The organism is Proteus sp. FME41 (assembly GCF_014897315.1).
Classification (GTDB): domain Bacteria; phylum Pseudomonadota; class Gammaproteobacteria; order Enterobacterales; family Enterobacteriaceae; genus Proteus.
The window spans coordinates 1-57,671 of the sequence record NZ_JABUYL010000011.1 but is presented as its reverse complement, the minus strand read 5'-3'; the positions used below and the strand labels follow the sequence as shown (position 1 = coordinate 57,671).

56 protein-coding genes, 1 tRNA gene and 1 pseudogene (1 of these 58 running past the window's edge) are annotated in these 57,671 nt (G+C 36.2%); 13 read left to right on the top strand and 45 right to left on the bottom strand.

The window, feature by feature from the left end; translation table 11 throughout:
• The 3 genes from INT04_RS11525 to INT04_RS11515 form a co-directional block, all read right to left on the bottom strand.
• A protein-coding gene (locus tag INT04_RS11525) for an outer membrane usher protein (RefSeq protein WP_193016277.1) crosses the window boundary here: on the bottom strand, positions 1-1,509 show its 5' portion. The gene continues 1,107 nt to the left of window position 1, outside the view; the window shows 1,509 of its 2,616 coding nt (coding positions 1-1,509); the start codon lies at positions 1,507-1,509; its stop codon lies beyond the left edge, outside the window.
• A 21-nt stretch (positions 1,510-1,530) separates the two neighbouring features.
• Complete coding sequence (locus tag INT04_RS11520) at positions 1,531-2,079, bottom strand: fimbrial protein (protein WP_193016354.1); 549 nt, start codon at positions 2,077-2,079, stop codon at positions 1,531-1,533.
• Positions 2,080-2,174: 95 nt separating this feature from the next.
• A complete protein-coding gene (locus tag INT04_RS11515; RefSeq protein WP_193016276.1) occupies positions 2,175-2,714 on the bottom strand; it encodes a fimbrial protein in 540 nt (179 codons plus the stop codon).
• A gap of 677 nt (positions 2,715-3,391) precedes the next feature.
• On the opposite strand from INT04_RS11515, the gene mrpI reads away from it, so the two are divergent.
• Entirely contained in the window at positions 3,392-3,952 is a 561-nt protein-coding gene (gene mrpI / locus INT04_RS11510; protein WP_193016275.1) for a phase variation DNA invertase MrpI, read from the top strand.
• A gap of 435 nt (positions 3,953-4,387) precedes the next feature.
• Here mrpI and INT04_RS11505 read toward each other — a convergent pair whose 3' ends face one another.
• Entirely contained in the window at positions 4,388-5,611 is a 1,224-nt protein-coding gene (locus INT04_RS11505; RefSeq protein ID WP_193016274.1) for an RtcB family protein, read from the bottom strand.
• Entirely contained in the window at positions 5,608-6,747 is a 1,140-nt protein-coding gene (locus INT04_RS11500) for a slipin family protein (RefSeq protein ID WP_193016353.1), read from the bottom strand. The genes INT04_RS11505 and INT04_RS11500 overlap by 4 nt, the downstream gene beginning before the upstream one ends.
• Before the next feature lie 550 nt (positions 6,748-7,297).
• Between INT04_RS11500 and rtcR the strand changes: the two genes are divergently transcribed.
• Together rtcR and rnz are read left to right on the top strand one after the other, a co-directional pair.
• Positions 7,298-8,890 carry an RNA repair transcriptional activator RtcR gene (gene rtcR / locus INT04_RS11495; RefSeq protein WP_193016273.1) on the top strand — a complete coding sequence of 531 codons (1,593 nt, stop codon included), beginning with the start codon at positions 7,298-7,300 and terminating at the stop codon, positions 8,888-8,890.
• Between the two features lie 9 nt (positions 8,891-8,899).
• Positions 8,900-9,817 carry a ribonuclease Z gene (gene rnz / locus INT04_RS11490; protein WP_193016272.1) on the top strand — a complete coding sequence of 306 codons (918 nt, stop codon included), beginning with the start codon at positions 8,900-8,902 and terminating at the stop codon, positions 9,815-9,817.
• 105 nt (positions 9,818-9,922) lie between these two features.
• Here the strand turns inward: rnz and INT04_RS11485 are convergent, their stop codons facing one another.
• A complete protein-coding gene (locus tag INT04_RS11485) occupies positions 9,923-10,597 on the bottom strand; it encodes a DUF421 domain-containing protein (RefSeq protein ID WP_193016271.1) in 675 nt (224 codons plus the stop codon).
• A gap of 267 nt (positions 10,598-10,864) precedes the next feature.
• On the opposite strand from INT04_RS11485, the gene INT04_RS11480 reads away from it, so the two are divergent.
• Positions 10,865-11,500, top strand: coding sequence for a hypothetical protein (locus tag INT04_RS11480; RefSeq protein WP_193016270.1), 636 nt, complete (start codon positions 10,865-10,867; stop codon positions 11,498-11,500).
• A gap of 366 nt (positions 11,501-11,866) precedes the next feature.
• Positions 11,867-13,870 carry a choline BCCT transporter BetT gene (gene betT, locus INT04_RS11475; RefSeq protein WP_193016269.1) on the top strand — a complete coding sequence of 668 codons (2,004 nt, stop codon included), beginning with the start codon at positions 11,867-11,869 and terminating at the stop codon, positions 13,868-13,870.
• A gap of 69 nt (positions 13,871-13,939) precedes the next feature.
• Here betT and hpaR read toward each other — a convergent pair whose 3' ends face one another.
• Positions 13,940-14,377 (bottom strand): homoprotocatechuate degradation operon regulator HpaR, encoded by a 438-nt coding sequence (hpaR, locus tag INT04_RS11470; protein ID WP_193016268.1) that lies wholly within the window; start codon positions 14,375-14,377, stop codon positions 13,940-13,942.
• A gap of 594 nt (positions 14,378-14,971) precedes the next feature.
• On the opposite strand from hpaR, the gene hpaC reads away from it, so the two are divergent.
• Both hpaC and dtpB read left to right on the top strand, forming a co-directional pair.
• Positions 14,972-15,490, top strand: a complete 519-nt coding sequence (gene hpaC / locus INT04_RS11465; protein ID WP_193016267.1) for a 4-hydroxyphenylacetate 3-monooxygenase, reductase component — start codon at positions 14,972-14,974, stop codon at positions 15,488-15,490.
• A 597-nt stretch (positions 15,491-16,087) separates the two neighbouring features.
• On the top strand, positions 16,088-17,575 hold the full coding sequence (gene dtpB, locus INT04_RS11460) for a dipeptide/tripeptide permease DtpB (RefSeq protein ID WP_193016266.1): 1,488 nt from the start codon (positions 16,088-16,090) through the stop codon (positions 17,573-17,575).
• A gap of 156 nt (positions 17,576-17,731) precedes the next feature.
• Here dtpB and fbaA read toward each other — a convergent pair whose 3' ends face one another.
• The 12 genes from fbaA to dnaQ all read right to left on the bottom strand — a co-directional run bounded on the left by fbaA (position 17,732) and on the right by dnaQ (position 27,826).
• A complete protein-coding gene (gene fbaA / locus INT04_RS11455) occupies positions 17,732-18,811 on the bottom strand; it encodes a class II fructose-bisphosphate aldolase (RefSeq protein ID WP_193016265.1) in 1,080 nt (359 codons plus the stop codon).
• Between the two features lie 63 nt (positions 18,812-18,874).
• Complete coding sequence (pgk, locus tag INT04_RS11450) at positions 18,875-20,038, bottom strand: phosphoglycerate kinase (protein WP_193016264.1); 1,164 nt, start codon at positions 20,036-20,038, stop codon at positions 18,875-18,877.
• 87 nt (positions 20,039-20,125) lie between these two features.
• On the bottom strand, positions 20,126-21,145 hold the full coding sequence (gene epd, locus INT04_RS11445; RefSeq protein WP_193016263.1) for an erythrose-4-phosphate dehydrogenase: 1,020 nt from the start codon (positions 21,143-21,145) through the stop codon (positions 20,126-20,128).
• A gap of 257 nt (positions 21,146-21,402) precedes the next feature.
• Positions 21,403-23,397 (bottom strand): transketolase, encoded by a 1,995-nt coding sequence (gene tkt / locus INT04_RS11440; RefSeq protein WP_193016262.1) that lies wholly within the window; start codon positions 23,395-23,397, stop codon positions 21,403-21,405.
• A 468-nt stretch (positions 23,398-23,865) separates the two neighbouring features.
• Positions 23,866-24,324, bottom strand: a complete 459-nt coding sequence (locus INT04_RS11435) for a hypothetical protein (RefSeq protein ID WP_193016261.1) — start codon at positions 24,322-24,324, stop codon at positions 23,866-23,868.
• A 298-nt stretch (positions 24,325-24,622) separates the two neighbouring features.
• Positions 24,623-25,027 carry a hypothetical protein gene (locus INT04_RS11430; RefSeq protein ID WP_193016260.1) on the bottom strand — a complete coding sequence of 135 codons (405 nt, stop codon included), beginning with the start codon at positions 25,025-25,027 and terminating at the stop codon, positions 24,623-24,625.
• Between the two features lie 15 nt (positions 25,028-25,042).
• The gene (locus tag INT04_RS11425) at positions 25,043-25,372 is read right to left on the bottom strand and encodes a hypothetical protein (RefSeq protein ID WP_193016259.1); all 330 of its coding nucleotides are present in this window, start codon (positions 25,370-25,372) and stop codon (positions 25,043-25,045) included.
• Positions 25,369-25,743, bottom strand: a complete 375-nt coding sequence (locus tag INT04_RS11420; protein ID WP_193016258.1) for a hypothetical protein — start codon at positions 25,741-25,743, stop codon at positions 25,369-25,371. The genes INT04_RS11425 and INT04_RS11420 overlap by 4 nt, the downstream gene beginning before the upstream one ends.
• Positions 25,727-26,269 carry a nuclease gene (locus INT04_RS11415; protein WP_193016257.1) on the bottom strand — a complete coding sequence of 181 codons (543 nt, stop codon included), beginning with the start codon at positions 26,267-26,269 and terminating at the stop codon, positions 25,727-25,729. Before INT04_RS11415 ends, INT04_RS11420 begins: the two co-directional genes overlap by 17 nt.
• Positions 26,270-26,302: 33 nt before the next feature.
• Complete coding sequence (locus INT04_RS11410) at positions 26,303-26,698, bottom strand: immunity 22 family protein (RefSeq protein WP_193016256.1); 396 nt, start codon at positions 26,696-26,698, stop codon at positions 26,303-26,305.
• A gap of 175 nt (positions 26,699-26,873) precedes the next feature.
• A tRNA-Asp gene (locus INT04_RS11405) sits at positions 26,874-26,950 on the bottom strand.
• Between the two features lie 123 nt (positions 26,951-27,073).
• Entirely contained in the window at positions 27,074-27,826 is a 753-nt protein-coding gene (gene dnaQ / locus INT04_RS11400) for a DNA polymerase III subunit epsilon (protein ID WP_193016255.1), read from the bottom strand.
• 65 nt (positions 27,827-27,891) lie between these two features.
• Between dnaQ and rnhA the strand changes: the two genes are divergently transcribed.
• Complete coding sequence (gene rnhA, locus INT04_RS11395) at positions 27,892-28,377, top strand: ribonuclease HI (RefSeq protein ID WP_193016254.1); 486 nt, start codon at positions 27,892-27,894, stop codon at positions 28,375-28,377.
• Positions 28,378-28,398: 21 nt separating this feature from the next.
• On the opposite strand, the gene INT04_RS11390 is transcribed toward rnhA, so the two are convergent.
• Positions 28,399-29,112, bottom strand: a complete 714-nt coding sequence (locus INT04_RS11390) for a class I SAM-dependent methyltransferase (RefSeq protein ID WP_193016253.1) — start codon at positions 29,110-29,112, stop codon at positions 28,399-28,401.
• A gap of 37 nt (positions 29,113-29,149) precedes the next feature.
• Here INT04_RS11390 and gloB point away from each other — a divergent pair, with 37 nt between their 5' ends.
• Both gloB and mltD read left to right on the top strand, forming a co-directional pair.
• Positions 29,150-29,905, top strand: a complete 756-nt coding sequence (gloB, locus tag INT04_RS11385) for a hydroxyacylglutathione hydrolase (protein WP_193016252.1) — start codon at positions 29,150-29,152, stop codon at positions 29,903-29,905.
• A gap of 73 nt (positions 29,906-29,978) precedes the next feature.
• Positions 29,979-31,313 (top strand): murein transglycosylase D, encoded by a 1,335-nt coding sequence (gene mltD, locus INT04_RS11380; protein WP_193016251.1) that lies wholly within the window; start codon positions 29,979-29,981, stop codon positions 31,311-31,313.
• 245 nt (positions 31,314-31,558) lie between these two features.
• Here the strand turns inward: mltD and INT04_RS11375 are convergent, their stop codons facing one another.
• The 4 genes from INT04_RS11375 to mazG form a co-directional block, all read right to left on the bottom strand.
• On the bottom strand, positions 31,559-32,941 hold the full coding sequence (locus tag INT04_RS11375) for an SLC13 family permease (RefSeq protein ID WP_193016250.1): 1,383 nt from the start codon (positions 32,939-32,941) through the stop codon (positions 31,559-31,561).
• A 321-nt stretch (positions 32,942-33,262) separates the two neighbouring features.
• Positions 33,263-34,564, bottom strand: coding sequence for a phosphopyruvate hydratase (gene eno, locus INT04_RS11370; protein WP_193016249.1), 1,302 nt, complete (start codon positions 34,562-34,564; stop codon positions 33,263-33,265).
• A 62-nt stretch (positions 34,565-34,626) separates the two neighbouring features.
• Positions 34,627-36,264 carry a glutamine hydrolyzing CTP synthase gene (gene pyrG, locus INT04_RS11365; protein ID WP_193016248.1) on the bottom strand — a complete coding sequence of 546 codons (1,638 nt, stop codon included), beginning with the start codon at positions 36,262-36,264 and terminating at the stop codon, positions 34,627-34,629.
• A gap of 512 nt (positions 36,265-36,776) precedes the next feature.
• Complete coding sequence (mazG, locus tag INT04_RS11360; RefSeq protein ID WP_193016247.1) at positions 36,777-37,574, bottom strand: nucleoside triphosphate pyrophosphohydrolase; 798 nt, start codon at positions 37,572-37,574, stop codon at positions 36,777-36,779.
• Positions 37,575-37,842: 268 nt separating this feature from the next.
• Between mazG and INT04_RS11355 the strand changes: the two genes are divergently transcribed.
• Complete coding sequence (locus tag INT04_RS11355) at positions 37,843-39,117, top strand: colicin-like pore-forming protein (RefSeq protein ID WP_226894081.1); 1,275 nt, start codon at positions 37,843-37,845, stop codon at positions 39,115-39,117.
• 23 nt (positions 39,118-39,140) lie between these two features.
• Here the strand turns inward: INT04_RS11355 and INT04_RS11350 are convergent, their stop codons facing one another.
• The 4 genes from INT04_RS11350 to dgt all read right to left on the bottom strand — a co-directional run bounded on the left by INT04_RS11350 (position 39,141) and on the right by dgt (position 45,161).
• Positions 39,141-39,479 (bottom strand): colicin E1 family microcin immunity protein, encoded by a 339-nt coding sequence (locus INT04_RS11350; RefSeq protein ID WP_193016246.1) that lies wholly within the window; start codon positions 39,477-39,479, stop codon positions 39,141-39,143.
• A gap of 149 nt (positions 39,480-39,628) precedes the next feature.
• Positions 39,629-41,866: a GTP diphosphokinase gene (gene relA, locus INT04_RS11345; protein ID WP_193016245.1), complete on the bottom strand. Its 2,238-nt coding sequence runs from the start codon at positions 41,864-41,866 to the stop codon at positions 39,629-39,631.
• Between the two features lie 71 nt (positions 41,867-41,937).
• Positions 41,938-43,263, bottom strand: coding sequence for a 23S rRNA (uracil(1939)-C(5))-methyltransferase RlmD (gene rlmD, locus INT04_RS11340; RefSeq protein ID WP_193016244.1), 1,326 nt, complete (start codon positions 43,261-43,263; stop codon positions 41,938-41,940).
• Positions 43,264-43,652: 389 nt separating this feature from the next.
• Positions 43,653-45,161 (bottom strand): dGTPase, encoded by a 1,509-nt coding sequence (gene dgt, locus INT04_RS11335; protein WP_193016243.1) that lies wholly within the window; start codon positions 45,159-45,161, stop codon positions 43,653-43,655.
• 115 nt (positions 45,162-45,276) lie between these two features.
• On the opposite strand from dgt, the gene mtnN reads away from it, so the two are divergent.
• Together mtnN and btuF are read left to right on the top strand one after the other, a co-directional pair.
• Positions 45,277-45,972, top strand: a complete 696-nt coding sequence (gene mtnN / locus INT04_RS11330; RefSeq protein WP_193016242.1) for a 5'-methylthioadenosine/S-adenosylhomocysteine nucleosidase — start codon at positions 45,277-45,279, stop codon at positions 45,970-45,972.
• A gap of 104 nt (positions 45,973-46,076) precedes the next feature.
• Positions 46,077-46,904, top strand: a complete 828-nt coding sequence (gene btuF / locus INT04_RS11325; RefSeq protein WP_193016241.1) for a vitamin B12 ABC transporter substrate-binding protein BtuF — start codon at positions 46,077-46,079, stop codon at positions 46,902-46,904.
• Between the two features lie 61 nt (positions 46,905-46,965).
• Here btuF and INT04_RS11320 read toward each other — a convergent pair whose 3' ends face one another.
• From INT04_RS11320 to INT04_RS11240, 17 genes and pseudogenes are all read right to left on the bottom strand, one after another.
• Positions 46,966-47,235 carry a PAAR domain-containing protein gene (locus INT04_RS11320; protein WP_193016240.1) on the bottom strand — a complete coding sequence of 90 codons (270 nt, stop codon included), beginning with the start codon at positions 47,233-47,235 and terminating at the stop codon, positions 46,966-46,968.
• 423 nt (positions 47,236-47,658) lie between these two features.
• Positions 47,659-47,910, bottom strand: a complete 252-nt coding sequence (locus tag INT04_RS11315) for a hypothetical protein (RefSeq protein ID WP_193016239.1) — start codon at positions 47,908-47,910, stop codon at positions 47,659-47,661.
• Positions 47,911-48,006: 96 nt separating this feature from the next.
• Positions 48,007-48,945 carry a hypothetical protein gene (locus INT04_RS11310; protein WP_193016238.1) on the bottom strand — a complete coding sequence of 313 codons (939 nt, stop codon included), beginning with the start codon at positions 48,943-48,945 and terminating at the stop codon, positions 48,007-48,009.
• Positions 48,942-49,346, bottom strand: a complete 405-nt coding sequence (locus INT04_RS11305) for a hypothetical protein (RefSeq protein WP_193016237.1) — start codon at positions 49,344-49,346, stop codon at positions 48,942-48,944. Before INT04_RS11305 ends, INT04_RS11310 begins: the two co-directional genes overlap by 4 nt.
• A 69-nt stretch (positions 49,347-49,415) precedes the next feature.
• Positions 49,416-49,754, bottom strand: coding sequence for a hypothetical protein (locus INT04_RS11300; protein ID WP_193016236.1), 339 nt, complete (start codon positions 49,752-49,754; stop codon positions 49,416-49,418).
• Between the two features lie 448 nt (positions 49,755-50,202).
• Positions 50,203-50,991: a hypothetical protein gene (locus tag INT04_RS11295; RefSeq protein ID WP_193016235.1), complete on the bottom strand. Its 789-nt coding sequence runs from the start codon at positions 50,989-50,991 to the stop codon at positions 50,203-50,205.
• Positions 50,991-51,260 carry a PAAR domain-containing protein gene (locus INT04_RS11290; RefSeq protein ID WP_193016234.1) on the bottom strand — a complete coding sequence of 90 codons (270 nt, stop codon included), beginning with the start codon at positions 51,258-51,260 and terminating at the stop codon, positions 50,991-50,993. The genes INT04_RS11295 and INT04_RS11290 overlap by 1 nt, the downstream gene beginning before the upstream one ends.
• Positions 51,253-52,179: a hypothetical protein gene (locus INT04_RS11285; RefSeq protein ID WP_193016233.1), complete on the bottom strand. Its 927-nt coding sequence runs from the start codon at positions 52,177-52,179 to the stop codon at positions 51,253-51,255. The genes INT04_RS11290 and INT04_RS11285 overlap by 8 nt, the downstream gene beginning before the upstream one ends.
• 23 nt (positions 52,180-52,202) lie before the next feature.
• Positions 52,203-52,472 carry a PAAR domain-containing protein gene (locus tag INT04_RS11280; protein WP_088493597.1) on the bottom strand — a complete coding sequence of 90 codons (270 nt, stop codon included), beginning with the start codon at positions 52,470-52,472 and terminating at the stop codon, positions 52,203-52,205.
• A gap of 49 nt (positions 52,473-52,521) precedes the next feature.
• Positions 52,522-53,475 carry a hypothetical protein gene (locus tag INT04_RS11275; protein ID WP_193016232.1) on the bottom strand — a complete coding sequence of 318 codons (954 nt, stop codon included), beginning with the start codon at positions 53,473-53,475 and terminating at the stop codon, positions 52,522-52,524.
• A 136-nt stretch (positions 53,476-53,611) separates the two neighbouring features.
• Positions 53,612-54,403, bottom strand: a complete 792-nt coding sequence (locus INT04_RS11270) for a hypothetical protein (protein ID WP_193016231.1) — start codon at positions 54,401-54,403, stop codon at positions 53,612-53,614.
• A complete protein-coding gene (locus INT04_RS11265) occupies positions 54,403-54,672 on the bottom strand; it encodes a PAAR domain-containing protein (protein WP_193016230.1) in 270 nt (89 codons plus the stop codon). The genes INT04_RS11270 and INT04_RS11265 overlap by 1 nt, the downstream gene beginning before the upstream one ends.
• The gene (locus INT04_RS11260) at positions 54,665-55,603 is read right to left on the bottom strand and encodes a hypothetical protein (protein ID WP_193016229.1); all 939 of its coding nucleotides are present in this window, start codon (positions 55,601-55,603) and stop codon (positions 54,665-54,667) included. Before INT04_RS11260 ends, INT04_RS11265 begins: the two co-directional genes overlap by 8 nt.
• 309 nt (positions 55,604-55,912) lie before the next feature.
• Positions 55,913-56,542, bottom strand: a complete 630-nt coding sequence (locus INT04_RS11255) for a hypothetical protein (RefSeq protein WP_193016228.1) — start codon at positions 56,540-56,542, stop codon at positions 55,913-55,915.
• On the bottom strand, positions 56,542-56,706 hold the full coding sequence (locus tag INT04_RS11250; protein WP_319022969.1) for a PAAR domain-containing protein: 165 nt from the start codon (positions 56,704-56,706) through the stop codon (positions 56,542-56,544). Before INT04_RS11250 ends, INT04_RS11255 begins: the two co-directional genes overlap by 1 nt.
• Positions 56,707-56,758: 52 nt before the next feature.
• Positions 56,759-57,211: a hypothetical protein gene (locus INT04_RS11245; RefSeq protein ID WP_193016227.1), complete on the bottom strand. Its 453-nt coding sequence runs from the start codon at positions 57,209-57,211 to the stop codon at positions 56,759-56,761.
• Positions 57,211-57,671, bottom strand: a pseudogene (locus INT04_RS11240) (adhesin); the annotation flags it as partial. The gene INT04_RS11245 and the pseudogene INT04_RS11240, both read right to left, overlap by 1 nt.

Genomic DNA, 57,671 nt, shown 5'->3' with positions numbered 1-57,671 from the left:
ACCGTCACGATAACGACGATCTAAATACTGGTTCATACTCATAAAATCACGTTCAGAGAATCGATAACCAGCGAAGGTCACTTGGCTGTTTATTTCTTCAAAACGTTTTGAGTAACTTAAGCGATAAGAACCACCATCATAGCGTTTGTTGTCACTTGGAATTTTTGCCCAAGAATGCGTGGCATCAAAAGAGATAGCACCAAACATCATCAAGTCACGACCAATACCCGCAGACACTGAGTTATAGTCACCAGAAACTAATGATCCGCCGTAAAGTGACCAACCATTACTGATACCCCACGAGAATTCGCCCATACCAAAAATGGGGCCTTCTGTATTGCGGTTCATATCGGATGGCTTACCCGCAGAGAATTTATATTGCACTCGCCCCGGGCGTGTTAAATAAGGAATGCTGGCGGTATCCATTTGAAATTCTTGTACTGAACCATCTTGCTCTTCAACACGAACATCTAATTTGCCACTGACTGCATCATTAATATCTTGGATACGGAATGGGCCTGGTGCGACTTGCGTTTCGTAGATGACTCGACCTTGTTGGCTAATCGTCACTTTCGCATTGGTTTTCGCAACCCCCGTCACTTCAGGCGCATACCCTCTTAAATTAGGTGGCAACATATTGTCATCCGTTGACAAGTTAATCCCCGTAAAACGGAAATTATCGAAAATATCAGAACGAGAGTAAGTCTCACCCATTACAAGGCGAGCACCCAATTGAGTAACTGCTCTATAAAGATAGAGCTGGCTCCATTTCCAATTATTTTCAGTGCTGTCGGGAAGGCCTGTTGTATGTTGATAGCTTCCTTGCCAATCCGCGCGGAAACGCCAAACACCAAGGTTTGCACCCACAGTTCCTAACCCCGTAACTTGTTGACGTTGTTTTCCTTTAGCGGGATCGGTCACATTAGCGTTGACGTTATAGTCAAAAATAAGCCCAGAGATACCGTGATCCCAGCGCGATGGGGGATCCCAGTTAGGTGCTGAATACTCAAGATAAGCTTGAGGAATTGTCAGTAATAAATTACCGCTCCCTAAACTTGCATTCACCGTCATACCTGGAATTGAGGTCATATCAAGGCAGCTACCGTTGTCTTGATATTGAACTTTTGTCGCCCACTCAGGTTTGAGTCCGAGTTGATGAACCAATTCTGGCGGCAAGCAAGGTTCACTGCCTTTAGGATCATTGGCAGGTACAACATAATTAATGTTATAGATCTCAGGAAGTTCATTATTGTTGATACGAACAACAAACTCATATCGACCGGGCATAATATAACCCGCACGAGAGAAATCAGATAAGTCAATGTTTTGCTTATCTTTCAGATCTAGAATATCAGCATTAAACTCAATATCACTATTCGCTAAAGCTGAATTTGAAATACTAGAAGCGCCAGTAAGAATTAAATAGATCAGTACAGCAACAGGCCGAATAGTATGTTGTTTTGTCTTTTTTTCCGTCCCTAAACAAACGGTTTTGAATGATCTCGCCATAAATTATCCAACCCGATCCATTTAATAGTATTCCAACTTAAATCGCAGCGTTGTACGGTAGTTCCCTGCTTTGGGTATCTCGTTATTTTTAACTATTCGAGCTTGGTAAAGTAATGCCATTGATTTTGAATCAATACCGACAGGAGGTAATGGCTGCCCAGGAATAGCCTGTCTGCCATAACGGTCGGCTATCGCTAATGAAGCACCTTTCGCTTCACCAGAAAGCGTAAAATTACCATTTCCGTTAGTGGGGCCGTCAAACGTTGCAATAAAACGAGGGTTGTCCGCTTCCTGACCTTTTTGTTCAATTAGCGTACATTCCGTTAATCTGATAGAAAAATACTCAATAGGTCCTTGCCCTTCAGCCACAAGCATGGGGATAGAAACAGTCGTCAAAGGAATAACTTGTTCGCCACTTCCCGCTGAAATTGTGCATGACGGTTCTAAAATTGTGCCTTGAAGATTAAGTACCCCAAATCGCTGATGCATATTTTTATCTTGTTTTACATCACTGGCTATTGTCGAGGTTGTCAGTAAGCTGGCAATAAGACATAACCACAGTGGTGTCATCTTGCGATTCATATTTTTCTCCGTAAGAAAAAAATCGTTAAAAATAGACACAGGAAATAAAGCTCTGTACCTCCCTGTACAGAACTTATTTTTTCTTACTGGTAAGTCAGTGCGAAAGTAGCAATTGCAGTAAAGTCACCTGGAACAGCAGCTTCTGCAGAAGAACCTTGTAAATAAGCCGCAAAGTTCAGATCGTTATTACCATCACGCAAGTTTTGAGCAGCACTTGGTGTACCTAATTTAAGTTGTTTGCCACCTGCATCAGTGATGACAACCGCAGCATTTTTAGCAATACCTTCAATACCTAAAGAGCCCGCTAAAATATCAGCAGCTTCTGAACCAGTGAACGTTGTTTGAACTGTTTTGTAAGTTTCAGTTGTGCAATTTTCTAAAGAAATTTTGAAGTCACGAGAATTACTACGACCGCCATCTTTTAATGCAGCAGTAGAAACTTGACCTAATGGAACAGTTTGATTTTCTGTATCAGGTGTAATTGAGCAAGGAGCATCGATAATTGAACCAACAAATTTAACTGTACCATGACCTTGATCTTTTACTGGATCAGCAGCAAATGCAGAACCCGCAGCAACAGATAAACCTAAGCCAAGAACTAACGCTAATTTATTTAATTTCATCTTTTTTGTTTCCTAAAATATAAAGGACGAAGACATTAAAAATAATAAATTCATTAGGAGTAAATTATTCCTAATTGAATGACTCATTATTGAGTTTTTTAATTTTGGTATACTTAAGCTCGTCCTAATCGAAATTAAATATCGTTAGAAACAAAACAAAATACACCAAATTGTTTTGTTAAAAATTTTCATCTCGAAATTAAGCGTATTTAGATAATCGGCCTTTAAATGTCGAAAAAAGAGTTTATAATTCTAAGTGCAAATACTATAATTTGTGAAAAAAGTAAAAAAATTTATTTCTAGATTTTAAACAAAGTAACCAATCGTATTTGTTTTTTAAAATAATGATAAATATCAAAGTGTTAAACAAATGAAAGTGTATGGTTAATATTAAATTTGACTTAAGTGGGAAGCCAGAGAATAATAGTAAACAATTTGGTGTATTCTGTTTATTTCTCTAAATACGACGAGTTTCCTACCTATACTTGCTTTTCACTTTTCCAATCAATGACTTTCATTTTCTAAAAACAGATAAACTTTCAATAAACTTGTTTAAAATTAACAAGTAAAAGTGCAAGCATAAAAAAAACACAACTCTTTATTGATGCATATTACTTGTTATAGTGTTGCATCAATTAGCTTTTGCTCCTTGTTATCTCATTGAAAAGGTTATGAAAATGAAGCAGCGCAAGTTTCTTACTCGTTTTGAGATCAATTCTATTTTGAAACAAACAAAGGAAGGTAGGTACCCAGAAAGAGATTACTGTATGTTTTTAATGTGTTTTTTACATGGTTTTCGTGTCAGTGAGCTCTGTCGATTAACCTTAAGTGATATTGATTTGGAAAGTCGGATACTCTATGTCAGACGCTTAAAGGGGGGATTATCAACAACACAACCTATTATAGAAGAGGAATATGAAGCGTTAGTTAACTGGTTGAAAAAAAAGGAAACGTGGAGAGAATCCGACTCTGAATGGGTCTTTTTATCTCAAAAAACAGGTCCAATTTCTCGCCAACAAGTATATGGTTTACTTCGCCGTTTAGGCAAAGATGCTAATGTATCCATTGCACCTCATCCTCATATGCTACGCCATGCATGTGGCTATGCGCTCGCCGATTTAGGTAGAGATACACGTTTAATTCAAGACTACTTGGGTCATCGTAATATTTCACACACCGTTATCTATACAGCAAGTAATTCAAAACGATTCGTTCACATTTGGGATACGAGAAATTAACAATATGGTATTTAATAAATACATTTCACAAAAATTAATACCAAAATATAATAGGCTGGAATTTTTCAATAAGAATAAAGTTAAATTTAATGTAATTAAGAAATTTAGGAATTGTTTTATATTAAATAAATAATTGGGGTAAAAGATATTAATAAGTTATTAATAATAATTTCCTAATTAAAAGAAGATTTGATATTAACATTCTTTTTATGATTATCTTTATTAGGTGGTGATAAATTTAATATCAACATTTATTTATTAATAATATTAAACATTTATTGTTTATTTTTTAATCTATAAATAAGGGGTTAATTTAAACACAACTTTAATTATTGAACTTATATTCATTTATCTTTCATGCGCACGCTATCATATGTCACTATCCCCTACGTTACCGTTCGGGGATAGTGATGAATTATCTTATGCTAAGTTCAGTTATCCTTTCACACAAACGACCTGTCTTAGGGTATGAACAATTTCAACTAATGATGATTGAGCTTTCATAACGGCATCAATATCTTTATAAGCCATCGGTATTTCATCAATAACATCCTTATCTTTTCGACACTCTACATGAGCTGTTGCACGAATTTGGTCTTCAACACTAAAGGCTTTTTTTGCTGCTGTCCTGCTCATTACGCGTCCTGCACCATGACTACACGAACAGAAACTTTCGGCATTTCCTTTTCCTCTTACAATAAAGCTTTTAGCTCCCATTGAGCCTGGAATGATCCCCATTTCACCTTTTTGAGCTGAAACAGCACCTTTTCGAGTCACCAACACCTCTTCACCAAAGTGCATTTCCTTTTGCACATAGTTATGGTGGCAGTTCACCGCCTGTTGTTGTGTCGTAAAAGGTTTAGTTATTTGTGTCGATAATGCGGCCAACACACGTTCCATCATAATTTCACGATTATGTCTGGCAAAATCCTGTGCCCATTCTACGGCTTCTATATAGTCATCATAAAAAAGTGTCCCTTCTTTTAAGTACGCTAAGTTTTTATCTGGCAAATTAGTGATATGTTCTCTCATATCTTCTTGTGCCATTTGTATAAATAATGTACCTATAGCATTCCCAACACCGCGTGATCCGCTATGCAGCATTACCCAAACGTTATCCGACTCATCAAGACACAACTCAATAAAGTGGTTACCTGTTCCCAACGTACCAAGATGATGATAGTTATTTGTTTTCAATAAACGAGGATACTTATCCGTTAAAACCTTAAAACGCCCTTCAAGTTGTTGCCAATGCTGATCAACAATTTCAGGCGGCTGATACCACGCACCTCGGTCATTACCTGAACGGGTGCTGGTTCTTCCATGAGGCACCGCTTTTTCTATTGCTGCTCTTATGGCAAATAAATTATCAGGCAGATCATTGGCGTGTAATGATGTTTTCACTGCAATCATTCCACAACCGATATCCACACCAACAGCCGCTGGAATAATCGCACCTTTGGTGGGAATAACACTGCCTATCGTTGAACCTTTACCTAAATGGACATCAGGCATGACCGCCATATGTTTAAAAATAAAAGGCATTTTAGCCGTATTGATAAGCTGTTTTAGCGCATCAGGTTCAACAGGCACGCCATTTGTCCACATTTTAATCTCAGCAGTTCCTGCTTCTTTTACTATTTGATGATCCAATATCATGCCTGTGCTCCTTTAATTTGTACTAATCCATTTAATACTTGGTCTAAACCACCATAAACGGAAATTTTATCAATACGCTCAGCAATGCGTTCTACCGTTTCCAACTCTTTTAATCGCAATGCCACAGGGTTGTTTTCCATCACTTTTGCGGTATTTAATAAAGAACGCGTTGCCGATGTCTCTTCTCTTCGACGGATCACGTTGGCTTGTGCTGATTTTTCAGCCTCAACGACTTGCGCTAAAATCGTTTTCATTTCACCGGGTAAAACAATATCTTTTACCCCTAAGGAAGCAACTTCAATACCGTATCCTTGGGTCACTTCACTGATTTTTTCACTGACTAAATTATCTATCAGACTTTTATTTTCTAACAATTCATCAAGCGTTCTTGTTCCTACGGCCTCACGTAAAGCAAATTGTAACTCTTTATATAAGAACTCAAGAGGTGAACTTAACTGTTGATAAGCAGAGAGTACGTCGCTATAACGCCAGTTAGCTGATAAGTTAATACGTAATGTCACTTTGTCTTTTGTTAAAATTTCTTGCCCACTGACATCCAGTGCTTGTAAACGCATATCGACCACTTCAACATCCACTTTGTGCTGATAACGCCAATAGCCTTTTAATCCCGGTGGCAATAAAGATTGAGTTTCACCATTAATTCGAATAATGCCCGCATGCCAAGCGGGAATATCAACATTGAGCACACCATCACTTCCCTTTACGATCTGATTACGCAATTTTGGTTGTTGTAATTTCTTCATTAAGGCCGCGGGGACTTCCAATTCTTCAACTGATAAAATATCTAAAGTACGATCGGCATAACGCCAATATAAACGTCGAGTACCCGGTGCTAGAATCTCTTTTAAAATCCCATTCTCATAGAGAAGGCCAATTTCCTCATCGGATAACACAATATCGAAACCATACTCTGTCACCCATTGAGGATAGTATTGACGTAAAAATTCGGCTTTCTCATTTTCTAATGCACCACCATTTAAAGGGAAGATATCCGCACTAAGCTGATGCCCTAAATCAAAAAACTTATGCTCACCCGCCATTAGCACATCAATGTATTCATCTTTTTTCTTTAAAAGTGCTAACTGCCCCTGTTTTACCACTATTGTTGTTTTTATCATTTTACGTTCCTTCTTCTTTTATTCTTCTTTATATAGTGCAATTTATCGTGGCTTACTTTTCCACGGGCAAGCTTTGCGAAACTAAAAGGAAAACAAGAGAGGAACGATGCATTGTTTGTCTCTTCTTCTGCTTTCAATCCAGCGCAGTTGCTGGTGGATAAGTAAGGTGACGATACTGCTGTCACAACGATTTTTTATATTTAATTTTACATTTGGATTTGTAATGGTTTTGGTGTCAGGAATCGAACCTGAAAATAACCCTCTTCACCTACAGAGTCTTGATGTGGAGGAACACATTTAGATAACACCACAGAGTGTTCTTTATGTGCCTACCAGATTTAAAATCTGCTCAAGACATTAATAATATTGCGAAGATCGTGCCAAGTTTTTTAAATTCGTAAAAAATACGTTTAATTCATTGTTTTTATTTATAAAAATATTTTTCATGTGATTTTTAAATATTTAGCCGTTGAATTAAAAACGATAAAAACCTATCTTTTTATCTATATGGTTATAAATATAAATAAAGATAGGTAGGGATAACTTAATGAAACGTAAAGTGGTAATTGGTGTTTTAGGCACAACATTAGATAAACGAGGTAAAAACCATAAAAGGTGGAACTCATGGCGCCCAACAATTTCCATTTGTCATCAAAAGGATTTTCCTGTTAGCCGATTAGTCATGATCCACCAGCCTAATGACTCAATGTTGGCGTCTAACATTACAGAAGATATTCATACTGTCTCACCAGATACTGAAGTACTACCTTACGAAATTGATATTCATGACCCTTGGGATCTCGAAGAGGTGTACAGCCACTTTCTTGATTTTGCTGTGAATTATCCTTTTGATACCGAAAATGAAGAGTATTATGTGCATATCACGACAGGAACACATATCGCTCAAATTTGTTGGTTTTTACTGACAGAAGCGCATTACTTGCCAGCAAAACTATTACAAACCTCTCCTTCTTCTAAAATAGAAAATGAAGACGGCATCAAAACAGTGCAATCAGCAACGGGCAGTTATGCGGTGATTGACCTTGATTTAAGTCGTTATACCAAATTAACGAGCCGATTTGAGCACTACCATAATGAATCACTTTCTTTCTTAAAATCAGGAATTGCCACACGTAATGAACGCTTTAATACGTTAATCGCTCAAATTGAACGTGTCGCATTACGCTCTTTTGCTCCTATCTTATTAACAGGACCAACAGGAGCCGGTAAATCATTTCTTGCCCAGCGTATTTATGAATTACGGCAATCTCGTCATTTTGTAAAAGGTCGATTTATTGCTGTTAACTGTGCCACTTTACGTGGTGACAATGCGATGTCTACCTTATTTGGGCATGTTAAAGGGGCATTTACAGGCGCATTACAAGCCAGACAAGGTTTACTACGAGAAGCCGATAAAGGAATTTTATTTCTGGATGAAATTGCAGAGTTAGGACTTGATGAACAAGCGATGTTGCTGAAAGCCATAGAAGAAAAATCGTTTTATCCTTATGGTTCAGATACTGAAGTACAAAGCGATTTTCAATTAATTGCAGGTACTCATCGGGATATGGATAAGCAAATTCAAAAAGGGCTTTTTCGTGAAGATCTTTATGCAAGGATCAATATGTGGGCTTTTTCTCTGCCAGGATTAGCGGATCGTAAAGAGGATATTGAGCCTAACATCGATTATGAATTGCATCACTTTGCAACACTTTATCAAAAGGCGATCCGCTTTAATTCAGATGCAAAATCACACTATATTCGGTTTGCAATATCTGAACAGGCATTATGGCGTGGCAATTTCCGTGAACTTAGTGCTAGTATAACGCGAATGGCTACACTTGCCGAAAATGGTCGTATTACCCTTTCTCTTGTTGATGAAGAAATTAACCGTTTAAAACAAAGTTGGGGAATAACCTCCTCTTCTTTATTAAACAGTGCTGATATTGATCTTTTCGATCTTAGCCAACTCAATACAGTTATCAAAACGTGCCAGCAATCATCAACACTCTCAGAAGCCGGTAGAAAACTTTTCGCAGTATCAAGACAAAATAAAAAACAACCCAACGATGCCGATCGCTTACGCAAATACCTTGCGAAATTTGGCTTAAGCTGGGAACAAATTCAACATGGAGAATAATATTTCATTATGGAGCTCACTTTTTTAGGTACTAATGCAGGTGTTCCTTCTAAGGATCGTAACGTCACAAGTATGGTGCTTGATTTACAAAATAAACAAAAAAGCATGTGGATGTTTGATTGTGGTGAAGCCACACAACATCAAATATTACATACTCGAGTGAAATTACCGCGTGTAAATAAAATCTTTATTACTCATTTACACGGTGATCATCTCTTTGGTTTGCCGGGATTACTCTGTAGCCGTTCTATGGGGGGAACTGAAACTCTCTTAACGGTATATGGCCCTACGGGTATCAAAACTTTTATAGAGACTGCACTGACCTTAAGCCAATCTTATTTAACTTACCCGATTAATATCGTGGAAATAGAGGAAACAGGCTTTCTTTTCGAAGAAGAAGGTATGAAAGTCAGTTGTGAAGCACTTTCTCATCCAGTACCTTGTTTGGGTTACCGTTTAGAAGAAGAAAATAGCTTGGGTAAATTAGATGCCGAGAAACTAAAAACGGAAAATATTCCTGCGGGCCCTTGGCTACAAGGCTTAAAACAAGGTAAAACCATTACATTACCCGATGGGCGAAAAATTGATGGCAAAGAATATATTGGCCCTGAAATTGAAGGCCGTTGCATTGCCATTTTTGGTGATACGCAACCGACACCAAATGCATTAAAGCTGGCTGATAACGCAGATGTAATAGTGCATGAAGCAACGTTTAAACATGAAATGGCAGAGCAAGCAAATAGTCGAGGCCATTCAACAACAGTACAAGCGGCACAACTAGCAAAAGATGCTAACGTTAAAAAACTGATTATTACCCATATCAGTAGTCGCTATTTGCCAGAAGATTGTGCTGATTTATTGAATGAATGCCAGCAAGTCTTTAGTCACACTGAAATGGCCACTGATTTTGCAGTATTTAAGTTGTAATAATCGGTACTCTTTCTCGATAACAATGGCGGCATAACGTCGCCATTGAACCTGTAAACAATGCTATCACTATCAACAAATAACCTAACTATCAATTTATACTTTTTAATTGTCTTTTAAGATTGTGGTGCGCTTTATTTTGCCATCCTGCAAAATAAAGTTAACTTTACCATCCCAAAACTCAGCCAAGAAGACATCTTCAGGTTTATCTATATGCTGATTTTCCATTTCTTCTTGTAACCATGCTTCATCTTTTTCTATCTGCACTAATTCTGAAGTACGGATAACGCCCTCTTTCATCACAATTAATGATGGCATTTTAGCACCATCACACACTACGGTGATTTGTCCATCTGGCTCAATTTGTGCGTAATTGACTTCCTGAAACGAATGAATACCTTGTGCATGAAGACGAGAGGTAATATTGAGAATATCTATTTTGTTCTTCTTTTCCATAATATTTTCCATAATAAACTCGCCCTTCTTTATTATAGGGATCGGATTACCAATGGTAACAGCACGGAAAAAATTGAATCGCTTGCTAATATAATTAAGTAAAGAGATAAAACTTACACCAATTAAAAAAACAATAATATATTGATAAAGTGGAATAGCATCGGTATAAATTACCCCACCCATAATGCCACCAAGCACAAAATTACCAATAAAATCAATAGGAGTGAATTGGGAAAGCTGTGTTTTTCCTGATAAATTCATATGAACTAATATGATAGTAAAACCAATAATAAATTTAATAACAACCAGAAAGTAATATTCCATTTGTCTCTCACATTTCCAATAATATCTGCTTTCATTATTATAAAGCAGAAAACCCTACCTTGATAAAAATTCAAATTATTTTTCATGATATTTGACTAAGAAAAAACACTTAATATACTTAGGTTTGTTGATTTTAAGACTCACACTATACTTATTACGATAGTTTGACGGTAATCTCTTACTCTCAACGTAATAGCTTCTCGCCTTTTCTACTTCTTATGCGGGATATCACCGAATTGTTTTTGAACATACATTTTGGAGAAAAAAATGAATAAAAAACTACTTACTTCATTGGTTCTAGCGGGTCTTGTTACCATTACAGCAGGTTGTGATGATTCATCTAAAAAAGTTGATGAAGGACTTGATAAAGCAAAAGAAACCGCGACCCAAGTAACGGAAACCGCGCAAGATAAAGCAACAGAGTTAACTAATCAAGCCAAAGAAAAAGCCGCTGATTTGAAAGAAGACGCTTCTGCCAAAGCCGATGAATTGACACAACAAGCTCAAGAGCTAAAAGATAAAGCTGAGCAAAAAACTGCAGAATTAAAAGCACAAGCAGATGAAAAAACAGATGCCTTGAAAGAAAGCATCTCTCAAAAAACAGATGAATTAAAAGATGCCAGTGCTGCAAAAGCAGAAGAGATTAAGCAAAGTTTAAGTGCAGAAAGTAATAAATTATCTGAAAAAGCCGCAGAGCTAAAACAAGATGCGAGCAAAACTGCAGATAACTTAATGCAAGAAGCCGATAGCAAAGTTGATCAATTAAAAAGTGATGCATCAAAAACAAGCGATGATGTTAAACAGCAAGCTCAAGATACTGAAAATAAAGCGCTTGATAAAGCAGATCAATTAACCGATCAAGCTAAACAAAAAATTGATAATTTAAAAGCTGAAAATAAATAATCTGATTTCAGAATTTTTGATGATACAAAAGCCAGTAAAATTTTACTGGCTTTTTTTGTGCAAAAAAAAGCCTAAGGTTGATCGATTAAGCAAAAAATGTAACCATGTTCTCCTTTTTTCAACAGGAGAAACCTATTGATGGGTGAAGGCACCTACAATAAAACAATAGTAACAAATTGATTTAATGATAATTTTCTTCATCTTGCGGAAAAAATAATTGACTTCCGCTCTTTTATAAAACACCTCACTTATTTGGTGCTTTATTCAAATTTTCTTATGAACTTTTCTTTTCTGGTTATAGATACAATCAGAAAGTTGATAGCGAAAAAGTCTCTTTCTAAGAAAATAACAAAAAATAGGTTAGCTATGAGTCAACAAAACGATATAACGCCTCAAAAAGTTAGGATAAAAATTAATCCTCCCGTTTTTTATACATCAGCACTACTCATTTTATTTATCGTTGGATTTTCTGCACTATTTCCAGAGCTTGCTAATGATAAATTAGGTCGCCTTCAGGAAAACCTCTTCACTAATGCGAGTTGGTTTTACATTCTAGCCGTAGCATTGGTTTTGCTGAGTGTGACTTATTTGGGATTCTCCCGCTTTGGTCAGATCAAGTTAGGCCCCGACCATGCACGCCCTCACTTTAGCTATTTTGCTTGGTTTGCTATGCTTTTTTCAGCAGGTATGGGAATTGGATTAATGTTCTTCGGTGTTGCTGAACCTGTAATGCATTACCTTATGCCCCCAACGGGTGAAGCACAAACGATAGAAGCCGCTAAAGAAGCCATGCGATTAACCTTTTTCCACTGGGGATTACATGCGTGGGCAATTTACGCCATTGTGGCATTAATTTTAGCATTCTTCTCTTATCGTCATGGTTTGCCATTAACACTGCGTTCAGCACTTTACCCTATTATAGGCGATCGCATACATGGCCCAATTGGTCATGCTGTTGATATTTTTGCTGTCGTAGGAACCGTTTTTGGTGTCGCAACCTCACTTGGCTTTGGTGTTTTACAAGTTAACGCCGGTTTAAATCACCTTTTTGATATTCCTATTAATTCAACTATTCAAGTTATCTTGATTGTTGTAATAACAGGACTTGCAACTATTTCTGTTGTTTCAGGACTAGAAAAAGGGATCCGATTCTTATCCGAACTTAATCTAGGATTGGCGGTTGTTCTCCTTTTATTAGTCATTATCCTTGGACCAACTGTATTGATATTGAAGTCATTTGTTGAAAATACAGGGGGTTATCTATCCGAAATTGTCAGTAAAACCTTTAATCTTTATGCTTATGAGCCAAAATCTAGCGATTGGTTAGGGGGATGGACACTGCTTTATTGGGGATGGTGGCTGTCATGGTCTCCCTTTGTAGGAATGTTTATTGCCCGTATTTCGCGCGGTCGTACTATTCGAGAGTTTGTTATCGGCGTACTGTTTGTTCCTGCAGGCTTTACCTTACTTTGGATGACCGTTTTTGGTAACACTGCAATCCATTTAATTAAAGATAAAGGCGCTGAAGCACTGGCCAACGTCGTGCAACAAGATGTTTCTTTAGCTTTATTTGAATTCTTAAATTATTTTCCATTTTCATCTGTTTTATCTTTTTTCGCGATGTTGATGGTGATTGTTTTCTTTGTCACATCTGCAGATTCAGGTGCAATGGTTGTTGATACTTTAGCTTCAGGCGGAGATAGCGAAACCCCGGTGTGGCAACGTATTTTCTGGGCTGCATTAATGGGAATTTCAGCAATCACCTTGTTATTAGCTGGGGGCTTAACCGCACTGCAAACGGTGACAATAGCGAGTGCATTACCTTTCTCAATGGTATTGCTTGCGTCTATTTATGGGCTAATAAAAGCATTACGTGTTGATGTTTATAAACGTGATAGTCAGCAATTAACGACGATCGCTCCCCCTGCTAGCCGTAATCCCATCCCATGGCAACGTCGTTTAAGAAATATTGCCTATTTTCCAAAACGTTCTCATGTAAAACGTTTTATGGATGAGGTTATTCAACCTTCAATGGAACTGGTCTCTACTGAGTTAAGTAAGCAAGCCACTCAATGCTATATCCATCATGAAGAAGATGACCGCATTGGTTTTGAGGTTGATTTAGGAGACGACATGAATTTCTTCTATGAAGTTCGTTTACGTTTTTATACCCAACCCGCTTTTGCTTTGGCAGGGCTTAGTGATGAAGAAAGAGACGAAGAACATAAATATTATCGCGCTGAGATCCACTTAAAAGAAGGTGGACAAGATTACGATGTAATGGGTTGGACGAAAGAGCAAATCATTCACGATATTCTTGATCAGTATGAAAAACACATCCACTTCTTACATGTGCTAGGTAAACAGTAATATTATCTATGTCATAACAGTAAAAGGAGATGCACAAGCATCTCCTTTTTTATTGATGACCAAAGCGACTTATTTTTCTGAAGGTTCTTCATCATCAGGATTTAACGCAATCAGTTCTTTTAATAATCCAGATAGACGTTGTAATTTTTCAGTTGAAAATTTTTGCTCAAGTAATTGGTAGCCTTCTTCAATTTTAGGCTGAATTTTATCGTATAAACTTTGCCCATTGGCAGACAGTGACACAAAAAGCTTACGTTGGTCACTGACGGGTTTTAAGCGACAAATCAGCTCGTCTCTTTCCATTCTAATCAAAATACCTGTTAAACTGGGTCGAAGAATACACGATTTTTGTGCTAATTCATGAAAATCGATAGACCGCTTATCCGCAAGGACTCGAATAATCCGCCACTGCTGTTCTGTCAGATTATGCTCTTTAAGAACAGGTCGAAAAAACCCCATCGCAGATTCCCGAGCTTGCAGTAGCGCGATAGTTAATGATTCATGCATAATCAAAAAGCTCTTTATATGGTGTTATAGGTGAAATGATGAAACATCACTCAATATAGGCAGTGAAAAAGTACCGCTGTTTATGGTTTGTAAAATGACTATATTCTAAGAATAGACTATTTGTTACAATTATTCATATTAACAAATAAATAAAGTTGACTCAATTTCTGCAATTTTATTCTCTTTGTGCAATTTATCACTCTTGCACTTTATTTATGCCAAGCGTAATTTTCACAACCTTTTGACCTATACGCAATTATCGTGAATTGACAAATTGTGTTATCCCCTTTTCAATCGAAAAAAGTCGCTTAATTTGCCTATTACCTTTGCTATAAATTAGGCAATAATGTTCTTTAGCGATAAGGTTGTCTCACGGCTTTTTGAGATAAAGTTAACAAATTGTAACAAAGAAAGATTGCTATCTTTGTTTATGCGCGGTAGCGTTACGGCTTTAAACTCACGCGACAAAGAAACCAGCAAGTTCATAACAACTTTGTTAAGCGAAGTAGTTAAGGAGTATTTGGATTACCTTAACTCATTATTATTTTAAGTGAAGACGCCCACAGACGAGAAGTCTGGCAGTAGGAGTAGAAAATGTCTGAGGAAAAACAGGCTAACCCACTTTTTCGAGATGCAATGGCAAGTTTAGGTGCTGCGGTCAATATCGTCGCCACAAATGGTGATGCAGGATGCTGTGGTTTAACGGCAACAGCGGTATGTTCAGTGACTGATAATCCACCAACAGTAATGGTTTGCATCAATAGTAAAAGTCAAATGAATACCATTTTTCAAGAAAATGGAAAATTAAGTATCAATATCTTAAATCATGAACAAGAAGAAATGGCTTGCCATTTTGCTGGAATGACAGGACTTGCAATGGCAGATCGTTTTACCCAACCAGGGTGGCAAAACGGGCAATTACAACAACCTGTACTAACCAATGCACTCGCTTGCCTAGAAGGCGATATTTATGATGTTCGCCAAGTTGGTACTCATTTTGTTTATATGGCTGAAATTAAAAATATTGCAGTGCGTGAAGATGGGGATGGCTTGATTTATTTCAAACGTCGTTTCCACTCTGTTAAAAATGAATGGCTATCAACCCCCGCTTAAATCTTGATAATATTTAACTCAAAATAAAAACGCACTTTTAATAAGCGCGTTTTTATTGATAATTATCATCTCAAAAAATTAAATAATTATTTATATTAAATGAATAATTATTTTATCAAATGACATTACCGATTCTTTTGGTCTTTATTAAAGATTTATTAACATCTGTTTGTTATAAGAGAACATATTTTAATTATAGCGAAAAATTTCTTTCTAGAATCAATCAGTCACATAATTAAGAATATTTTCTTTTCAATTTTATTCCTCATTTTTATTTAATTTAATCAGATTAAAATATAAGCAAATAATTATCTTATTGATTATTATTTATACCAAAGATCAATTAAATGACTTTATTTGAAAATAAACTAATGAATATTTTTTTCAATCTGGTATTAATCTTCCCTACAGTGTGATCAACCTTTGAGAAGTCATTCCATCAATATATTAGTCTACTCGACTTGCTGATTACCTTCTTAAATTTGCAAACATCACTCTAAATACGGCAGATAATGTTACCACCATGTAACATCTCTCATAAATTTGAGTAAATAACATCGTTGTTGAAAATAAATAATAATTAGGGGCATTACAGATATGGATAAACCCGCTCAAGTCGGTTTATTACAACAGCCTAAACCATTCTTTATGATTTTCTTTGTAGAATTGTGGGAACGTTTTGGTTACTACGGCGTACAGGGTATTCTTGCCGTTTATTTTGTTAGTAAACTCGGATTCTCTCAAGAACAAGCTTTCATTACTTTTGGTGCATTCTCTGCACTGGTTTATGGGCTTATTTCTATTGGTGGTTATGTTGGTGACCACTTATTAGGAACAAAACGAACTATTGTTTTGGGTGCAATAGTCTTGGCTATCGGTTATTTCATGACGGGTATGTCAATTATGTACCCTAATTTAATTTTCTATGCATTAGGGACTATCGCAGTAGGTAACGGTTTATTTAAAGCTAACCCTGCAAGCTTATTAGCAAAATGCTATCCCCCTAAAGATCCCCGTCTTGATGGTGCCTTTACATTATTTTATATGTCGATCAATGTCGGCTCATTAATTTCATTATCTATTGCACCAGTGCTTGCCGATCATTATGGATATGGCCTAACTTATAATATTTGTGGTATTGGTTTAATTATTGCCTTATTAGTGTATTTCTTCTGCCGTAAAATGGTTGCAAATATTGGTTCTGAACCCGACCATTTACCGATAAATTACAACAAATTATTCTTAGTCATTGCGGGCTCTGTCGCAATGGTATTTGCTTGTGCATGGCTACTGCATAATGTGATGATTGCTAATATTGTTTTAGTTAGCTTATCCATCATTGTTGTCTTTATTTATTTTCGTGAAGCCTTTAAGCAAAAAGACAGAGTTGCACGTAATAAAATGTATGTTGCATTTGTTCTGATGTTAGAAGCCGTTATTTTCTACATCCTGTATGCACAAATGCCAACCTCGCTGAACTTCTTTGCTATACATAACGTTCATCATAATTTATTGGGCTTTGATATTCACCCTGTTAGTTTCCAAGCACTAAATCCATTCTGGATTATTGTTGCTAGCCCAATCTTAGCTATCGCATATAGCCGTTTAGGCGCGAAAGGTAAAGACTTCTCAATGCCAGCGAAGTTTACCGCAGGTATGCTTTTGTGCTCATTAGGATTCCTTACAGCGGCCGCATCTGGCATGTGGTTTGCCGATGCTCAAGGATTAACATCACCTTGGTTTATTGTTCTGGTTTATTTATTTCAGAGCTTAGGTGAGTTGATGATCAGTGCGCTAGGCTTAGCAATGGTCGCAGCTTTCGTACCGCAATATATGATGGGCTTTATTCTAGGTATGTGGTTCTTAACTCAGGCAACGGCTTATCTATTGGGAGGCTATGTTGCAACCTTCACTGCGGCGCCTGAAGGTATTACCGATCCACTGCAAACCTTACCTATTTATACAGATGTATTTGGTAAAATTGGGATAGCGACCTTAATTGTGGGGCTGGTTATGTGGGCAACTGTACCGTTACTTAACCGAATGATAAAAGAAGAAAGTCGCGGCGCTAAAGTCGCAGGATAATCTTTCAAGTATTACTTTGTTTAATTTTAAGCGCCTATTCATTTTTTATATAGGCGCTTTTATTATGGGTGTAATAATTCTATTCATTCCCTATTTACCAGACACAAAAAACCCGCCAAATAAGCGGGTTTAATTTCATATCAAAGAAAGAATGAATTACAGAACATCAATTGCATTCAGTTCTTTAAATGCTTGTTCTAAACGAACAACCATTGATGATTGTGAATGACGTAACCAGTTACGTGGATCGTAGTATTTCTTATTAGGTTTATCAGCACCTTCTGGATTACCTAATTGGCCTTGCAAATAACCTTCGTTCTTTTTGTAGAACTGTAAGATACCATCCCAAGTTGCCCACTGAGTATCTGTATCGATATTCATTTTGATAACACCATAACCTACCGCTTCTTTGATTTCTTCAGCAGAAGAACCTGAACCGCCGTGGAAAACGAAATCTAAGCTATTGTGTGGCAGATTGAATTTTTCTGATACATAGTCTTGTGAGTTACGCAGAATTTTTGGCGTTAATTGAACATTACCGGGTTTATAAACACCATGCACGTTACCAAATGATGCTGCGATAGTGAAACGAGGGCTAACAGCATTCAGTTTTTCGTATGCGTATGCAACGTCTTCTGGTTGAGTATAAAGTGCAGAACTGTCCATACCCGTGTTATCAACACCGTCTTCTTCACCACCAGTACAGCCTAGTTCGATTTCTAACGTCATATCGATTTTAGCCATACGTGCTAAATATTTAGCACAGATTTCAATATTTTCTTCTAATGATTCTTCAGATAAGTCAATCATGTGAGAAGAGAACAGTGGTTTACCTGTTTTAGCATAGTGTTTTTCACCCGCATCTAACAGACCATCAATCCATGGTAATAATTTTTTAGCACAATGGTCGGTATGCAAAATAACCGGAACACCATAGTGTTCAGCCATTTGATGCACATGATTAGCACCAGAAATTGCGCCTAAAATAGCAGCCTGCTGTGGTACATCAGATTTAAGACCTTTACCTGCGATAAATGCAGCACCGCCGTTAGAGAACTGTACAATAACAGGAGAACGAACTTTCGCAGCCGCTTCTAGCACAGCATTAATTGAGTCAGTACCTACACAGTTAACCGCAGGCAGAGCAAATTTATTTTCTTTTGCTACTGCAAAGACTTTTTGTACATCATCACCCGTGATGACACCTGGTTTCACGAAATCAAAAACTTTAGACATGTAATAAGATCCTATATTTAGAACAGGTAGAAAATAACTTTCTACCTGTATGAGCTGGCTTAATTACTGTTTAGCGCGTTCTTCTAACATTGCAACAGCAGGAAGTTTTTTGCCTTCAACGAATTCTAAGAAAGCACCACCACCAGTTGAAATGTAAGAGATTTTGTCTGCGATATCAAATAAATCAATAGCTGCCAGCGTATCACCACCACCCGCGATAGAGAATGCATCGCTATCAGCAATTGCTTTAGCAATGATTTCAGTACCTTTACGGAAGTTAGGGAATTCAAACACACCGACTGGACCATTCCACAGGATAGTTTTCGCACTTTTCAAAATTTCAGCTAAGCGTTCAGCCGTTACATCACCGATATCCAACACTTGTTCATCATCTTTGATGTCACTTGCTGATTTCAATACAGCGTCTGCTGTTTCAGAGAATTCGGTCGCAACACGAACATCACTAGGTACTGGAATATCGCATTTTTCCATCAGTTTTTTAGCATCATCAACAAGGTCAGCTTCATATAAAGAGCGCCCTACTGGATGGCCTTCTGCTGCAATAAAGGTATTTGCGATACCACCACCAACGATTAATTGGTCAGCGATTTTTGATAAAGAATCTAATACAGTCAATTTAGTTGAAACTTTAGAACCACCAACAATTGCCACCATTGGACGTGCTGGTTTATCTAATGCTTTACCTAATGCTTCAAGTTCTGCTGATAACAGAGGACCTGCACAAGCAATTTGTGCAAATTTAGCGACACCATGTGTTGATGCTTGCGCACGGTGAGCCGTACCGAATGCATCCATTACAAATACATCACATAATGCAGCGTATTGTTTAGACAACGTTTCGTCGTCTTTCTTTTCGCCTTTGTTAAAACGAACGTTTTCAAGAACAACTAATTCGCCTGCATTAACTTCAACACCATTTAAATAGTCTTTAGCAAGACTTACTGGTGCTGATAATTTTTCTTTCAGATAGTCAACAACTGGTTTTAAAGAGAACTCTTCGTTGTACTCACCTTCAGTCGGACGGCCTAAGTGAGAAGTTACCATCACTTTAGCGCCTTGTTTTAACGCGGCTTCAATTGTAGGTAAAGAAGCACGAATACGCGCATCTGAAGTGACTTTACCCTCTTTAACTGGAACGTTCAGGTCAGCACGGATAAGAACTCGTTTACCCGCTAGGTCTAAATCGGTCATCTTAATTACAGACATGATGAATCCTCTCATTGATTCTCTAAAATTTAGTAATCTTCTGTTCAGTGCCTTGTATTTTTACGCGACACCGTCATTAAAACATGATTATTTAAAACCAGTTGCAGCCATTGCTAACGTAGTATCAAGCATTCTGTTAGCAAAGCCCCATTCATTATCACACCAGACTAAAGTTTTAATCAGGTGTTGCCCACTGACTCTTGTCTGTGTGCCATCAACGATAGCACTATGAGGGTCGTGGTTAAAATCAGTTGAGACTAATGGCAATTCTGTGTAATCCACTATACCACGAAATGCATCAGTTGCTGATTTTTGAATTAACCGATTGACATCTAACACATTTACAGCAGTTTTTACAGTGACACTTAAATCAATTGCCGTCACATTAATTGTAGGAACTCGTACAGAAATTGCCTCAAAATGATCTTTAAATTTCGGAAAAATTCGAGTAATTCCTGCAGCCAACTTAGTATCAACAGGAATGATAGATTGTCCTGCAGCACGAGTACGGCGTAAATCCTTATGATATGCATCAATCACGGGTTGATCGTTCATGGCTGCATGGATTGTTGTTACTGTTCCTGATTCTATATTAAACGCGTCATCCATCATTTTAATGATAGGAATAATACAATTTGTTGTACAAGATGCGTTTGAAACAATTAGGTGCTCTTTTTTAAGTTCGTGTTGATTCACACCAAAAACGACAGTTGCATCTAAATCAGTTGTACCAGGATGAGAAAAGAGTACTTTTTTTGCACCTTGTGCAATATGAGCTTCACCATCGGCACGAGAGCCATAAACACCACTACAATCAAGTACGACATCAATACCAAGTTCACCCCAAGGTAAATCAGTAATATCAGCGTGATGAAATAGACGAATAGTATCATCACCTACTTGCAATAAATCGTTATTAATTCGTACATCCCAAGCAAAACGTCCGTGACTGGAGTCATACTTGAGAAGATGCCCAATACCTTGTGCATCAGCCAATTCGTTTATTGCAACAACTGTTATTTCTGCTCGTTTACCTGATTCATAAAGCGCCCTTAACACATTACGCCCTATACGACCAAAACCGTTAATAGCGACTCTAATTGTCATGTGACTTCCTTGATAACTGGTGATTTGCAACCGCTTAGAATAATAGAGCAAGATACTAATCAACAACGATAAATCAAGTAATTCTAAGAATTGTGCTATCACCGACACTTTAGGTCTAACTGAAACGGTTCAGCTTACTGATAATCAGATTACGAGAAATGAGAGAAGATCGCAATAGTAAACAAAGATGGAAGGATAAAAAAAGAGCACATCTGAGAAATTATTCCCAAAAATGTGCTCTTGTTAACATTTATTGATTATTTAAGTAAAGATTTTGCCTGTGTAACCACATTTTCGACAGTAAAACCAAACTCTGCAAATAATTCATTTGCAGGAGCAGATTCACCGAAACTACGCATACCAACAATCGCACCATCAAGACCAACATATTTAAACCAGTAATCAGCGATACCTGCTTCAATTGCAACACGTGCTTTTACTGATGACGGTAATACGGCTTCACGGTAATCGGCATCTTGTTTATCAAATGCATCTGTTGCTGGCATTGAAACAACACGTACTTTACGGCCTTCAGCAGTCAGTTGATCATAAGCGCTAACCGCTAATTCAACTTCGGATCCTGTGGCGATAAAGATTAACTCTGGTGTGCCCGCACAATCTTTCAGGATGTAGCCACCCTTCTCAACGTTTGCCAGTTGCTCAGGAGTACGTGGTTGTTGTGCAAGATTTTGACGAGAGAAAATCAGTGCTGTTGGGCCATCTTTACGATCAATTGCATATTTCCATGCAATCGCTGACTCAACTTGGTCGCATGGGCGCCATGTGCTCACGTTTGGTGTTACACGCAGGCTTGCCATTTGCTCAACAGGTTGGTGAGTTGGACCATCTTCACCCAGACCGATAGAATCATGAGTATAAACAAAGATACTGCGGATCTTCATCAGTGCTGCCATACGTATGGCATTACGTGCATATTCCATAAACATCAGGAATGTTGCGCCGTAAGGAACAAAACCACCATGTAATGCAATACCGTTCATGATGGCAGACATACCGAATTCACGCACACCATAATGGATGTAGTTACCCGCTTTATCTTCGTTCAGTGCTTTAGAACCAGACCATAGAGTCAGGTTACTTGGTGCTAAGTCAGCAGACCCTCCCATAAATTCAGGTAATACTTTACCGAATGCTTCTAATGCATTTTGAGACGCTTTACGGCTCGCAATACTTGAAGGGTTTTGTTGCAGATTTTCAATAAATGCTTTGGAATCTTTTTCCCAGTTTGCAGGTAATTCACCAGAAACACGGCGTTTAAATTCTGCTGCTAACTCAGGGAACTGTGCTGCATAGGCTGCAAATTTGGCATCCCATGTTGCTTCTTTTGCTTTACCTGCTTCTTTGGCATCCCACTCTTTGTAAATTTCTTGTGGAATTTCAAATGCGCCATATTCCCAGCCTAATGCTTTACGGGTTTCAGCGATTTCTGCATCACCTAATGGTGAACCATGAGAATCAGCTGTACCTGCTTTATGAGGAGAACCGAAACCGATCGTTGTTTTACAAATCAGCAGTGAAGGTTTATCTGTGATTTGTTTAGCGGCTTCAATAGCAGCTTTAATGCTTGCAGCATCGTGACCATCGATACCACTGATGACATGCCAGCCGTAAGCGTCGAAACGTTCTGCTGTATTATCAGTAAACCAACCATGCACTTGACCATCAATAGAAATACCATTGTCATCATAAAATGCAATCAGTTTGCCCAGTTGTAATGTTCCCGCTAAAGAACATACTTCATGAGAGATACCTTCCATCATACAACCATCACCCATAAAGGCGTAGGTGTAGTGGTCAACAATGTCGTGACCAGGACGGTTAAATTGAGCGGCTAATGTACGTTCTGCAATTGCAAAACCCACAGCGTTTGCAATACCTTGACCTAAAGGACCCGTTGTTGTTTCAACACCTGGGGTATAGCCATATTCAGGGTGACCCGGTGTTTTAGAATGTAATTGACGAAAGTTTTTCAGATCATCTAAAGAAACTTGATAACCAGACAAGTGCAGTAAGCTGTAAATCAGCATTGAAGCATGACCATTAGATAAAACGAAACGGTCACGATCAGCCCAGTTAGGATTAGTCGGGTTATGATTTAAAAAATCACGCCATAATACTTCTGCAATATCAGCCATACCCATAGGGGCGCCAGGGTGTCCTGATTTCGCTTTTTGCACAGCATCCATACTTAAAAAACGGATCGCATTAGCAAGGGTTTTACGAGTGGTCATTTTCTACTCCAAGTCGGATAAAAAGCATCTAGATAGCTGATTCTCTCAATGCGGACAAAAAACCGCAATATAAAAAATCCACAAAGGTGGATATCGTAATAAGCTCGAACCAATAATTCTTTGATTTGCACAGCATTTTTTACGTTTAAAGCGGAAAATAACATTACATCACCACATTGTTGCGCAACAAAAAGAAGAAAAGACAATAATTTGCGCAATCGAGAAGCGAGCTATTAAACCTTAGCTTGATATGACTAATCAAGATAAAATTTCATTGCTGAATTATCCATCAAATCAAATAAATACCGTGTCTGTTTTTATTATAGCCTAATAATTAACTGAATTTATTAGTAATAAGCAGAATTATACAAGTATAAAAAAGGAAATAAGAAGATAATTGACTAATTAGATAATAAAAACCTTATTTATATTATATATAGATAAAAGTAAAATTAAGTAGCCTAACGATTAAATCACCACTAATTTCTTTTTATAAAAACCTATCGGAAAATGACCTTGGTAGTAAATCTGAATGATATTTTCCCAGTTGTCACCATAATTGAAATACTTTTCAGTAAGATACTGCCTAAATGCGAAACATATCGCATTTCTTGCTGCAATTTTAAAGTTATGTGCATTGTATTGAAATTGACTATCTGACACCGGAAATTTTTTTAGGCTCTCTATCACCGCTTTACTGACAAGTAATCGCATCTCAACCAAATCTTTGGGGTATTCTTGCTTTATATAGAAAGGGTCATCTTGTGTGGGAGAAGTGGGCAACCATTCGACATTTAAAGACGATTCAAAACAAGCTTGGATACTTTGAAAAGAGATAATTTTCTTATCATCAATGCTCACCTTCCCCATATTAGAAAAGAAAGGTGTAATGCTGATTTTTTGTTGGATTTCGTTAAAAAAGCTCATAGCTAATAGACTCAATTATTTCTACGTTAATTCTGTTTGCTTTCAACAAATTTCATATTCACCAAAAGAGAGTGTAACTTCTTCTTCCACATGAGGATTGAGGGCAACAACTCTAGCAAAATATTTCATTCTTATTCTGGCCCATCCCACTTTAGTTGATCTTTTAAATGCTCGGGTACAATCTCAAATAGGCGCTTAATATTTTCCTTATGTACATTATAATTATCACAAATTCTTTCACTGGCATTATGTGACTGCTCCCAGCCGTAAATGAACAGTCCAACTTTATGGGGTCACTTCAATTGGGCGAGGGTTTACGGCGGATTTTGCTAAATTTTGATTTTTCAATATCGATAAGGTCTAAAAATTTATCAATAAAACACATATAAAAAATGAGTTCTTCTCCTTCACAACTCACAATACACTCATATTCTTTTATTTCATGGATAAATTCTTTTTTTAATATATTAATCATTCTTTTAGAAAAAACAGGAATACTTATATTGAGAGGAAGATAATCTGCTGAACGTAAATGTTCTAATTTAATTTCTTCTTGTGCTTTACCATAATGCTTTGTGTATTGAAGAAATTTATTATCGCCATCGTTGAGTATAAAATATGAAAACAACCGATTTTTCGTGTCTTTTACATCAATGAGTGCACCTTGAGTGTGTGCAATAAAACCAAATTTATATAATGCCATTATTACTCCCAATGGTCAGAACCAACGCCCCATAGGTGAGTTTTCTCTCAGGTTTTTATCAATCAATTCTGACGTAATGATATTTTGTTTAATAACAGGAAGCATGATTTCATCTAGAATTTCGCAATCAATATGACAACCGGTATTATGAAATATAAGGTTTAGAGCCTCATCAACTAATGCGTGTTCACCATGTTCTTTCATTTCAAGGATAAACTGAACAATGGCTTGTTTTATTTCTTTATTTTTACTGTATTCGGCTTGTTCAGTTTCAAATTCTTGATAATAAAAATGGTCGAGCATTTTAGATAGCATACTTAAACGTAAATAAAATTCCGTGTTCATAAATTAATCCTAAATATCCCTAAGACTATGATTTGATACCGTGCTGGTTGCCTTTCACCAATAGCAAATAAACCAAGCAACTGTACCTTCTCTTTTTTTGATTTTTGGATATCATACATTACCGATAATCCATCATAGTTATAGTGCATTCCTAAATTTAAAGTCAGTCCTTTAACCTTATTTATTACCTGCTGTTTTACATCTTCATCTAGGCTGTTTAAGTCTCTTAATTGCGTTACGCTAACTAACATATCTTCATCATAATAAGGGCATTGAATAAGATGATTTAACTGATAAAAATCATCTTCAAAACCATCATAAACTAGCTCTTTTTTCTTTATATTTTTCATCTTATTAATATTTAATTTCATGCCAAAACGAGGTTGTTTGAGAGGAAGTTAGTTTGATAACGCTATCTGACGAAATATCGGTTAAAAACAGAGTAGCAACTGCACTAAAAAAAATAAAAAAATTAGCAGCTATATGTTCAAAACTGTCCATGGTTGACTCACTCGTCATCGCAAAAATTGCGCCTGTCTGTGTGTTTAACAAAATGGTGTAAGGATCTGACAAGGCAATCACAATCAAACTATCAGGTCGTTTATCTCCAATCCACCACTGAGTAAACTCATTCGGGCTATTTAGCATGAAAAGTCTTTCAAGATAATCTTCACCACAGCCAAAACTGAGATTAAATAATGAGAAATTATCTAAATTATAGAGAGAGATAAAAGAGGTAAAATCATCAGGAAAGGAAAGCGTTAACGTTTGTTCTAATAAATCTAAATCAGTAAGTGGTATCGTTCTTTTAGCAAGAATTAAATCATTAAAACCTTCTCCCAAAGGGGAAAATTTATTTTCTAGTTGCCTTTCGATTTCATCAAGCGTTAATAGCATGATTATTTCCATCTAAGTTGATTTTTAAACCGCTTAATCACCATTATATTCGCCAATATAGTGTAAATTATTATAGGTTTGATTACCGCTCTCTTTGATAACAAGTTCAGGATCTTGATACCAAAATATGGCATTGGCATTTTTAATACCTAACGCTTCACACTTGGCCTTAATTGACGATATTTCACTTTCATCAACAGCAGCATCTACCAAAACGTCATCAAGCGTAACATTGTTATCAAAACGAGGAATAACACCAATAAAATCTTCGTCGTACCACACTATGCCCAGATCTTTGCAGAATCCACAGACTCTATAATTAGGAGAGTCAATTCCGTCTTCCTCAGAATAGTCTAACTCAAAATAATGCCTATATTCTTCTTCCGAAGAGAAGTTACTGCCAATCCATAAATGTACTTTATTTTCCATATTGATTACCCTGCAAAATACCGTTGCATATGACATTAATATCATTAATAAATTCTAAGATAGTGATATCAAATATTGAAAGCAAGAAATAATGGCTTAGAAAAATAAGGAGAGAGAAAATGGTTTGAGGCTATAAACGCAAAAACCCCAGCATAAATGCTGGGGTTTGGAATGTTGGCGGAACGGACGGGACTCGAACCCGCGACCCCCTGCGTGACAGGCAGGTATTCTAACCAACTGAACTACCGCTCCGCGTATCCTTTCGGACGAGGTGAATATTACGAATCTCTTGCCTTGCCGTCAACTGTTTTTCTAACAAAAAGATGCATTTGGATAATTTTTAATCTCAAGTTGCCCTTTATGCTTTTTTTATATTCAAACAATCTCATCATTTGATGCGGGGCGCCATAAACAATGCCCACCTTTCTTCTCAACTAAATCTAATCGAGATTCATGTTCAATTAATTCTTCTGCGGTAGCCTTGATGACCTTTAAGCCTGAAACAGGGCGTTCAATACGCTGAATATCATCACCTTCTTGCTCATTGGTTGTTTCGCCTTCCATTGAAAATGCTAATGCCGTTTGTCCCCCAGTCATTGCCAAGTAGACATCAGAAAGTATTTCGGCATCCAATAACGCGCCGTGAAGAGTACGCTTAGAGTTATCTATTAAGTATCTATCACATAAGGCATCGAGATTATTTCGCTTACCTGGGAACAACGCCCTTGCCATTGCAAGGCTATCTGTGATTTGGCAAAAGGTTTCTGTCGGTGGGATATCACGATTAAGTTTTCTAAACTCATAATCCATAAAGCCTATATCAAACGATGCATTATGGATAATCAACTCTGCACCACGAATATACTCTAAAAATTCATCAGCAATATCGGCAAATGAGGGGCAATCTTCTAGAAATTCGTCGCTAATACCATGAACACCAAACGCTTCAGGATCAACTAATCTTTCCGGTTTAACATAAACATGGAAATTTCGCCCTGTTAATCGACGATTGATGACCTCTACGGCACCAATTTCAATAATATTATGGCCTTCATAATGAACGCCCAGCTTGTTCATACCGGTTGTTTCGGTATCAAGTACAATTTGTCGTGTGATTGGAGTGCTCATAATCCGTTTTTATGTCAGACTTAGGGTTAGTTTTTCGTATTAATCAAAAAGGATAAGTCGCCTTTATGCACAAACAGGTAGAAATATTCACCGATGGTTCATGCTTAGGCAACCCGGGTCCAGGAGGTTATGGCGCTATTTTACGCTATCAACAACATGAAAAAACGCTCAGTGAAGGCTTTTTTATGACCACCAATAACCGGATGGAACTTCTTGCCGCTATCGTAGCATTAGAAACGTTAAAATTCCCTTGTAAAATTACACTGACAACCGATAGCCAATATGTCAGACAAGGTATCACACAATGGATCCACAGTTGGAAAAAACGCCAATGGCGTAAAGCAGACAAAAGCCCCGTGCTTAATGTCGATTTGTGGAAACGCCTTGATAATGCCATTACTCACCATGAAATTGAATGGCATTGGGTTAAAGGACATGCGGGTCATGATGAGAATGAACGTTGTGATGAACTCGCCAAAGCAGCGGCGCAGTCACCCACTCAAGAAGATACTGGCTATATTGAAAGTCAGAAAGATAAAGTTACTGACTAGCGAATATAACACTTAACCTGATTATTCTGGGTGGTTACGTGTAACACCTAAAACTCGGCCTTTGACACTCATTCGTGGTAATGCGAATTTCATGGCAGTGGGTGTTAAAGGAAACGTTCTTTTACGTGCAATGATTAAATTTAAACAGCCACCAATATGATAGCGGCTACCATCACGTTTTATTGGTCTGGAAAATGGCATAATATGAAAATTCTGTTGTGTCATCACTTCGTAATTCAGCACACTAAGCCAATCGATTTGGCGTCGAAGTGAAAACATACGACTTGAGTAAGGCTGTTTTTGTCGCAAAATGGGTGTGCATTTTCCAAGGCCCAATAAACTTATTGGGCTGAAGCTTGTTAATATTATCCAGCCATCATCAATTAAAACACGATCGGCCTCTCGTAATAGCCAATGGGGATCTGCACTATAATCAAGCACATGAGCCATAAGGCAAACATCTACTGATTTGTTTTCAAAGGGCAAGTGATCTAAAGATGCAACAACATCCGCATTTATTGCATTAGCGGTCACATTGACTTGATGTGACACGACACTTAATTTGGTATCCAATTCGGCACTGAGTTGACCGAGTTTAAGTAAATGAAAGCCATATATTTTCGGCCACCAATTTTGTAAACGCAGTTCAATTGCCATGCGATAATATTCTCCCCAAGGAATATCTCGCCAAGAATCTGGCATCATCATTGGTTTTACCGAACGCGCTGCTTTCATCGTTTAACCCTTTATATTTATAAGTAAGGTAACTTATATGGAGCTTATCAGAATTCCTGCTTTATCCGATAACTACATTTGGCTGTTGAGTAATGAAAATAGTGAATGTGTGATTGTTGATCCTTCACAAGCAGGGCCTGTTATTGAAATGCTCTCACAACGATCACTCACTCCTATCGCAATTCTATTAACTCACCATCATGACGATCATGTTGGTGGTGTTGCTGAACTTGTCAAAAAATATCCTAACATTGACGTTTTTGGCCCACAAGAAACACAAAATAAAGGGGCTGAAAATATTATTCATAATCAAGAGCGCATCATTATTGGCTCTTTCACTTTTAACGTGATTGGCACACCGGGCCATACATTGGGTCATGTTGCTTATTATTGCGAGCCATATTTATTTTGTGGCGATACACTTTTTTCTGGTGGATGTGGCCGTTTATTTGAAGGTACAGCACAACAGATGTTTAGTTCATTACAAAGATTAAGTGCATTACCCGATAACACCTTAATTTGCTGTGCTCATGAATACACCCTTTCAAATATGGCCTTTGCACATCATATCATGCCAGAAAATGCACTTATTACCGATTATTTAGCCCAAGTTAGTGAAATGCGTAAGAAATTACAACCTACAGTGCCGATAACACTGAAAAACGAAAAGAATATTAATCTTTTTCTAAAATCTGACGATATTGATTTACAAAGGATTTTAGGTATAACCACTAACACTTATGCTCCAATTAAGACATTTACAAAATTAAGAGAATTAAAAGACAACTTTTAATTTCTATTGGTTGTTTTATGTTGGCACACTAAGTATTATTTGGTTCAAAAACACACAGGATGAATTTTCTATTATGAAGACAAAAGCGATTTTGTTCTCCATATTGCTATTGGCGGGTTGCCAGCAATCTGAGAACATCAAACCCAATTTGTCTGCGATAACACCAACGTCAACGAAAGGGACTTCAACTTCTTATCAACCTCAATATGATGTAAAAACCAACTTATGGGGTTATGTAGTAAGTGAATTAAAAATGGATCTCCCTGAGAATGAAAGGATCTCGCAGCAAGAGTTATACTTTTTAAATAATCCAAAACATATACAAAGCGTTGCTTCTCGCGCTGAACCTTATATGTATTCGATTATTGATGAAATTGAAAAACGTGATTTACCGATGGAACTCGCTTTAGTTCCTGTGGTTGAAAGTGCATTTAATCCCCACGTTACCTCTTCTGCAAATGCTGCAGGTTTATGGCAATTTGTGCCAATAACAGGTAATTACTATGGTTTGGCACAAAACCAATGGTATGACGGACGCCGTGATGTGATGGCATCAACCAACGCCGCACTTGATTTACTTGAACGTCTTTATGTAATGTTTGATAGTGATTGGGCACTTGCCCTTGCTGCTTATAACGCGGGCGAAGGCCGTGTTATGCAAGCAATAAAGGCAAATGAAAGTAAAAACCTACCAACAGACTATTGGTCACTCTCTTTACCTAAAGAAACCATGAATTATGTGCCTAAAATTCTAGCATTGAGTAAAGTTATCCGTGAGAATGAAGAAACCATAACGTTTCCTAAAAGTAACTATCGCGATAAAGCGCTAGCTTCAATTGATGTCGGTGAGCAAATCACATTAAACAAAGTTGCCGAATTAAGTCAGCTATCAATTAATACCGTAAAAGATTATAACCCTGGCTATAAACGTGGCATAACCGCACCGAATGGTCCACACGTTATCATGTTGCCTCGTAATAAACTTGATCAATTCCGTAATGCTTTTGAAGATGAAGCGGTGTTAGAAACCATTCGCTTAGCCGTTGCCAAAGCAAATCAATCGATTAAGCAAGAAGGTATCTATAAAGTTCGTTCAGGGGATTCTTTTTATGCTATTGCTCATCGCTATAATATGAGTATAAAAGACTTACAACGTATTAACGGATTGAATGCAAAAAGTACACTGCTAGTTGGGCAGACACTAAAAATTCATAATGCTGGCAGTATCAGTAATAGTACTACTACAAAACCAACAAAACCGTCTCCGAGTTATTATAAAGTTCGGCAGGGTGACTCTTATTACAGCATTGCACGTCGTCATGGTATTAACCTTAAATTATTAATGAGCTGGAACTCAGACATTAAAATGTTAAAACCAGGAACACAACTTACGCTTTACACAAAATAGTTAACCTTGTTTTCTATTTTGATTTAAAAGCCATCAAATGTTATGACATATTTTGTCTTAATATTGATGGCTTTTTACGTTCTATCAAAAATTGTATATTACTTCTCTTACTGTTCTATTCCTTTCTCTTGTTATATCTGTGAGAACGACGCTATTTATTCCAATAATAGGCAATAAAAAAGCGCCTGATATTCACTATCAAGCGCTCTCTATTTATCTCTACACGATAAATTTAGCGTATTAAGTTACAGCCAGAAGAACCACGCAAACAGAGAGATAACTAAGATACAGACGAGGTTAAGTACACCACCCACTCGTACCATTTCTATCTGTTTGATATAACCCGAGCCAAAGACAATCGCATTTGGTGGTGTCGCTACAGGTAACATAAATGCACATGATGCACCGATACCGATAATCATTGTTAATGCCATTACTGGCATACCTAATGCTTGGGCAACCGTTGCAAAGATTGGCACTAATAATGCCGCACTCGCAGTATTACTTGTAAATTCTGTCAGGACGATGATAAAGGTAGTTACCGCAAGGATAATCACAAACCAGTGGCTTTCACCAAAGGTCTCTTTCATCAAATCAGCCATAACCAGACTCGCACCAGAAGTTTGTAAAATTGCGCTGAGTGTTAAACCACCACCAAACAGCATTAATACGCCCCACTCTGTGTTTTCTTGGATTTGGCTCCAACTTGCCACACCAGTTACACCAATAACGATGGCTGCACTCACTGCAATGATGGTATCGAGATCTTTTACACCACCAAAAGCACTGCTGATGAAAGAGCTGAAGATCCAGCAAAATACTGTTGCTAAGAAGATAACCATGGTAATAACACGTTTGTTATTCCACTCTAATACTTCTAATTTCAGGTCAAACTTATGTTTTAAGTTAGGACGTAGCATGAGATACATAACAATAAACATGATAGGTAATAATACCAACATGATTGGAATACCGTATTTCATCCACGTAATAAAATCTAAGTTTAATTGGGCTGCTGCAATCGCATTAGGTGGACTCCCAACTAATGTTCCTAAGCCACCGATACTGGCACTATAAGCAACACCTAATAATACGAAAACAAAAGTGTTACGTTCTGAACGAATATCTAAGTTAGATAAAATACCTAACACTAATGGTAACATCATTGCGGCGGTTGCCGTGTTGCTGATCCACATTGATAATAATGCAGTGACACCAAATAGCAGCAATACTGCAATTGAGAGTTTACCTTTGGCTATCATCAATAAACGATTAGCAATTAAGCGGTCTAGCCCTTGGATATGCAGTGCTGTCGCTAAAGCAAATCCACCAAAGAATAAGAAAATAATGGGATTAGCAAATGATTTTAATGACTCATTTGTATTCATTAGCCCCATGACTACGGCTAATATAGGGATAAATAATGCCGTGATCGTAACGTGAATAGCTTCAGTCAGCCATAGCACCCCCACAAACACCATTAAGGCTAAACCTGCATTGGCTTTAGGATCATAAGGTAAAAACTCTAACAGTAGCAGTAGAACAACCACATCTATTGCTAGAATAATTAACCCTCGTTTATTTATCGGGCTTGATTTTGCCGATGGGGCTAAATTAGACGCGTCCATGATAATACTCCACATTAGCTGATATGAACATTAGGTTCATCAGGCCATAATTGTTAACAAAATAGGCTATATGTGAAATATAAAAACATTTCTGACTATTGAAAATGCGCAAAGCTGATAATTGGGATCTCATCCACGAGAATTAATCGATTTATTAATAAAAGAGCAATAATTGAACACTATTTTCTCTTACTGGTCACACTTTTTTAAAACTATTAAGGCTAAATATTCTGTTTTTCTTATAAAGAAAACTAAAAAAAGAGGAGAACACAAGGTTCTCCTCTTCGGTATTAATAAGATTTTTTAATCAAAAGTACAAGCTTATGCTTGACCTTTAACTTCTTTCAGACCGTTGAAAGGTGCTTTATTACCTAATGCTTCTTCGATACGGATCAGTTGGTTATATTTAGCAACACGGTCAGAACGGCTCATAGAACCTGTTTTGATTTGGCCTGCAGCTGTACCAACGGCTAAGTCAGCGATAGTAGCATCTTCAGTTTCACCAGAACGGTGAGAGATTACAGCTGTATAGCCAGCATCTTTCGCCATTTTGATTGCTGCTAAGGTTTCTGTCAGTGAACCGATTTGGTTGAATTTGATCAGAATTGAGTTAACGATACCTTTATCGATACCTTCTTTCAGGATCTTAGTGTTAGTTACAAACAGGTCGTCACCAACCAGTTGGATTTTGTCACCAAGAACTTTAGTTTGGTATGCGAAACCATCCCAGTCAGATTCGTTTAAACCATCTTCGATAGAAACGATTGGATATTGTTTAGTCAGTTCTTCTAAGTAATGAGTGAACTCTTGTGAAGTGAAGGTTTTGCCTTCGCCTTTCAGTTCGTAGTTACCTGTCTCATTGTTGTAGAACTCAGAAGCTGCACAGTCCATAGCCAGAGTAATGTCTTTACCTAAAACATAACCTGCATTTTCAACAGCTTCTTTGATAACTGCTAATGCAGCAGCATTAGATTCTAAGTTTGGTGCATAACCACCTTCATCACCCACTGCTGTATTCATGCCTTTAGATTTCAGCACTTTCGCTAAGTGATGGAAAACTTCTGAACCCATGCGTACAGCTTCTTTCAGAGAAGGAGCACCAACAGGTTGGATCATGAATTCTTGGATATCAACGTTGTTATCTGCATGCTCACCACCATTGATGATGTTCATCATTGGCAGAGGCATAGAGTATTGACCATGAGTACCATTCAGATCAGAAATGTGCTCGTACAAAGGCATACCTTTTGCAGCCGCAGCTGCTTTTGCGCTTGCTAAAGAAACCGCAAGGATTGCGTTTGCACCAAAGTTTGATTTGTTTTCAGTACCATCTAAATCGATCATGATTTTATCGATGTTAGCTTGGTCTTTTGCATCTTGGCCAAGGATCGCTTTAGCGATTGGACCATTAACAGCAGAAACCGCTTTCAGAACACCTTTACCTAAGAAACGTGATTTATCACCATCACGTAATTCTAAAGCTTCACGAGAACCTGTTGATGCGCCTGATGGAGCCGCCGCCATACCAACAAAACCACCTTCTAAGTGAACTTCTGCTTCAACCGTTGGGTTGCCACGAGAATCAATAATTTCACGACCAAGTACTTTAACGATTTTGGACATTCGGTTTTCCTCTGTACAAGTTAAATTTCCGAGAAGAGATACCCTATCTCTTCTCATATATCCTATTTCAGCAAGCCTTTTTGGTTATCAAAGGCTGCTTTCACAAAGCCAGCAAATAACGGATGGCCGTCACGCGGCGTTGAGGTAAACTCTGGGTGGAATTGACAAGCAACAAACCAAGGATGGTTTGGATTTTCAATAATTTCCACCAGTTTGTTATCTACTGAACGACCTGCGACACGTAAACCCGCGTCTTCGATACGTTTTAATAGTAGATTATTCACTTCATAACGGTGACGATGGCGTTCTGTAATGGTATTTTTGCCATACAACGTACGTACTAAGCTATCACCACTTAAATGGCAAGGCTGAGCACCAAGGCGCATCGTGCCACCTAAATCACTGTCATCTGAGCGTACTTCAATGTTGCCGTCTTCATCGCGCCATTCTGTAATTAATGCGATGACAGGATATTTACAATCTGGTGCAAATTCAGTGGAGTTTGCACCTTCCATACCCGCAACATTACGTGCAAATTCAATCATAGCAACCTGCATACCTAAGCAAATACCTAAGTAAGGGATTTTATTTTCACGTGCATATTGAGCAGACATAATTTTGCCCTCAACACCACGCTCACCAAAACCACCTGGTACTAAGATTGCATCTAACCCTTTAAGTATTTCTACACCACGGGTTTCAACATCTTGTGAGTCAATTAATTTGATATTTACCGCGACACGGCTTTTGAAACCGCCATGTTTTAATGCTTCAATCACTGATTTATAGGCATCGGGTAATTCAACATATTTACCCACCATACCAATGGTCACTTCGCCTTCAGGATTTGCTTCTTCGTAAATAACTTGTTCCCATTCAGCAAGATTTGCAATTGGGCAATCTAAGCTGAATCGTTTACAGATATAATCATCTAATCCCTGAGATTTCAATAGTGCAGGGATTTTATAAATAGAATCGACATCTTTTAGTGAAATAACCGCTTTCTCTGGCACGTTACAGAACAGCGCAATTTTCGCACGTTCATTTGCAGGAATAACGCGGTCTGAACGGCAAATCAACGCATCAGGTTGAATCCCGATTGACAGTAATTCTTTTACAGAATGCTGGGTAGGTTTCGTTTTCACTTCACCAGAAGCCGCTAAATAAGGCACCAAGGTTAAATGCAGATAGAATGTGTGCTCACGGCCCACTTCTGCTGCCATTTGGCGAATTGCTTCTAAGAAAGGTAAAGATTCGATATCACCAACGGTTCCGCCGACTTCAACTAAAACGACATCATGGCCTTCACCGCCACGGATGATGCGTTCTTTGATTTCATTAGTGATATGAGGAATAACTTGAATAGTTGCCCCAAGATAGTCACCACGACGCTCTTTACGTAATACTTCAGAGTACACGCGACCTGCCGTGAAGTTATTACGGCGTGTCATTCTAGTGCGAATAAAGCGCTCATAGTGCCCTAAGTCGAGATCAGTTTCAGCACCATCGTCAGTGACGAAGACTTCCCCGTGCTGAATTGGGCTCATGGTACCTGGATCGACGTTGATATACGGATCCAACTTCATCATGGTGACATTGAGTCCACGGGCTTCGAGTATAGCCGCCAAAGAGGCTGCGGCAATGCCTTTACCCAGAGAGGATACGACCCCGCCGGTCACAAAAATATAATTCGTTTTCATGCTGAACCTGAAAGTTTAGGTGTATTAGGATGATGGATATAACTGGACGGGAACACAGTATACCCGAACCTTATTTTCGCTACAAACATTCTTAGTAGTATAAAGTTCTTTTTCATCACGCCACTTATCCGTTTAAACACGAAAAAACAGTAAAAATTCAATAAACTAAACCCGTGAAAATATTTCTTAAGCATTTTAGCTTAATCCTTTCAGCTAAGATATCACTTTTACCGAAGAGATGCTTTATTTTTTTCACGACATTAAGTGTAGCAGGTTTACAGCAAGATCTTTTGCTTATGATCATGCCTTTAATTTTTTTGATATTAGTCACAATTTTAATGTAATTAAATGCAACCGCAATATTTTGGATTAGCTAAAAACAAAAAAACAAAATTACCTTTTATCATTTTGCCTTTTACCTTTTTTTATAAAAAGAGATAAAAAAACAGTGATGTCTTACCTCATTTTTATCGCATTTAATGCCACTCTCGTGGCGATTCGCGAGTCATAATTCACTCAATCGATTGTACTTTAGCTTTCTGCCAGCCGATCTCCATCTCTTTCAATGAAGCATTTTCTATGCTTATACCTTCTTCTGAGAGTGCTTTTTCAACAAAACGAAAGCGTTGTTCAAATTTACGGCAAGCACGATTTAAGGCTTGTTCTGGTTTTTGTTTTAAATGACGCGATAAATTTACAACTGAAAACAGTAAATCCCCCAGTTCATCTTCAATTCGAGAGGCATCTTGAGGCTCTTTTTTTACTTCAGCCATCACTTCATCAATTTCTTCATAAACTTTACCTAAAACAGGCTCAAGCTCATTCCAATCAAAACCAACAGAAGCACATCGCTTTTGAATTTTTTCAGCTTTCATTAAAGCAGGTAATGCGGTAGGAATATCATCTAATAATGAAAACTGTGCTTTTGCTTCACGCTCTTGTGCTTTGAGTTTTTCCCAACGATGTTTTTCTGTTACTAAATTATTGTCACTTTCAGCAGCAAAAATATGAGGATGACGGCGTTCTAACTTATGACTAATAGCCTCACAAACATCATTAAAATCAAATAATTTTTGCTCTTGTGCTATTCGTGAATAAAAAACGACTTGATAAAGCAAATCGCCTAACTCTTCTTTTAAATCAGCAAAGTCTTTACGCGCAATAGCGTCTAGCACTTCATAGGTTTCTTCTAGTGTATAAGGTGCAATAGTGTCAAAAGTCTGCACTTTATCCCACTCACATCCTGTATTGGGATCACGTAACTGCACCATAATTTCTAATAAACGAAAGATTTCACGATTTTCTGACATCATATTGCCTTTTAAATAAGAGTGAGCTTTATCCTGTTTAACATATTTTTAGATAAAAAATGCCGGAACAGTTGTCTCGGCATCTTATCATTTCAAGCTCAAGATCTTAAAAATAACTTTTTTGAAAGAATAATGACATTTTAAATTGAACTATAAATTTGTTATTTAAAAATATACTCCTTGCTATAAATCCACTTTTCAACTCCATATAAATACGTCATTTTTATCCGTATTTATAAACACTAATTTTTATCAAAGGATTAATAAAATGAGTGAAAATATAATTCAATTTAGTTCATTAACTGTAACGCCACATAGTGCTTATATTCCTGAGTATGCTTTTAATAATAATTTTTCATTTAATCAAGCAACAAATATTATTTGCAATACTTTTATGCAGGATAAAAACCAAGAATGCCCTGTTTGTGGAAGAAAAAATTGCGTACAATTTAAAAATGAATGTAAATCTTACTTAAAACAGAAAACCGAATTAGCATTAAAAAAAGCATTAATAATGCAACCTTATGGCCGCTCTTTAATACATAGATCAAACGAGTTTAATAAAAGCTCTCCATTACTATTATTGAATATGAAAGAAAACAACATTCCATTAAATAATGAAAGCATAAGTCATATATTTGAAGCAGATATTAATCTAAGTAGAATGTTTTATCAAAAAATGAACTATATAAATGGTTTTCTTTTTGATATTCATTTTAGCCCTCATCCAGACCCAATGTTACAAAACATAGGTGAAAAATTTGGGGAGTATTCCCGCTGGTTACCCTCAGTACGATTAGCTTTACATGCTTTATATGCAGATAAAGGCGTAGACAATATAAATAACTTTCCTGAGATGCAAAAATATATTAGAGAACAAGATTTTAAATCCGCATGTCAAGATTTCCATAATAATATGACGTTTACACATCGCAATTTCCAAATTGCCGATATTTTAGCTCAACAAGCAAATAAAAAAGAACAAACAAACGATGATTTTAAGCAATTACATAATTCAATAAAATTTACGGCTGATTTTTATAAAGAAGTCTTTAATGCTTATGGTGATAAAGCAAGGAAATTAGCGGAATCTTTAGCCCAACAAACCAGAGGAAAAACCATCCGTAACGTTGATGATGCATTAAAGGCTTACGAAAAACACAAGACAGATATCAATAAGAAAATTAATGCTAAAGATCGTAAAGCTATTGCGACTGCATTGGAATCGATCAAAATCGATGATATAGCTCAAAAATTAAAAAAATTTAGTAAAGGTATGTTTTTTGTGAGTAAAGCCCTTGACGTCAAAGATTTATGGATAGAGTTAATAAAAGCAACAGAAACAGATAATTGGCGTCCATTTTTTGTTAAAGCAGAGACTATATTTGCGGGAATGGCGGCTATATCTGTAGCAGGATTTACATTTAGTGTGCTTCTAGGTGGTCCCATAGGTATATTAGGATATGGATTGCTCATAGCAAGTATTGGAGCATTGATTGATAACGACTTAATTGAAAAAGCCAATAATTTGATTGGTATGTAATTAATACTTTAAAGGTTGTTTATTTAGAAAAACAACCTTTTAACTAACACAAATAATATAAAAATTATTGTAATTGGTATAGATAATAAAAACACGATGAAACTATATAAAGCCAAACCACCAGCTTTACCAGCTGTATCTGAAAATAGTCCTCGATTCCAAAATTCTCTTGTCGTAAATCCTAGAAAGAAACTCTCAACTGCCCATTTAGATACAGGGAAAAATATAGTTCCATAAATATTAATAATTAAATAAATATTTTTATATCTAAATTCATCATTCCAAGAAAGATATAAAAAACACAAACCAATAAACCATCCCCAACACATATTATTAATATAATATTGTTTAGTTACCTTCATATTTATCTGCTAGATCCCTTTTATTTAAAATAATATTTATTTTAAATAAATCCTAGCAATTTAATCGCTAACTAAATATACAGTTTTTCTGATTTTTAGATAAAAAAATGCCGAGAACAGTTATCTCGGCATCTTATCATTTTAATGTTTTAGTGAGAAAAGCGTTTCGCCTCTATCACATCAGGCAACTGATTAAGTTTTGCTAAAATGCGACCTAATACTTGAAGATTATAAATTTCAATATTCATGTCAATTGTCGCAATTTGCTGCTTCACATCACTACGGCTACTAACGCCTAGCACATTAACTTTCTCATTCGCTAAAATAGTCGTGATATCACGTAGTAATCCACTACGATCATTAGCAACAACACGAACCACTAATGAGTAACCACTAGAATAATTTTCACCCCATACCGCATCAACAATACGCTCTGGAGCATGAGAAAGTAGCTCTGCAAGTTGCTCACAGTCTGCTCGGTGAATCGAAATACCACGACCTTTAGTAATAAAGCCGACAATATTGTCGCCCGGAATAGGCTGGCAACAACGTGCAATATGATGCATTAAGTTACCCACTCCTTCGACAACAATACTGCTGCCTGCCCCCGTTGTCCTTGGTGCTGGTGTTTTACTCTCAAGTGTCCGAAGTGCTTCTTTATCTTCATCTTCCGCAGTGGCTTTATTCAATTTACTTTGAATAAAGTTCACTAATTGGTTAATTCTGATATCACCGACACCAATACCTGCTAATACTTCATCAACACTATGCACGTTATAACGTGCGATCAGCAATTTCTCTGCCTCTTTCATGTTGATATCCATATGCGCCAGTTCATTATCTAAAATCTGACGACCCGCAAGGATATTTTTATCGCGATCTTGCTTACGGAACCAATTATGAATTTTCGCACGACCGCGGCTGGTAGTGACATACCCTAAATTAGGGTTTAACCAATCTCGGCTTGGGTTAGGGTGTTTTTGTGTGATAACTTCAATTTGGTCACCCATTTGTAATTGATAGCTAAATGGCACAATACGCCCACCGATTTTCGCGCCAATGCAGCGGTGGCCCACATCACTGTGAATATGATAAGCAAAATCAAGTGGCGTCGAACCCGCTGGCAAATCAACCACATCACCTTTTGGCGTAAAGACATAAACTCTGTCATCAAAAACTTGGCTACGAACTTCATCCAACATTTCGCCAGAATCAGCCATCTCTTCTTGCCATGCAATTAGTTTACGTAACCACGCAATACGGTTTTCATAGCTGCCTGTACCACCTTTCGGCGCAGCTCCTGTTCCACCTTCTTTGTATTTCCAGTGCGCAGCCACGCCCAATTCTGCATCTTCATGCATTTGACGAGTCCGAATTTGAATTTCAACCGTTTTTCCTTCTGGCCCTAAAACAACGGTATGAATGGACTGATAGCCATTTGGCTTAGGATTTGCCACATAATCATCAAACTCATCAGGTAAATGACGGAAATGAGTATGCACAATCCCCAATGCTGCATAGCAGTCTTGAAGGCGCTCAACAACAATACGCACCGCTCTTACATCAAATAACTCATCAAATGCGAGGTTCTTTTTCTTCATTTTTCGCCAGATACTATAGATATGTTTAGGGCGTCCATAGATATCAACTTCTACATTTTCTTCTTTCATATAACCGCGTACCGTACTGACAAAGTTGTCAATGTACTGTTCACGATCAATACGACGCTCATGTAGCAGGCTGGCGATTTTTTTATATTCGTCAGGATGAAGATAGCGGAAACAAAAGTCTTCTAATTCCCATTTTAATTGACCAATACCCAATCGATTGGCTAATGGTGCATAAATATTAAAACACTCTTTGGCCGCCAGTACGCGCTCATCTTCTGTGGCATCTTTCACTTCACGTAAATGGGCAATACGCTCTGAAAGTTTAATCACCACACAACGGAAATCTTCCACCATGGATAACAACATGCGGCGAACATTATCCACCTGAACTGAGCTTGTTTCATTGGTATGCGTCGCTTTTAGTTGGCGTATGGCGTCCATCTCCATTACACCACGCACTAAGCCCCAAATGGCATCACCAAAGTGTTCAGTAATGATTTCCTGATCAATAAGATTTTCTTCAGCGAGAGGGAAAAGAAGTGCAGCCCTCATGCTGTCTTTATCCATGCTCAGTGTCGAAAGAAGCTCAACCATTTCAACACCACGCCACAGTAGCAGCTCGGCATCTTCACGCCCTTGAACTGTACGATGGCAGTATTCCCAGGTTTGCATGATTTCACTACCCGCATTGGCATGAGTTAAGTTCAAGCTATTGACCCATTTATCAACAGCAAACTCTCCTGCAGGCGTTAAGTGAGCACTTCTTACTGCAACCATATTCTCTCCCTACACGGTATAAATCTTATTTGCGACTTATTTACTGGCTAACTGTTTATTTTCGACTAAATTTATTTTCGACTAAACAGTGCCATTGATTCCAGATGACCCGTTTGTGGAAACATATCCAACATTTTTAAACCGGTTAGCTGATATCCAGAATCTAATAATATCTTACTATCTCTGGCTAACGTGGTCGGATTACAGGAGACATACACGATTTTTTCTGCGGATAACTTCACAATATGTGACATTACCTCTAATGCTCCGGCTCTTGCGGGATCTAACAACACTTTATTAAAGCCCTCTTTTGACCACGACATCGCAGAAAAATCAGCCGATAAATCTGCATGCCAAAAATGCGCATTTCCTAGTTGGTTTTGTTCTGCATTTTTTTTCGCCATCGCAACCAGTGCAGGCACGCCTTCTATGCCCACCACTTCGCTAACTCGTTTTGCAATAGGTAAGGTAAAATTTCCCATACCACAAAACAGATCTAACACTCGATCTTCTGGCGATAAATCAAGCCACTCAATGGCTTGAGTAACCATCTTAGGGTTTATTTCATCATTCACTTGAATAAAATCAGTGGGTGCAAAACGTAGATTAAGACCTTCTATTTGATAGAAGGGTTCCTTCTCAATTGAAGTTAATCGTGCTATCTCGCTATTATCACCTGCAAGATACATCGTAACTTGATAAGTTTGAGAGAAATCACGCAAACTCTGCTTATCACACTCAGGCAATGGTGATAAATGACGTAAAATCACCAATGGCCCATTATCCGCAAGCACCATTTCAACATGCCCTAGATCACGCACTGTTGACAATTGCTTGAGACACAACCAAAGAGGGGCTAATAAATCATTTAGCGGTGGTTTTAATACTGGGCATTTTTTTATCATGACCAAGTCATTAGAGCGCTCTTGACGAAAGCCCATAACCAACCCTTTTTCAGGTTGATAGCGCAATCCCAATCTTGCTCTACGACGATAACCATATTCAGCACCTGCAATCACAGGCTCGGCTGAAACCATCACACCTGTTTCACGCTTAATAAGGTGCGATAACACGCCCGCTTTTGTCGTACGCTGTAACGTAATCGGTATATGTTGTTGCTGACAACCACCACAACGCTCGTAATATTCACAATAAGGCATTATGCGCTGTTCACTGGTTGTTAAACGCTTAATAATTTCACCTTTAGCAAACTGGCGTTTTTCTTCTGTTAAACGAATTCGAGCAGTTTCTTGTGGGAGTAGTCCTTTTACAAAAATTGTTTTGCCCTCAGCATGAGCAATACCTTGACCATTTGCATCCAATGCACTGGCGGTCACTTCCAACGTTGTCGCCTGTTTTTTAACAGAGCGTTTTTTAGGGGAATAAAACTGCACCATAGTATTAAATTAAGTATCAATGACGGATTAACAGTGAAATGACATCGTTTTAGAATACGCTGTATGTTTTTCAGCGTTACATGAATGACTATGCATTTCAGAAGAAAACATAGAGAGAGTATAACATCGAACAAGTTATTTACTTAACTGATATAAGCAATATTTTTGTTAAATTGGGAAAACTTTTAATGATAACAACCTAAGACACTCGTTTTATGGATTTTATATTGTTCTATAACTAACAAATATTATATATAACTTTTATATTGAATACATTTACAATTAATAACATTTATTTTCTGGTAATTTAATAAATCTTTATTATCTCTAAGAAAAGTCTAAAAAATATCATCAATCAATAAGATAGCCATTCTATTTATGCTTACAAATTAATCACAAACCATTAATTTTCTATATTCTTCATAAGCATAATGATCGGTCATTCCGCTGATATAATCTTGAATTAATCTTGTGCGATAATAAAACTCTAAGATTTTACCTTTTTCAGTATTTATATCATTTAGCTTTTCTAACATTTCGTTATAAGCCAGTTTATGTTTAACAGAAAGCTTATGATATAAACGCGTCTCAATAACATATTGGGGATGCTCGTTATATTTATGCAATCTTAAAAAATCTTCAGTTGATAATAAAAGCAAGGGCTTATAGATATCTAATAATCCACTGATCACACGATATCCTTTCATTTCAAGCTCTTCGACTTCAGGATGGCTAAATACCCATTTCTTAGCGACACTTTTTAATGTGGTTAGTAAGCGATGTTCCGCACTGTTTCCCTCAAGTAAGGCACAATTAAAATTCCCGTCATACACTTGGGGCAAATTTTTTATAAAACGATACGCCGTATAAGGCACTAATTTACCTGTAATATAAACACGTAAGTACATAAAGAATTGATCTTGCATACTGCGTTTAGCTTCATTTTGATCAACTTTTTTATAAGCGCGATTCACGGTGATATCGAATAAATCACCTTCTGTCACATTACCATTTTCACGCCATGCATCACGTAATAATTGAACTAGGCGATTGATATCAAAAATCCCCTTTTCCACAGCATCATCTAAATCTGCAATGCAATAAGAGATATCGTCAGCCGCTTCCATAATATAAGTCAGAGGAAAGCGACAAAATTCACCCATATTTAATTTTTCTTGGACTTCTTTTACAAAGGCTAATTCAGACCAGTAATAACCGGGTTTCTTCATTAAATAACTATATTCTTTAGGTATGTCACCTTGCCAATAAGCAGGACGAGTGTATTTCAATACACAGCCAATTTGTGCATAGGTTAAATTTAATTTAAGCAGATGGTGTGCCATTCGAATAGCTTGAGCATTGCCTTCAAATTGACATAAATCTTGGCGCAAGGTTTGCCTTAATTCATTTAATTGCATTTTAGCCGAGTACTGCATGGGGATAAACGGGCAACAATCAAACTCAGTAGTCGCCTCTGGCGATAATACTTTTTGAAACCAATGCTTAATTGCGGCTTCACCAAAATGCCCAAAAGGGGGATTACCTATATCGTGCATTAAACACGCCATCTCAATTAAACTTTCAAGACTATCGATACGATCAATTAAGCCATACGTTTCAAGCTTATTTTGTTTTTTTAATTCACCGATAATTTGCTTAGCGATATAACGGCCAATTTGTTGCACTTCAAGTGAATGGGTAAGACGGCTACGGACTGCGGAGTTTTGCTCTAAGGGAAATACTTGTGTTTTTTGTTGTAAACGACGAATAGCAGCAGAGTTAATAATACGTCCACGATCACTTTCAAATTGACGAGAAACCTGTATTTCATCGTTGATATCGATATCACTGCTGTTATATTTGCGTTGGTAATTTAACTTCAGCTTAAAATCGATCATTTCTGTCCTCTTTCTGGTTTCGATGAAACGAATTCTCTATTTTTTGTGTTATATCGTGTTTTTCCGATAGATGCTAAACTCTATTTATTCTTAACCTACAAGTGAGTATGACACAATGAGAGTTGGCGTAATAGGTGCAATGGAGCAAGAAGTCACACTTCTGCGTGATAAAATTGAAGATTGCCAAATCTTATCTCGTGGTGGCTGTGAAATTTATACAGGCACAATCAACGGTGTTGATGTTGCATTATTAAAATCAGGCATTGGTAAAGTTGCAGCGGCAATTGGTACTACTTTATTACTTGAGCATTTTCGCCCTGATGTGGTAATTAATACGGGCTCTGCAGGTGGATTAGATCCCAGATTAAATGTCGGCGATATCGTTATTTCAACCGAAGTACGCTATCACGATGCAGACGTTACTGCATTTGGTTATGAACCAGGTCAAATGGCACAATGTCCTCCTGCATTTATTGCTGACCTCAAACTTGTTCAAATCGCTGAAGAATGTATTGCATCTCTAAAATTAAATGCCGTTCGTGGCTTAATTTGTAGTGGTGATGCATTTATTAATGGTGCAGAACCTTTAGCGCGTATTCGCCACACTTTCCCAGATGTTGCAGCCGTGGAAATGGAATCTACCGCGATTGGCCATGTTTGCCATCAATTCAACACACCATTTGTTGTGGTTCGTGCTATTTCTGATGTCGCTGATAAAGAATCGCACTTAAGTTTTGATGAGTTTTTATCTGTTGCCGCAGAGCAATCAAGCTTAATGGTGACCGCGATGTTGGATAAATTAAACGGCTAATTAAGTCGAGATAATCCTAATATCGCTTTATCAATATCCCACCTTTATTTTTTGTTTATTCTAAGATAAAAAATAGGTGGGTATTTTTTATTATTGGAAAAGTAATGCGTTTATTTATCAATCTTGGATTATTACTCTGTTCATTATTTTGGCTAAACTTTGCTATTGCTACCACGCCTGCTGATCGTGTGATTACGCTATCACCATCAGCCACTGAAATGGCCTATGCCGCAGGTATGGGGGATAATATTGTCGGAGTTAGTGCTTACTCTGATTATCCAGAGAATGCAAAAAGTATTGAACAAGTCGCCAATTGGCAGGGGATTAATATCGAGCGCATTCTATTATTAAAACCTGATTTAGTGATTGCATGGCGAGGTGGTAATCCACAACGCCCCTTAGATCAGTTAAAAGCTTTAGGTATTTCTATTATTTATTCTGATCCACAAAGTATTGAAGAAATCGCAGACGATCTCGTTACTCTTTCCAATTATAGCCATCATCCTGATATTGCATTAAAAAATGCCCAACAATTGCGTCAACAATATCAAGTGTTACAACAGCAATATGCATCAACTATATCGAATCAACCCAAGAAAAAAGTGTTTATTCAATTTGGGATGCAGCCGTTATTTACTACATCAAACAGTACATTACAAAGCCATATTAGTGAACTTTGTGGCGGTGAAAATATCTTCGCTAATAGCCCTGTAGCATGGCCTCAAGTAAGTCGTGAGCAAGTACTCACAAAGCAACCTGATTTGATTATATTCAGTGGTAAAGCAGATCAAATACCTACAGTACAAGCATTTTGGCAACCTCAACTCACTGTACCCGTTATTGCTATTGATGAAGACAGTTTTAGCCGACCTGCACCGCGCATTATAAATGCAGCACAGCAAGTTTGTGAGGCAATAGCAAAAAGTCACTAACTTCTATCATTGATAGATATAAATGAAAAAAATAACTTACTGAGTTGCTAATTTATATTGATTACTCCACCGCCACTAATACACAACCCTTTAAACAACCGCATTGCACTTTATGTCCTTCTAACGCGACGGGAATATTGCTTATTTTCATCATGGTATCCCCTTCGATTATTTTGCCTTTTTGCTGACAAGCAGGGCAATAGACATCATCGCCTAAACAGGCAATTTCATGTGTTTGCTTTGCTAATAAAGAACCGCTTAATACGGTTCCTTTAGTATTGGTAGTATCATTTTTTAAAATGATTTTTCGTCCTTGAATTGTGCTACGCATGTTTAGATTTCTCTTTATTACAAGTATTAATTAATTTCCTAAGGTTATTCCAAACTGCCAAGGAATAAGTTCTGGAAAATCTAATTTTCCGTACCACTTTGGCCGTAATATATCTTGAAAACAACCTAACTCATCAATATATTGAGCTATTATACAGAGATAAGTAATAGCACTTTTGTTTATAGATAAAGGTTGAATATTTTTAATAGCATTGTTAATAAATAGTTTTTTTTCCTTTTGCGATTCTTTAAATCGACAAAGAGGATCTTTAAAAACAAACTTATCAATCTCTTTCTCTAAAGTTGATTGTCCGGTACTAATATAAAAGTAACTATTTTTAACATCCTCAATAAAATAATCAGTATTTTCATTTAGTATGAAATCTTTTTTCAGGTTGATTTTTTCTTGTAGCCAAGATTGGCTCTATTTATTTTTATGAACAATGACATTATCCATATTTATTTCTAATTCTTTATAAAAAAAAGATTTTTTATAAAATTGACCAAAATAAACCATTAATACAGTTTGAAAAACACATAAGTATTGGCTGGTACGATGTTGTTTATCAAAATAGTGATAATTATTTTTTACAACCTCTAATAATGATTTAGGCTTAATATTATAATAATCCAACACTAATTTATGCTCATCTTCAAGAAATTCTATTGCTTCCATATAAAATTCCTGAAGAATGTTGTCCTTAATTATCTGTTTGCTTTTTGCTGTCAGTATCATTTTATAACCAAAGCCTGAGTTTAATTTTAATCAAAACTAAAATAATGTATGAATGACTTTTAGCTCTGGATTTATTTTAATTAAATCATTCGTAATTTGATGATAAATTTCAGGCATAGTCTCTAACCAACCCACCATATCAGGACGATGATCGATAGCCATCGGTGTTTTTAATAATGGATGATCGATTATGGGGGTACTTAAGCCATGGCGAGCACGAAAATTTTTTACTGCTTGATATTCAAAAGGCCAAGCAATGAGTATTTCCATATCAATTTCATAACTGGTTGCACTTTGTTCATTTTCATTATTTCGAAATAATGCTGACCACTGAATATGTTTATCACATAATTCTATCAGCCATGGAATTAGAATTTCGTCATTTTCACAATAGAGGGCTTCTTGGCAAAAGCGTTGGTAGAAAGGATCAATCGGAATACCCGCACTTTCCCAATCAATGGTTTCTTTTTTTTCACTGGCTAACATTTCAATCGCTAATACGCCTAACTTTTGAGGGCGTGTATACATAGGGAGCGAGTTTGCCATTTTACCTGATTGAATATTTTCTATTATTTTATTGTAACAAAGTTGGCTAGACTTAAAATAATTACAAGCAAAATTCATTAATAAGATTTCACCTTGTTCTGCAAGATCAAAAAAATTCTTATCTCTTTCAAATTGATCAAAATAACCTGATATAAAGCATAAATTTTTATGATACAGAAAACGTTCTAGAGAATAAGAAATCTCATTTTTTCTCCTATAAGTTTGAATTATGTAAATAAGGGCAATACCCGATGAATTAAAGTTAATAGTAGATATATAATCAATATACCTATCCTTATTATTTGAATCTAATTCACTAATAATTTCATAAAAGTCTTCATTAATAAGATTATTAATATCAATAATATCACGAATAGTTCCACTGACTATTTTTTCAACATAATTTATCACTCGGTTTGCACGACTCATTTATTTAACTCCTCAAGTATATAGAAAGAATCATATTTTTCATTACTGGAAACATTAAATTTATTATCTACTCCCACAGTCAATTTGAAACCACTAATACTTCCTTTTTTGACATCATTCTCTATTTTATTCAATAGAATTCTTTTCTTTATGTCTAATTTATATTCATTAATCCCATCAAGTATAGAATCTTGGGATAATTGAATATGCTTTCTTAAATTTCGTATATAATCTTTTTGTAAATCACTGGCTGCTCCTCCTGTGGGTGTTGAATTAGCACCAAATTTATCTTTCATCACTGTTTTTATTTCAAAAGTCACCCAATCCGGCGGAGGGGGAGTTGGCTCTATCTTACAAATCAAATCTATTCCTTGTCCTTTTTTATTTTGTAATGCTATCATTTTTTCAGGATCAAAGCTTTTACCATATAAAGGATGAAATACCTCTTTATTATCCTTTATAAGGATTGGCTATTTATTTATAAGCAGTGCCTTTCCACTTCTTGTTTTTAAAAACAATTTATCAAATAAGGTTCCCTTTTTAATTTCATTAATAACGTGGATTTCACCCACATACCCAACAAAGTGAGCCAACTTTAATGATGCGACACCATCATAAAAAAGATTGGACTGTAGTAGCTTATTAAGATCATGATGTGATTTTAAATTAATCTCTATGTGTCCAGTCACTCGATGCGTACTTCCCTTGGGTTTACCTTGAATACGTAAAATACATGAGCCATCCGCTTTAGGACCAAAACAAGTGACAATTGTATCATCAAAATGCGTTTGAAATGTTTTTCCTACCATTTTAAATTGAGTAATATTAACATCACCTAATTTTTTATTTCATCTTTATTTGTGACACTGACATTAATCGAGTGAGTCTCATCATATTTGATAGGTCTTGGCTTATTCGCCATAAATATAATCCTTTATATTTTTATTTATTAATATCCATAATTTGAGGTTCACCCGTAATTGAATTTACAGAAATCGCAGTCCCTAAACTCGTGCTTACTCCACTTGTTATTACTTGAGTTTTGACTTTTTTACCAAAGCACATAAACATATTCATGGCATGATAGGTTGTGACAAAGCCTTTAGTCTCACCTGTTTTTTAGTCAAGATATTTCATTGAGTTTATGTCGCTAATAAAGAACCGCTTAATACGGTTCCTTTGGTATTGGTGGTATCATTTTTTAAAATGATTTTTCGTCCTTGGATTGAGCTACGCATGTTTCAATTTTTAATTTGATTACTTAATTAATGAAATTAGTTTCTTATAATCTGGCTTTCCATCTCTATTTGATTTTTTTGTGCCATCTGGATAAGAATATATTGTACTTATACCTTCATTTTTACGCTCTGCTGGGTATTCAGAGTAAACGGTTATATCGGTATGAATGATGGGTTTCCAGGTGATTTTCTGAGCATCGCGAGATTTATAATAAAGATAAAGCTCTTCGCCATATAACCATAAGCTAATGTTCTTATCATTTTTAAAAGGTGTATCAATCCAAGGAAAATAATCAGATATAATATCAAAATCACCTTTTTTATTAACAGGTTTCTTTCCTATTCGTTGAGGTTGATTATTATCAAAAATGATAATAACACCACTTTCTACTATCTTGTTAATATCTTTATAAAAATTATCATTATGTTTTAATACCATTCTTAACGTGACATTACTTAATTTCCAATCACACTTTCCGCCTCCTCTATAAGGGATCTCCGCACTATATAATGAACTATTACCTTCTTTTTCTAACAAAACCATTTCACTATTAAAACCAGAAACAGTATATATAGGCACTTCATTATTATTATATGTTTTTCGGCAAAGGTTTGAACGATACATAACCTTCATTGGTGAAAGCTCAGCAACATCGGGTACATCAACTGTGATTTTTACTGTTCTACCATTTTCAGGAGGGGAGAATGTCCTGTCTATTTGGGGCGTTAATATATTACAGCCAGTTAAAAGTAAACCCATCACTGCGATAGATAAAAGAAATAGCTTATCGATAACGTATTTATTCATTATTCTATTGCCACTAATACACAACCCGTTAAGCAACCGCATTGCACTTTATGTCCTTCTAACGCGACGGGAATAGTGTTTATTTTCATCATGGTATCCCCTTCTATTATTTTGCCTTTTTGCTGACAAGCAGGGCAATAGACTTCATCGCCTAAACAGGCAATTTCATGTGTTTGCTTTGCTAATAAAGAACCGCTTAATACGGTTCCTTTAGTATTGGTGGTATCATTTTTTAAAATGATTTTTCGTCCTTGGATTGTGCTACGCATTTTTTACTTTCTTTTTATCGATTTCAGCTAAAATACGACTTACTTGTTGCTCAAAATCAGCAGGGAGTGGGTTTTTATTAAACCAAAATAGCGGTTTTCTTCGACTATAATTAGTCTGGCTAATTGCATCTCGACCATCTTTCATGAACGTATTAATAAAAGTCACAAAATGCTTATTTTCAGCCGTTCTACTCACTAAAAGACCGGTTGAGTATGAAATATTGGGTTTAAAATAGCCTTCTATTAATTGTCCTGTTTTTTTATCAAGACAATAAAGTTTTAAGAACATTAATGTACCTGCATAACCAAATTCAGCATCACAATAACGTGTCACTAATAACTGTCTGGAATTCCAGACATAAAGAATTTGCCGTTTTCTATCTACTTTTAATACCACCCAAGGCATATAAAAAATAATTAGCCCCATTAATATCATTCCAATTAATGGCATAGAAAATAATGCGATATCTTGATAGATGGAATTTTTAGTTCCTTGATAAAAATCACCAGAATAATACGCTTTTAGGTAATCCCAATAAGTAACTTTTTGGTTAAAATATGGCTTGTATGCATCATATATTTCTTTCCAACTATTGCTAACTACAGAATATTCTTTATCATAATCTTTCTCATATATTTTCACACTTTCTTCAAATCTTATTGTTCCATAATAAATTCGTTCACATTTATCATGTAATAAGTAAATAAAACTAAAAAAAAGCACAATAAAAATAGGAATAGCTATATTCTTGATAAGATTTCTATTAGGTGAATCAATTTCACATTTATCTTCAGTCAATTCGTTTAAAAACTCAAAGTCTTTTAACTTAACATTTGAATTATAATTATCATTATCTTCCTTAAAAAGATTCATTTCTATTTTATGAGGATGATTTGTACCACTAAATAAACTTGCCATTATCTTTCCATAAAAATGATTAATTACTCAATAGCCACCAATACACAACCCTTTAAACAGCCGCATTGCACTTTATGCCCTTCTAACGCGACAGGGATATTGTTTATTTTCATCATGGTATCTCCCTCAATTATCTTGCCTTTTTGCTGACAAGCAGGGCAATAAACTTCATCGCCTAAACAGGCAATTTCATGAGTTTGCTTTGCTAGTAAAGAACCGCTTAATACGGTTCCTTTAGTATTGGTGGTATCATTTTTTAAAATGATTTTTCGTCCTTGAATTGTGCTACGCATGTTTATATATCCTTTTATAAATTATTAACAGCAAACTTAGCTAAAAAATCTAAATAGAATGCTTAATTGCTTCCGATAATTTATCTTCTATTTCTTTACAAGGTGGCAGCTCTTTATCAACCAAAACAACTTGTTGTTCTATTTGTTTATCAAGATCTTTGGGAATAGGCGCTTCTCTAAAAATAGAATATTTTTTTCTTGTGTACTTACCTTCAATCAAAGGTGCTAATCCATAAAATAAATATTTGGTGATATATCCTAATCCCCATGCTTTATCATTACTACTTCCACCGCCTAAAAAACTAAACATCGTTAAGTTTGGATAATATTTATGTTCTATCAACTTATTAGTTTCATCAACTCGATATAAAATAAGTGCTAATGTTGGTTTCATATCTGAAAAATTGATTTGAGAATATTTAGCAACATAAACATTCATTTTCATATCCCAAGTATAAAATAATTGTTTTTCTCGGTCACATATTAGATAAGGTCGATTTCTTGCAATAAATCCAAAATAGATCATTGGTAATGAACATAATAGAGGGGCTAAAGATAAGAATAATTCAAGAGCAATACTTTTTTTGTATAGAAAGTCATTGTTATAGTAATTATAATGCCAAAAATCAAAAAAAGAGAGGTGGCCATTTTTTATATAAATATCTTCATAAGACTCTTTTATTTCTCTTTTTTTTGAAATAAAAAACTGCTCGCTTATTAAACTTCTTTTATATTCTAAACTATTTAGAAATCTTTTTTCAGTTTGCTTCCAAGGATCAATATAAATTGTTTTAACGCCATAGCTGAAAGCCCAAAGTAAACCGATAACAAAAGGGATCGCTAACATAGTCCTGCCATTAGAAAAAGCATGGCGTATGACTAATCGTAAATTATCTATTTTTTCCACAAAATCAAGCGCACCAGCTTGATATTGAGTCATTTTTGATGTTTCTGTTTGTAATAGTGATTCACAGTGATCACTGAGTTTGTGTTTTTGTTCCATCGTGGATATCAATCTATATTAATTATCAATAAAGAACCGCTTAATACGGTTCCTTTTGTATTGTTGGTATCATTTTTTAATATAATTTTTCGTCCTTGAATTGTGCTACATATTTTTCTATTTTTAATTTTAAAAATTATTCTTTAATTAAGGAAAGTAATTTTTTATAATCTGGCTTTCCATCTCTATTTGATTTTTTTGTGCCATCTGGATAAGAATATATTGTACTTATGCCTTCAGTTCTACGCTCTGCTGGGTATTCAGAGTAAACGGTTATATCGGTATGAATGATGGGTTTCCAGGTGATTTTCTGAGCATCGCGAGATTTATAATAAAGATAAAGCTCTTCGCCATATAACCATAAGCTAATGTTCTTATCATTTTTAAAAGGTGTATCAATCCAAGGAAAATAATCAGATATAATATCAAAATCACCTTTTTTATTAACAGGTTTCTTTCCTATTCGTTGAGGTTGATTATTATCAAAAATGATAATAACACCACTTCCTACTATCTTGTTAATATCTTTATAAAAATTATCATTATGTTTTAATGCCATTCTTAACGTGACATTACTTAATTGCCAATCACATTTCCCACCTCCTCTATAAGGGATTTCTGCACTATATAATGAGCTATTACCTTCTTTTCCTAACAAAACTATCTCACTATTAAAACCAGAAACAGTATATGTAGGCACTTCATTATTATTATATGTTTTTCGGCAAAGATTTGAACGGTACATAACCTTCATCGGTGAAAGCTCAGCGACATCGGGTACGTCGACGATAATTTTTACTGTTCTACCATTTTCAGGAGGGGAGAATGTCCTGTCTATTTGGGGCGTTAATATATTGCATCCAGTTAAAAGTAAACCCATCACCGCGATAGATAAAAGAAATAGCTTATCGATAACGTATTTATTCATTATTCTATTGCCACTAATACACAGCCATTTAAACAACCGCATTGCACTTTATGCCCCTCTAACGCGACGGGAGTATTGTTTATTTTCATCATAGTATCCCCCTCGATTATTTTGCCTTTTTGCTGACAAGCAGGGCAATAGACTTCATCACCTAAACAGGCAATTTCATGTGTTTGCTTTGCTAATAAAGAACCGCTTAATACGGTTCCTTTAGTATTGGTGGTATCATTTTTTAAAATGATTTTTCGTCCTTGGATTGTGCTACGCATTTTTTACTTTCTTTTTATCGATTTCAGCTAAAATACGACTTACTTGTTGCTCAAAATCAGCAGGGAGTGGGTTTTTACCAAAATAAAGTTTGGGTTTCTTACGATAATAATTAGTTGAAATGAGTGCATCACGACCTTCACGCATATAAGTATTTATAAAATTCATAAAACGTAAATCGTGATATTCCGTACTCGTGCCATAAACGGACAATACATAAACATTCGGGAAAAAAAGTTCTGTAATCAGTTGTTGTTTTTTATCATCAAAACCAAATAATTGAAGCGCAAGAGACTGCCGAATTTTTCCCACGCCGATTTCAGGGTATCGAGCCACATAAACTTTATTATGATGCCATGTATAGACAAGATTTAACTCACGATTAAAAACTAAAGAACGTGGTTTTAAAAAGAAAGATTGATATGCCCCAACAACAATAGCAAGAAAAGCAGGAATTAACATAAAGGAAAAAAAGAATAAATCCATATAAGGCTCATTTGTAACGTAGCCATTAAAATAATTTAAAAAATAATCGAATAGAGTGAAATCCTTATAATGGAAAAAAGGTGCATAATAATCAATAACAAAAGATGGAACTTTATATATCTGTTCTGGATCTTCAAATAGTTCTTTATATTCTGAGCTATAAGATAATAATCGACTTTTGAAAGTAGTATATCCGCTGCCTATAGTGGTAATAAAAAAATGAAAAACTATAGTGAATACAGCTAATCCTGAAAGAAATCCCGGAAAAGAAAATCCATCTCGTCGTCTTAAATCAGTATTAATTAATCTACATTGTCTTTCTTCTACTATATCCAAGAAATCTAATTCAGTCATGGGTAAATCTTCATTATAACGCTCACCTTGTTCTCCTAATGGTACAGGTTTTAAACGGTGTGCTTTTTTTTCTGGGTTAAGTAATATACTCATCTGAAATCCTTATCTAAATATTCCAAACCATCCAATACAATGTGACTTTAAAAAATATTTAATATCGTTATTTTTATATTAGTGGTATTATTTTTTAAAATGATTTTTCGTCCTTGGATTGTGCTACGCATGTTTCAAATTTTAATTTGATTACTTAATTAATGAAATTAGTTTCTTATAGTCTGGCTTTCCATCTCTATTTGATTTTTTTGTGTTATCTGGATAAGAATATATTGTACTTATACCTTCAGTTTTACGCTCTGCTGGATATTCAGAGTAAACGACTATATCGGTATGAATGATGGGTTTTCAGGTGATTTTTTGAGCATTGCGAGATTTATAATAAAGATAAAGCTCTTCGCCATATAACCATAAGCTAATGTTCTTATCATTTTTAAAAGGTGTATCAATCCAAGGAAAATAATCAGATATAATATCAAAATCACCTTTTTTATTAACAGGTTTCTTTCCTATTCGTTGAGGTTGATTATTATCAAAAATGATAATAACACCACTTCCTACAATCTTGTTAATATCCTTATAAAAATTATCATTATGTTTTAATACCATTTTCAACGTGACATTACTTAATTGCCAATCACATTTCCCACCTCCTCTATAAGGGATTACTGCACTATATAATGAACTATTACCTTCTTTTTCTAACAAAACCATTTCACTATTAAAACCAGAAACAGTATATGTAGGCACTTCATTATTATTATATGTTTTTCGGCAAAGGTTTGAACGATACATAACCTTCATTGGTGAAAGCTCAGCGACATCGGGTACGCCGACGGTAATTTTTACTGTTCTACCATTTTCAGGAGGGGAAAATGTTCTATCTATTTTTTGGGGTAATATATTGCACCCAGTTAAAAATAAACTTATAACAGAAATATAGAAAAAAAATAGTTTATTGACAGCATATCTACTCATTATTCTATCGCCACCAATACACAACCCTTTAAACAGCCGCATTGCACTTTATGTCCTTCTAACGCGACGGGAATAGTGTTTATTTTCATCATGGTATCTCCCTCAATAATTTTGCCTTTTTGCTGACAAGCAGGGCAATAGACGTCATAGCGTAAACAGGCAATTTTATGAATTTCTTCATGATAAATCTTTATCCTCTAATACAACGATAATGCGCTAATTATAATTAATAAAAAAACATTCAATATGTTTAGCTAAGTTAATTAAATCATTATACGCAACTGGACCGAATTGAGGCATAATTTCCGATATATATGAATCTATAGGAATATTTATTTTATTTGTTTTTTTCATACCTTCTTTCATATCATGAACATATTTTGTTAAAATACAATGATTTAAACCATCTCTATATTCTCTTTTCGTTGAAGTTAAAACCCATTCGACATCACCTTGATAACTATTTATTGCTTGCTTTAGCATATTTATAACTTTTAAATTCTCATTTTTAAATCTAAAGCTAGTAAATGGAGGATATGATGAATGATCTACTTTTTTTAATTGATTATCTATTAATGTGTATGGATAACGCTGTTGATACTTTTTCCATTCAAGCTCATCCAGCTTAGATATGAAATTTAATAATATTGAACCATCATTAATATCCATTATTTTAATCCTTTATATTTATCTGAAATAATAATTCCATCTGGGTTAATACCTTTTATGTGTTGTTCCCAGTCACCCTTTGGTATTGGATTAATAGTAACTCTAGGATCATAAACATATTTTCCGTCTGTGTATACTTGATGAAACTCCATATTTCGTTCAATGATACCACTTTCATACACATTTAAATTACCTCGTAATCTTGGTCTAGCTTCAAGAATATATCCATTTCCTTCACCCATATTCAATAAGCTGGCCGCTATATCTGAGCAATCTGTTGAATGGGTATCATTGGCCCAATTCTGAAATTTAGGTTCTTTCATTTTATCAATAATAATCTGACTTGGAGGGTAATCAACATTAATATCTCTCATAGGCCGAGACATTCCTTTAAATTCCTCACTTAAATACACATAAATTGCAGGTACATTTGCAATTGGAGTAATAAAAATAAAATCTC

Coding starts and splice junctions, on each gene's coding strand:
- INT04_RS11290 (WP_193016234.1), bottom strand. CDS start 51,260: ATGCGTAGCACAATCCAAGGACGAAAAATCATTTTAAAAAATGATACC.
- dnaQ (WP_193016255.1), bottom strand. CDS start 27,826: ATGAGCACTCCAATCACACGACAAATTGTACTTGATACCGAAACAACC.
- INT04_RS11415 (WP_193016257.1), bottom strand. CDS start 26,269: ATGCTATTAACGCTTGATGAAATCGAAAGGCAACTAGAAAATAAATTT.
- rlmD (WP_193016244.1), bottom strand. CDS start 43,263: ATGGTGCAGTTTTATTCCCCTAAAAAACGCTCTGTTAAAAAACAGGCG.
- dgt (WP_193016243.1), bottom strand. CDS start 45,161: ATGATCGATTTTAAGCTGAAGTTAAATTACCAACGCAAATATAACAGC.
- INT04_RS11435 (WP_193016261.1), bottom strand. CDS start 24,324: ATGAGCTTTTTTAACGAAATCCAACAAAAAATCAGCATTACACCTTTC.
- tkt (WP_193016262.1), bottom strand. CDS start 23,397: ATGACCACTCGTAAAACCCTTGCTAATGCGATCCGTTTTTTAAGTATG.
- INT04_RS11485 (WP_193016271.1), bottom strand. CDS start 10,597: ATGGAATATTACTTTCTGGTTGTTATTAAATTTATTATTGGTTTTACT.
- INT04_RS11255 (WP_193016228.1), bottom strand. CDS start 56,542: ATGAGTAGATATGCTGTCAATAAACTATTTTTTTTCTATATTTCTGTT.
- pyrG (WP_193016248.1), bottom strand. CDS start 36,264: ATGAAAACGAATTATATTTTTGTGACCGGCGGGGTCGTATCCTCTCTG.
- INT04_RS11260 (WP_193016229.1), bottom strand. CDS start 55,603: ATGAGTATATTACTTAACCCAGAAAAAAAAGCACACCGTTTAAAACCT.
- hpaC (WP_193016267.1), top strand. CDS start 14,972: ATGTCTGAGGAAAAACAGGCTAACCCACTTTTTCGAGATGCAATGGCA.
- btuF (WP_193016241.1), top strand. CDS start 46,077: ATGCGTTTATTTATCAATCTTGGATTATTACTCTGTTCATTATTTTGG.
- pgk (WP_193016264.1), bottom strand. CDS start 20,038: ATGTCTGTAATTAAGATGACCGATTTAGACCTAGCGGGTAAACGAGTT.
- INT04_RS11285 (WP_193016233.1), bottom strand. CDS start 52,179: ATGGCAAGTTTATTTAGTGGTACAAATCATCCTCATAAAATAGAAATG.
- rnz (WP_193016272.1), top strand. CDS start 8,900: ATGGAGCTCACTTTTTTAGGTACTAATGCAGGTGTTCCTTCTAAGGAT.
- INT04_RS11310 (WP_193016238.1), bottom strand. CDS start 48,945: ATGAGTCGTGCAAACCGAGTGATAAATTATGTTGAAAAAATAGTCAGT.
- rtcR (WP_193016273.1), top strand. CDS start 7,298: ATGAAACGTAAAGTGGTAATTGGTGTTTTAGGCACAACATTAGATAAA.
- gloB (WP_193016252.1), top strand. CDS start 29,150: ATGGAGCTTATCAGAATTCCTGCTTTATCCGATAACTACATTTGGCTG.
- mltD (WP_193016251.1), top strand. CDS start 29,979: ATGAAGACAAAAGCGATTTTGTTCTCCATATTGCTATTGGCGGGTTGC.
- INT04_RS11410 (WP_193016256.1), bottom strand. CDS start 26,698: ATGGAAAATAAAGTACATTTATGGATTGGCAGTAACTTCTCTTCGGAA.
- INT04_RS11425 (WP_193016259.1), bottom strand. CDS start 25,372: ATGAACACGGAATTTTATTTACGTTTAAGTATGCTATCTAAAATGCTC.
- INT04_RS11245 (WP_193016227.1), bottom strand. CDS start 57,211: ATGGATATTAATGATGGTTCAATATTATTAAATTTCATATCTAAGCTG.
- betT (WP_193016269.1), top strand. CDS start 11,867: ATGAGTCAACAAAACGATATAACGCCTCAAAAAGTTAGGATAAAAATT.
- INT04_RS11520 (WP_193016354.1), bottom strand. CDS start 2,079: ATGACACCACTGTGGTTATGTCTTATTGCCAGCTTACTGACAACCTCG.
- epd (WP_193016263.1), bottom strand. CDS start 21,145: ATGACAATTAGAGTCGCTATTAACGGTTTTGGTCGTATAGGGCGTAAT.
- INT04_RS11315 (WP_193016239.1), bottom strand. CDS start 47,910: ATGGAAGCAATAGAATTTCTTGAAGATGAGCATAAATTAGTGTTGGAT.
- INT04_RS11390 (WP_193016253.1), bottom strand. CDS start 29,112: ATGAAAGCAGCGCGTTCGGTAAAACCAATGATGATGCCAGATTCTTGG.
- mrpI (WP_193016275.1), top strand. CDS start 3,392: ATGAAGCAGCGCAAGTTTCTTACTCGTTTTGAGATCAATTCTATTTTG.
- INT04_RS11320 (WP_193016240.1), bottom strand. CDS start 47,235: ATGCGTAGCACAATTCAAGGACGAAAAATCATTTTAAAAAATGATACT.
- INT04_RS11480 (WP_193016270.1), top strand. CDS start 10,865: ATGAATAAAAAACTACTTACTTCATTGGTTCTAGCGGGTCTTGTTACC.
- mazG (WP_193016247.1), bottom strand. CDS start 37,574: ATGTCAGAAAATCGTGAAATCTTTCGTTTATTAGAAATTATGGTGCAG.
- INT04_RS11265 (WP_193016230.1), bottom strand. CDS start 54,672: ATGCGTAGCACAATCCAAGGACGAAAAATCATTTTAAAAAATGATACC.
- INT04_RS11350 (WP_193016246.1), bottom strand. CDS start 39,479: ATGAAGGTAACTAAACAATATTATATTAATAATATGTGTTGGGGATGG.
- hpaR (WP_193016268.1), bottom strand. CDS start 14,377: ATGCATGAATCATTAACTATCGCGCTACTGCAAGCTCGGGAATCTGCG.
- INT04_RS11270 (WP_193016231.1), bottom strand. CDS start 54,403: ATGAATAAATACGTTATCGATAAGCTATTTCTTTTATCTATCGCGGTG.
- INT04_RS11420 (WP_193016258.1), bottom strand. CDS start 25,743: ATGAAATTAAATATTAATAAGATGAAAAATATAAAGAAAAAAGAGCTA.
- fbaA (WP_193016265.1), bottom strand. CDS start 18,811: ATGTCTAAAGTTTTTGATTTCGTGAAACCAGGTGTCATCACGGGTGAT.
- rnhA (WP_193016254.1), top strand. CDS start 27,892: ATGCACAAACAGGTAGAAATATTCACCGATGGTTCATGCTTAGGCAAC.
- INT04_RS11515 (WP_193016276.1), bottom strand. CDS start 2,714: ATGAAATTAAATAAATTAGCGTTAGTTCTTGGCTTAGGTTTATCTGTT.
- mtnN (WP_193016242.1), top strand. CDS start 45,277: ATGAGAGTTGGCGTAATAGGTGCAATGGAGCAAGAAGTCACACTTCTG.
- INT04_RS11295 (WP_193016235.1), bottom strand. CDS start 50,991: ATGAATAAATACGTTATCGATAAGCTATTTCTTTTATCTATCGCAGTG.
- INT04_RS11505 (WP_193016274.1), bottom strand. CDS start 5,611: ATGATATTGGATCATCAAATAGTAAAAGAAGCAGGAACTGCTGAGATT.
- INT04_RS11430 (WP_193016260.1), bottom strand. CDS start 25,027: ATGGCATTATATAAATTTGGTTTTATTGCACACACTCAAGGTGCACTC.
- INT04_RS11300 (WP_193016236.1), bottom strand. CDS start 49,754: ATGGTAGGAAAAACATTTCAAACGCATTTTGATGATACAATTGTCACT.
- dtpB (WP_193016266.1), top strand. CDS start 16,088: ATGGATAAACCCGCTCAAGTCGGTTTATTACAACAGCCTAAACCATTC.
- INT04_RS11280 (WP_088493597.1), bottom strand. CDS start 52,472: ATGCGTAGCACAATTCAAGGACGAAAAATCATTTTAAAAAATGATACC.
- relA (WP_193016245.1), bottom strand. CDS start 41,866: ATGGTTGCAGTAAGAAGTGCTCACTTAACGCCTGCAGGAGAGTTTGCT.
- INT04_RS11275 (WP_193016232.1), bottom strand. CDS start 53,475: ATGGAACAAAAACACAAACTCAGTGATCACTGTGAATCACTATTACAA.
- INT04_RS11375 (WP_193016250.1), bottom strand. CDS start 32,941: ATGGACGCGTCTAATTTAGCCCCATCGGCAAAATCAAGCCCGATAAAT.
- eno (WP_193016249.1), bottom strand. CDS start 34,564: ATGTCCAAAATCGTTAAAGTACTTGGTCGTGAAATTATTGATTCTCGT.
- INT04_RS11355 (WP_226894081.1), top strand. CDS start 37,843: ATGAGTGAAAATATAATTCAATTTAGTTCATTAACTGTAACGCCACAT.
- INT04_RS11305 (WP_193016237.1), bottom strand. CDS start 49,346: ATGATAGCATTACAAAATAAAAAAGGACAAGGAATAGATTTGATTTGT.